At 66.9% G+C, this 55,187-nt stretch carries 53 protein-coding genes (2 of these 53 cut by a window edge); 23 read left to right on the top strand and 30 right to left on the bottom strand.

The window, feature by feature from the left end; genetic code table 11:
• Positions 1–11 carry the beginning of an excinuclease ABC subunit UvrA gene (gene uvrA, locus AC1RHV_RS24305; RefSeq protein ID WP_492302171.1) on the bottom strand. It extends 5,752 nt beyond the left edge of the window, so the window shows 11 of its 5,763 coding nt (coding positions 1–11); it begins with the start codon at positions 9–11; the stop codon falls past the left edge of the window.
• Positions 12–253: 242 nt separating this feature from the next.
• Between uvrA and AC1RHV_RS24300 the strand changes: the two genes are divergently transcribed.
• The 4 genes from AC1RHV_RS24300 (at position 254) to AC1RHV_RS24285 (ending at position 2,994) form a co-directional block, all read left to right on the top strand.
• On the top strand, positions 254–1,039 hold the full coding sequence (locus tag AC1RHV_RS24300) for an IclR family transcriptional regulator (RefSeq protein ID WP_175213826.1): 786 nt from the start codon (positions 254–256) through the stop codon (positions 1,037–1,039).
• 22 nt (positions 1,040–1,061) lie between these two features.
• Positions 1,062–1,712 (top strand): bifunctional 4-hydroxy-2-oxoglutarate aldolase/2-dehydro-3-deoxy-phosphogluconate aldolase, encoded by a 651-nt coding sequence (locus tag AC1RHV_RS24295; protein ID WP_175181116.1) that lies wholly within the window; start codon positions 1,062–1,064, stop codon positions 1,710–1,712.
• Positions 1,705–2,637: a sugar kinase gene (locus tag AC1RHV_RS24290; protein WP_460360323.1), complete on the top strand. Its 933-nt coding sequence runs from the start codon at positions 1,705–1,707 to the stop codon at positions 2,635–2,637. Before AC1RHV_RS24295 ends, AC1RHV_RS24290 begins: the two co-directional genes overlap by 8 nt.
• A 228-nt stretch (positions 2,638–2,865) precedes the next feature.
• Positions 2,866–2,994, top strand: coding sequence for a hypothetical protein (locus AC1RHV_RS24285; protein ID WP_255423380.1), 129 nt, complete (start codon positions 2,866–2,868; stop codon positions 2,992–2,994).
• A gap of 91 nt (positions 2,995–3,085) precedes the next feature.
• On the opposite strand, the gene AC1RHV_RS24280 is transcribed toward AC1RHV_RS24285, so the two are convergent.
• On the bottom strand, positions 3,086–4,054 hold the full coding sequence (locus AC1RHV_RS24280) for a LysR family transcriptional regulator (protein ID WP_119449706.1): 969 nt from the start codon (positions 4,052–4,054) through the stop codon (positions 3,086–3,088).
• A 224-nt stretch (positions 4,055–4,278) separates the two neighbouring features.
• Here AC1RHV_RS24280 and AC1RHV_RS24275 point away from each other — a divergent pair, with 224 nt between their 5' ends.
• Positions 4,279–5,214, top strand: a complete 936-nt coding sequence (locus AC1RHV_RS24275) for a glycosyltransferase family 2 protein (protein WP_054457409.1) — start codon at positions 4,279–4,281, stop codon at positions 5,212–5,214.
• Between the two features lie 44 nt (positions 5,215–5,258).
• On the opposite strand, the gene AC1RHV_RS24270 is transcribed toward AC1RHV_RS24275, so the two are convergent.
• The 14 genes from AC1RHV_RS24270 to AC1RHV_RS24205 all read right to left on the bottom strand — a co-directional run bounded on the left by AC1RHV_RS24270 (position 5,259) and on the right by AC1RHV_RS24205 (position 22,688).
• A complete protein-coding gene (locus tag AC1RHV_RS24270; RefSeq protein ID WP_192354653.1) occupies positions 5,259–6,008 on the bottom strand; it encodes an ABC transporter ATP-binding protein in 750 nt (249 codons plus the stop codon).
• Complete coding sequence (locus AC1RHV_RS24265) at positions 6,008–7,801, bottom strand: branched-chain amino acid ABC transporter ATP-binding protein/permease (protein WP_054457407.1); 1,794 nt, start codon at positions 7,799–7,801, stop codon at positions 6,008–6,010. The genes AC1RHV_RS24270 and AC1RHV_RS24265 overlap by 1 nt, the downstream gene beginning before the upstream one ends.
• A complete protein-coding gene (locus AC1RHV_RS24260; protein ID WP_119449705.1) occupies positions 7,798–8,838 on the bottom strand; it encodes a branched-chain amino acid ABC transporter permease in 1,041 nt (346 codons plus the stop codon). The genes AC1RHV_RS24265 and AC1RHV_RS24260 overlap by 4 nt, the downstream gene beginning before the upstream one ends.
• Before the next feature lie 239 nt (positions 8,839–9,077).
• Positions 9,078–10,229 carry an ABC transporter substrate-binding protein gene (locus AC1RHV_RS24255; protein ID WP_054457402.1) on the bottom strand — a complete coding sequence of 384 codons (1,152 nt, stop codon included), beginning with the start codon at positions 10,227–10,229 and terminating at the stop codon, positions 9,078–9,080.
• A 190-nt stretch (positions 10,230–10,419) separates the two neighbouring features.
• Positions 10,420–11,148: an SDR family NAD(P)-dependent oxidoreductase gene (locus tag AC1RHV_RS24250; RefSeq protein WP_492302165.1), complete on the bottom strand. Its 729-nt coding sequence runs from the start codon at positions 11,146–11,148 to the stop codon at positions 10,420–10,422.
• 50 nt (positions 11,149–11,198) lie between these two features.
• Positions 11,199–11,984, bottom strand: a complete 786-nt coding sequence (locus AC1RHV_RS24245; RefSeq protein ID WP_054457398.1) for a cyclase family protein — start codon at positions 11,982–11,984, stop codon at positions 11,199–11,201.
• Positions 11,985–12,027: 43 nt separating this feature from the next.
• Positions 12,028–13,269, bottom strand: coding sequence for an SDR family NAD(P)-dependent oxidoreductase (locus tag AC1RHV_RS24240; RefSeq protein ID WP_119449704.1), 1,242 nt, complete (start codon positions 13,267–13,269; stop codon positions 12,028–12,030).
• Positions 13,266–14,432: a thiolase family protein gene (locus AC1RHV_RS24235; RefSeq protein WP_492302162.1), complete on the bottom strand. Its 1,167-nt coding sequence runs from the start codon at positions 14,430–14,432 to the stop codon at positions 13,266–13,268. The genes AC1RHV_RS24240 and AC1RHV_RS24235 overlap by 4 nt, the downstream gene beginning before the upstream one ends.
• The gene (locus AC1RHV_RS24230) at positions 14,429–16,063 is read right to left on the bottom strand and encodes an AMP-binding protein (RefSeq protein WP_175213829.1); all 1,635 of its coding nucleotides are present in this window, start codon (positions 16,061–16,063) and stop codon (positions 14,429–14,431) included. Before AC1RHV_RS24230 ends, AC1RHV_RS24235 begins: the two co-directional genes overlap by 4 nt.
• Positions 16,064–16,072: 9 nt before the next feature.
• Entirely contained in the window at positions 16,073–16,564 is a 492-nt protein-coding gene (locus tag AC1RHV_RS24225; protein WP_306649960.1) for an aromatic-ring-hydroxylating dioxygenase subunit beta, read from the bottom strand.
• Positions 16,561–17,880 carry an aromatic ring-hydroxylating dioxygenase subunit alpha gene (locus AC1RHV_RS24220; protein WP_054457389.1) on the bottom strand — a complete coding sequence of 440 codons (1,320 nt, stop codon included), beginning with the start codon at positions 17,878–17,880 and terminating at the stop codon, positions 16,561–16,563. The genes AC1RHV_RS24225 and AC1RHV_RS24220 overlap by 4 nt, the downstream gene beginning before the upstream one ends.
• Before the next feature lie 23 nt (positions 17,881–17,903).
• The gene (locus AC1RHV_RS24215) at positions 17,904–18,881 is read right to left on the bottom strand and encodes a PDR/VanB family oxidoreductase (protein ID WP_054457387.1); all 978 of its coding nucleotides are present in this window, start codon (positions 18,879–18,881) and stop codon (positions 17,904–17,906) included.
• A 26-nt stretch (positions 18,882–18,907) separates the two neighbouring features.
• Positions 18,908–20,452 (bottom strand): indolepyruvate oxidoreductase subunit beta family protein, encoded by a 1,545-nt coding sequence (locus AC1RHV_RS24210; RefSeq protein ID WP_054457385.1) that lies wholly within the window; start codon positions 20,450–20,452, stop codon positions 18,908–18,910.
• A 13-nt stretch (positions 20,453–20,465) separates the two neighbouring features.
• The gene (locus AC1RHV_RS24205; protein WP_175181123.1) at positions 20,466–22,688 is read right to left on the bottom strand and encodes a ferredoxin family protein; all 2,223 of its coding nucleotides are present in this window, start codon (positions 22,686–22,688) and stop codon (positions 20,466–20,468) included.
• Between AC1RHV_RS24205 and AC1RHV_RS24200 the strand changes: the two genes are divergently transcribed.
• The 7 genes from AC1RHV_RS24200 to AC1RHV_RS24170 all read left to right on the top strand — a co-directional run bounded on the left by AC1RHV_RS24200 (position 22,669) and on the right by AC1RHV_RS24170 (position 29,284).
• A complete protein-coding gene (locus AC1RHV_RS24200) occupies positions 22,669–22,857 on the top strand; it encodes a hypothetical protein (RefSeq protein ID WP_125472485.1) in 189 nt (62 codons plus the stop codon). The genes AC1RHV_RS24205 and AC1RHV_RS24200 overlap by 20 nt on opposite strands.
• Before the next feature lie 201 nt (positions 22,858–23,058).
• The gene (locus tag AC1RHV_RS24195; RefSeq protein WP_054457381.1) at positions 23,059–23,556 is read left to right on the top strand and encodes a MarR family winged helix-turn-helix transcriptional regulator; all 498 of its coding nucleotides are present in this window, start codon (positions 23,059–23,061) and stop codon (positions 23,554–23,556) included.
• Positions 23,557–23,744: 188 nt separating this feature from the next.
• Entirely contained in the window at positions 23,745–25,316 is a 1,572-nt protein-coding gene (locus AC1RHV_RS24190; RefSeq protein WP_054457379.1) for an ABC transporter substrate-binding protein, read from the top strand.
• An 84-nt stretch (positions 25,317–25,400) separates the two neighbouring features.
• On the top strand, positions 25,401–26,390 hold the full coding sequence (locus AC1RHV_RS24185; RefSeq protein ID WP_054457377.1) for an ABC transporter permease: 990 nt from the start codon (positions 25,401–25,403) through the stop codon (positions 26,388–26,390).
• Positions 26,390–27,304 carry an ABC transporter permease gene (locus AC1RHV_RS24180; RefSeq protein WP_054457374.1) on the top strand — a complete coding sequence of 305 codons (915 nt, stop codon included), beginning with the start codon at positions 26,390–26,392 and terminating at the stop codon, positions 27,302–27,304. Before AC1RHV_RS24185 ends, AC1RHV_RS24180 begins: the two co-directional genes overlap by 1 nt.
• Before the next feature lie 7 nt (positions 27,305–27,311).
• On the top strand, positions 27,312–28,292 hold the full coding sequence (locus AC1RHV_RS24175; RefSeq protein ID WP_054457372.1) for an ABC transporter ATP-binding protein: 981 nt from the start codon (positions 27,312–27,314) through the stop codon (positions 28,290–28,292).
• On the top strand, positions 28,289–29,284 hold the full coding sequence (locus AC1RHV_RS24170) for an ABC transporter ATP-binding protein (RefSeq protein ID WP_054457369.1): 996 nt from the start codon (positions 28,289–28,291) through the stop codon (positions 29,282–29,284). Before AC1RHV_RS24175 ends, AC1RHV_RS24170 begins: the two co-directional genes overlap by 4 nt.
• A gap of 58 nt (positions 29,285–29,342) precedes the next feature.
• On the opposite strand, the gene AC1RHV_RS24165 is transcribed toward AC1RHV_RS24170, so the two are convergent.
• Both AC1RHV_RS24165 and AC1RHV_RS24160 read right to left on the bottom strand, forming a co-directional pair.
• The gene (locus AC1RHV_RS24165) at positions 29,343–29,876 is read right to left on the bottom strand and encodes a hypothetical protein (RefSeq protein ID WP_054457367.1); all 534 of its coding nucleotides are present in this window, start codon (positions 29,874–29,876) and stop codon (positions 29,343–29,345) included.
• Between the two features lie 137 nt (positions 29,877–30,013).
• The gene (locus AC1RHV_RS24160; RefSeq protein WP_054457365.1) at positions 30,014–30,811 is read right to left on the bottom strand and encodes an AraC family transcriptional regulator; all 798 of its coding nucleotides are present in this window, start codon (positions 30,809–30,811) and stop codon (positions 30,014–30,016) included.
• Between the two features lie 100 nt (positions 30,812–30,911).
• Between AC1RHV_RS24160 and AC1RHV_RS24155 the strand changes: the two genes are divergently transcribed.
• From AC1RHV_RS24155 to AC1RHV_RS24140, 4 genes are all read left to right on the top strand, one after another.
• Positions 30,912–31,832 (top strand): DMT family transporter, encoded by a 921-nt coding sequence (locus tag AC1RHV_RS24155; RefSeq protein WP_119449699.1) that lies wholly within the window; start codon positions 30,912–30,914, stop codon positions 31,830–31,832.
• 106 nt (positions 31,833–31,938) lie between these two features.
• Positions 31,939–33,612, top strand: a complete 1,674-nt coding sequence (gene ettA / locus AC1RHV_RS24150; RefSeq protein ID WP_492302156.1) for an energy-dependent translational throttle protein EttA — start codon at positions 31,939–31,941, stop codon at positions 33,610–33,612.
• Positions 33,613–33,736: 124 nt separating this feature from the next.
• Positions 33,737–34,270 carry an isochorismatase family protein gene (locus AC1RHV_RS24145; RefSeq protein WP_119449698.1) on the top strand — a complete coding sequence of 178 codons (534 nt, stop codon included), beginning with the start codon at positions 33,737–33,739 and terminating at the stop codon, positions 34,268–34,270.
• A 191-nt stretch (positions 34,271–34,461) separates the two neighbouring features.
• On the top strand, positions 34,462–34,686 hold the full coding sequence (locus tag AC1RHV_RS24140) for a YMGG-like glycine zipper-containing protein (RefSeq protein ID WP_042796532.1): 225 nt from the start codon (positions 34,462–34,464) through the stop codon (positions 34,684–34,686).
• Positions 34,687–34,770: 84 nt separating this feature from the next.
• Here AC1RHV_RS24140 and minE read toward each other — a convergent pair whose 3' ends face one another.
• The 4 genes from minE to AC1RHV_RS24120 form a co-directional block, all read right to left on the bottom strand.
• Positions 34,771–35,028 (bottom strand): cell division topological specificity factor MinE, encoded by a 258-nt coding sequence (gene minE, locus AC1RHV_RS24135; RefSeq protein WP_006217654.1) that lies wholly within the window; start codon positions 35,026–35,028, stop codon positions 34,771–34,773.
• A gap of 3 nt (positions 35,029–35,031) precedes the next feature.
• The gene (gene minD / locus AC1RHV_RS24130; RefSeq protein WP_041652327.1) at positions 35,032–35,847 is read right to left on the bottom strand and encodes a septum site-determining protein MinD; all 816 of its coding nucleotides are present in this window, start codon (positions 35,845–35,847) and stop codon (positions 35,032–35,034) included.
• Between the two features lie 141 nt (positions 35,848–35,988).
• Entirely contained in the window at positions 35,989–36,855 is an 867-nt protein-coding gene (minC, locus tag AC1RHV_RS24125) for a septum site-determining protein MinC (protein ID WP_054457360.1), read from the bottom strand.
• Between the two features lie 160 nt (positions 36,856–37,015).
• A complete protein-coding gene (locus tag AC1RHV_RS24120) occupies positions 37,016–38,782 on the bottom strand; it encodes a glutamine--tRNA ligase/YqeY domain fusion protein (protein ID WP_054457358.1) in 1,767 nt (588 codons plus the stop codon).
• A 136-nt stretch (positions 38,783–38,918) separates the two neighbouring features.
• On the opposite strand from AC1RHV_RS24120, the gene AC1RHV_RS24115 reads away from it, so the two are divergent.
• Together AC1RHV_RS24115 and AC1RHV_RS24110 are read left to right on the top strand one after the other, a co-directional pair.
• Entirely contained in the window at positions 38,919–40,262 is a 1,344-nt protein-coding gene (locus AC1RHV_RS24115) for a cytochrome ubiquinol oxidase subunit I (protein ID WP_054457356.1), read from the top strand.
• A complete protein-coding gene (locus AC1RHV_RS24110; protein WP_054457351.1) occupies positions 40,259–41,311 on the top strand; it encodes a cytochrome d ubiquinol oxidase subunit II in 1,053 nt (350 codons plus the stop codon). The genes AC1RHV_RS24115 and AC1RHV_RS24110 overlap by 4 nt, the downstream gene beginning before the upstream one ends.
• Before the next feature lie 30 nt (positions 41,312–41,341).
• Here the strand turns inward: AC1RHV_RS24110 and recQ are convergent, their stop codons facing one another.
• The gene (gene recQ, locus AC1RHV_RS24105) at positions 41,342–43,171 is read right to left on the bottom strand and encodes a DNA helicase RecQ (RefSeq protein WP_054457350.1); all 1,830 of its coding nucleotides are present in this window, start codon (positions 43,169–43,171) and stop codon (positions 41,342–41,344) included.
• 94 nt (positions 43,172–43,265) lie between these two features.
• Entirely contained in the window at positions 43,266–44,534 is a 1,269-nt protein-coding gene (locus AC1RHV_RS24100) for a fimbrial protein (RefSeq protein ID WP_492302211.1), read from the bottom strand.
• A 253-nt stretch (positions 44,535–44,787) separates the two neighbouring features.
• Here AC1RHV_RS24100 and AC1RHV_RS24095 point away from each other — a divergent pair, with 253 nt between their 5' ends.
• From AC1RHV_RS24095 to AC1RHV_RS24075, 5 genes are all read left to right on the top strand, one after another.
• Positions 44,788–45,489 carry a response regulator gene (locus tag AC1RHV_RS24095; RefSeq protein WP_054457345.1) on the top strand — a complete coding sequence of 234 codons (702 nt, stop codon included), beginning with the start codon at positions 44,788–44,790 and terminating at the stop codon, positions 45,487–45,489.
• Positions 45,489–47,051, top strand: a complete 1,563-nt coding sequence (locus tag AC1RHV_RS24090) for a sensor histidine kinase (RefSeq protein WP_192329763.1) — start codon at positions 45,489–45,491, stop codon at positions 47,049–47,051. The genes AC1RHV_RS24095 and AC1RHV_RS24090 overlap by 1 nt, the downstream gene beginning before the upstream one ends.
• Positions 47,052–47,138: 87 nt before the next feature.
• Entirely contained in the window at positions 47,139–48,212 is a 1,074-nt protein-coding gene (gene ruvB, locus AC1RHV_RS24085) for a Holliday junction branch migration DNA helicase RuvB (RefSeq protein WP_054457342.1), read from the top strand.
• 116 nt (positions 48,213–48,328) lie between these two features.
• Complete coding sequence (locus tag AC1RHV_RS24080) at positions 48,329–49,294, top strand: threo-3-hydroxy-L-aspartate ammonia-lyase (protein ID WP_054457340.1); 966 nt, start codon at positions 48,329–48,331, stop codon at positions 49,292–49,294.
• Between the two features lie 102 nt (positions 49,295–49,396).
• The gene (locus AC1RHV_RS24075; RefSeq protein ID WP_175181127.1) at positions 49,397–50,305 is read left to right on the top strand and encodes a complex I NDUFA9 subunit family protein; all 909 of its coding nucleotides are present in this window, start codon (positions 49,397–49,399) and stop codon (positions 50,303–50,305) included.
• Between the two features lie 7 nt (positions 50,306–50,312).
• On the opposite strand, the gene ruvA is transcribed toward AC1RHV_RS24075, so the two are convergent.
• From ruvA to AC1RHV_RS24045, 6 genes are all read right to left on the bottom strand, one after another.
• A complete protein-coding gene (gene ruvA, locus AC1RHV_RS24070) occupies positions 50,313–50,885 on the bottom strand; it encodes a Holliday junction branch migration protein RuvA (RefSeq protein ID WP_013391723.1) in 573 nt (190 codons plus the stop codon).
• Positions 50,886–51,010: 125 nt separating this feature from the next.
• Positions 51,011–51,559 carry a crossover junction endodeoxyribonuclease RuvC gene (gene ruvC / locus AC1RHV_RS24065; RefSeq protein WP_054457336.1) on the bottom strand — a complete coding sequence of 183 codons (549 nt, stop codon included), beginning with the start codon at positions 51,557–51,559 and terminating at the stop codon, positions 51,011–51,013.
• Entirely contained in the window at positions 51,559–53,148 is a 1,590-nt protein-coding gene (gene purH, locus AC1RHV_RS24060) for a bifunctional phosphoribosylaminoimidazolecarboxamide formyltransferase/IMP cyclohydrolase (protein WP_054457334.1), read from the bottom strand. The genes ruvC and purH overlap by 1 nt, the downstream gene beginning before the upstream one ends.
• Positions 53,149–53,249: 101 nt before the next feature.
• Positions 53,250–53,489 (bottom strand): helix-turn-helix domain-containing protein, encoded by a 240-nt coding sequence (locus AC1RHV_RS24055; protein WP_006217670.1) that lies wholly within the window; start codon positions 53,487–53,489, stop codon positions 53,250–53,252.
• A gap of 36 nt (positions 53,490–53,525) precedes the next feature.
• On the bottom strand, positions 53,526–54,551 hold the full coding sequence (dusB, locus tag AC1RHV_RS24050) for a tRNA dihydrouridine synthase DusB (protein WP_054457331.1): 1,026 nt from the start codon (positions 54,549–54,551) through the stop codon (positions 53,526–53,528).
• A 114-nt stretch (positions 54,552–54,665) separates the two neighbouring features.
• A protein-coding gene (locus tag AC1RHV_RS24045; protein ID WP_492302150.1) for a UbiH/UbiF/VisC/COQ6 family ubiquinone biosynthesis hydroxylase crosses the window boundary here: on the bottom strand, positions 54,666–55,187 show its 3' portion. The gene runs 648 nt beyond the window's last position; the window shows 522 of its 1,170 coding nt (coding positions 649–1,170); its start codon lies off the right edge, out of view; the stop codon is at positions 54,666–54,668.

Below are 55,187 nucleotides of genomic sequence, written 5' to 3'. Positions count from 1 at the left end.
TGGGAGCTCATGGACGGTATCGTAGCCTGAGGGGAGAGGCCTGCCCGAGCGACAACCCATCGCTGGTTCCGAGCGCGGCGATATGGAATAATTGACTATATTGTGAGTCATGAGTCCAATATATGGACAAAACAAGAGCTCACTAGCTGTACAAATAAACAGTATCGCAGATTCGTCTGAAATTCGCGCTGTCGGCGTTGCACGTTCTGCAGATTCACTGCTAAAGGCATATGGCCATTAGCTGGAGACAAACTTGCTGGAAACCAAGGTCCCGGGCGCCGCGGCGTTCGCCAAATTCATGACGGTGCTGCAGGCGGTGGCGGATGCGCCCCAGCCGCCCACGGCCGCGTCGTTGGCGCGCAGCTGCGGCTATCCCCGGCCCACCGTCTACCGCATCGTCGCGGCGCTGGCCGAACAAGGCATGGTGGCCGAAACCGGCGGCGCCTACCGCCTGGGGCCGCGCCTGATGTCGCTGGCCAGCCGGGCCTGGTCGCAGTTCGACCTGCGCGCGGCGCTGGCGCCCGACCTGCAGGCCCTGCGCGATGAAACCGGCGAAACCGTGCACCTGGCCGTGCCTGCCGGACACGAGATGACCTATATCGACAAGCTGGAAAGCCCCGGTCCGGTGCGCATGGCCTCGCGCGTCGGGGCCAGCGTGGCGCTGCATTCCAGCGCGGTCGGCAAGGCTTACCTGGCGGCGCTGGATCCAGCCTCGCGGGAACGCCTCTTGCGCGAATTGCCGCTGACTGCCCGCATGCCCGGCACCGTGACCAGCCTGCCCGAACTGCGCGCCGTGCTGGACGCGGCCGCCGCCCGCGGCTACGCCACGGACGACGAGGAAAACGAAGCTGGCATCGTCTGCTACGGCGTAGCCTTGTGCGACGCGGCCGGACGGCCCATCGCGGGCGTCAGCGTCAGTACCCTGCTGTTCCGGCGGCGCGAAGACCCGCAAGCCGCCTATATCGAACCCTTGCTGCGGCTGCGCGATGCCGCCGCGGCCAAACTCGCCGTCCTGCCGGTATCGCCCGGCGGCGCCTGACCGTCTGCCCCCAAGGAATGCCATGACCGCAACCGCTGCCCCTCTTGCCTCCAAGCTCTCCACCCTCCTGGCCTCCCGGGTCGTCCCCGTGCTGCGCTACACGGACGCCGCCACCGCCGCCTATGCGGCCGAAGTCGCGGTGGCCGCCGGCTGCACCACGCTGGAACTGACCTGGACCATCCCCGGCGTCACCGACCTGCTGCGGGCGCTGCGCGACAAGCACGGCAGCGCGCTGCTGCTGGGCGTGGGCACGGTGCTGGACGAGCACCACGCGCGCGAGGCCTTGGTCGCGGGCGCGGACTTCCTAGTGTCGCCGGCGCTGGCCACCGACATCGTCGACCTGGCGCATGCGGCCGACGCGCTCTGCCTGCTGGGCGCCTTTACCCCCACCGAAGTGCTGGCGGCGCGCCGCGCGGGCGTGGACGTGGTGAAGATATTCCCCGCAGACACCGGCGGCCCCAAGCACCTGGCCGCGCTCAAGTCGGTGTATCCGGATACCATTTTCTGCCCCACGGGCGGCGTCACCCAGGACAACATGGGCTCGTACTTCGCCGCCGGCGCCGCCATCGTCGGCATCGGCAGCAATCTCTATGACAAGGCGGCCTTCGCTGCCCGCGACACCGCCGCGCTGGTGGCGCAGATCGTTCGCACCCGGGAGGCCGCCCATGGCTGATTTCGATATCGTCGCGTTGGGCGAGCCGCTGGTCGAACTGAACCAGACGCATCAGGACCAGCGCCAGTATCTGCAGGGCTTTGGCGGCGACACCTCCAACGCCGTCATCGCAGCCGCGCGGCAGGGCGCAAGCTGCGCCTATCTGACGCGTGTCGGCAACGACGCCTTTGGCCAGCAGTTCCTGGACTTGTGGCAGACCGAGGGCGTGGATACGTCAGGCGTGCAGGTGGATGAGCAGGCTCACACCGGCTTGTACTTCGTTCAGCACGGCCCCGACGGCCATGCCTTCAGTTACCTGCGCCGCGGCTCGGCCGCCAGCCTGATGACGCCGGCCAGCCTGGACTCGGGCCTGATCGAACGCGCCCGCTACCTGCACGTGTCGGGCATCAGCCTGGCGATCAGCACCAGCGCCTGCGACACCGTGTTCGCCGCCATCGAGCGCGCGCACGCGGCCGGCGTCCAGGTCAGCCTGGATTCGAACTTGCGGCTGCGCCTGTGGCCGGTGGACCGCGCCCGCGCCGTGCTGCGCGAAACCATGCGCACGGCCGACCTGTTCCTGCCCAGCATGGACGATATGCAGCATCTCACTGGCAACGACGATCCGGAACGCACGCTGGACTGGATCCGCGATGCCGGCGCCACCGGCGTGGTGGTGCTGAAGCTGGGCAAGGACGGCTCCATCATTGACGACGGCCAGCGCCGCGTACCCGTGGCCGCCTTGCGCGTGGATGCGGTGGACGCGACCGGCGCGGGCGACTGCTTCGCCGGCAGCCTGTTGGCGCGCCGTTGCCTGGGAGACTCCTGGGAAGACGCCGTGCGTTACGCCAATGCCGCGGCGGCCTTGTCCACGCTGGGCTATGGCGCGGTGGATCCGCTGCCGCGCAAGGAACAGGTGCTGGAGCGGCTGAAGAGCCTGGCCGGCTGATTGCAGGAGGGGGGCTGGACGGGTGCGGGCGCCTATTCCGGCTGACCGGGCGGCGTTCCGTCCCGCGTTTGAGTGCTTCAGGCGCGAACGTGGCGGAAACGCCGCATTTTTCCGTCGCTGGCGCCGTCAGGGCATTTCAGGCTAAAATGCCAAGTTACCCGAATTTTCCGCCAGCCCAGTTTCCGGTTGTGCGGGCAACATTTCCGCAAATTCAACAGGAGAATCAACATGGCTGAACGCAAACGCGTGCGTCGCAACACCCTGGAACGTCGTTGCCTGGGCAAGGCTTTCAAGCGCTTGTTCGTCACGTCGCCCAAGGGCGTTTTCAAGATGCTGGAAAAGATCAAGCGCGTCTAAGTGACGCGTCCGGCCGCAGCCCAGGCTCGGCCAGATCAAAAAAACCGCTCGGTGCGCCGAGCGGTTTTTTTTTTGTCCTGCGGGGACCAGCCTATTTCTTGTCCTGGGGCGGACCGAGCTTGGGCCGGATGAAGTCCATGAAGGCCCGGGTCTTGGCCGGCTGGATGCTGGACGGATACACCACGTAGATCGAGATCGGATCCACCGACCAGCCTGGCAGCACCCGCTTGAGCGAATTGCGCTTGATGATGGGCTCCAGCGCCAGGCAATGCGGCATGCGCGTGATCGCCAGATCCAGGCCCGCCAGGGTGCCCGCGATGCTCATGTTGTTGGCCGCCAGGTGGCCGCTGACCGGCACGCGTTCGCTGACCGCGCCGCGGCGCAGCGTCCAGTGCGAATGCGCCTCGTCGATGGTGGTGCGCAGGCACTGGTGCTGGGTGAGATCCGCCGGCGTCTTGGGCTCGCCGTAGCGTTCCAGGTAGCGGTCGGAGGCATACAGGTAGTTGTTCAGGGAGACCAGCTCCTGCACGACCGCCCCGCTGTGCATGCCCCGGTTGCCATTCAGATCGGCGGCGCTGGCCGACGCCAGCGGGTAATCCGCGTTGCTGCCAAAGCGCAGCACGATGTCGAACGGCGTGCCTTGCGCGTCGGAGGCCGTCATCATGCTCAGGTCGAACTCGCATTCCACTTCCGGATAGCGGTCGGTGAAATCATTGATGGTTTCTGGCAACAGCCAGATCGCCAGGCTGTAGGGCATGGATACCCGGAGGTTGCCGGACGGGCCGCCGGACAGGGATTGCAGCTGCTCGTGCGCCAACCTGGCTTCGTCGATCAGGCCCTGGCAGCGCCGCATATAGGCCGCGCCGGCTTCGGTGAGGTCGAGGCGGCGCGTGTTGCGGTTGATCAACCGCAGGCCGATGGCGCGCTCCAACTCGTTGATGCGGCGCGATAAAGTCGAGGTCGGCATGTTCAGCGCGCGCGCCGCCAGGCTGAAGCTCTTGCGCTTGGCAACCTCCACGAACAAGGCGATGTCATTGAGCTGGACGGTCGAAGCTTCCATAGGCATTCCGATTTTGGCCGCCCGAGTGTACGCCACTACGGAGTGCGTCCCAAGGCAACTACGGCTTCGCGAAGTCCCGCGAATTGCAGTTTTTGTCAGATTTGATTGCAAATTTGAGGCCGACGGGGCCGGTACGCGCGAGCATATCCCCTAAACTTCAGGCGAAAACACCAAAACCAAGACCGCAGCGCTTGCTCGACGCATCGCAAAGGGGCTCAGTGGGCATGACCGACACACCAACTTTATTCACTGTTTTAACGCCCACCTACAATCGGGCGGGCACGCTGCACCGGGTATATGAATCCCTTTCCCGGCAGACTTTCCGGGATTTCGAATGGGTCGTGGTGGACGACGGTTCCACCGACAACACCCACGAATCGATCCTGGACTGGCAGGCGCGCGCCGATTTTCCCATCCGTTATTTCTGGCAGAACAACCGCCACAAGAAAACCGCCTTCAACCGTGGCGTGCGCGAGGCGCGCGGCGAACTCATCGTCGCGCTGGACAGCGACGACGAAATGCCGCCCGATGCCCTGGCCACATTCAAGGAGGCCTGGGACAGCATTCCGCCGGCGCGGCGCGAATCCTACGTGGCCGTGACGGGCCTGTGTGCGCGTCCCGATGGCAGCATCGTCGGCGACCGCTATCCGCAGGACGTGTTCGACAGCACGGCGGTGGATGTCTATTTCCGCTATCGCATCAAAGGCGAGAAATTCGGCTGTATGCGCACCGACATTCTCAGGAAGTACCCCTTCCCCGAGGATGTCGCGGGCTTTGTGCCCGAAAGCCTGGTGTGGTGGGCGATTGCGCGGGCGGGGTATCTCAGCCGCTTCATCAACCGCGTGGTGCGGACTTACCACGACACGCCCGGCGGCCTGAGCCAGGGCGCGGTTTCCGTGGGCAACAATGCCCAAGGCCTGTACCTGCTGGCCTGGGACGTGTTGCAGCATCACCTGGAATTCTTCCGCTACCGGCCGCGCGAATTCATCATGGCCGCGATCCGCTACACGCGCTTTCGGCTGCATCTGAAGCATTCCGGCGTGCCGACGGCGGTGCAAGCCTACAAGCTGACCAATCCCATGGCGAAGTTCATGGTCGCGGCCCTGTGGCCGCTGGGCTATGCCATGTACCGCCGCGACAGACGCCGCGGCGTGGCCTGAAGCCTGCCAAGCTGGCAGGCCCTTGGCAGGCTTCTGCCGGCGTTTCAGGCGGGCGTTGAGGCAGCGGCTCCGTGCCCCAGTCCCAGATACACCTCGACCACGCGCGGGTCTTCCGCCACCTGGGCGGCCGGGCCTTCCAGCGTGACGGCACCTGTTTCCAGCACATAGGCATAGTCCGCCACCTGCAGCGCGGCGCGGGCGTTCTGTTCGATCAGCAGGATGGACACGCCCATCTCGCGCAAGCGCGTGACGATGCGGAACACTTCGCGCACGATGCGCGGCGCCAGGCCCAGGCTGGGCTCGTCCAGCATCAGGAGCTTGGGCTTGGCCATCAGCGCGCGGCCCACCGCCAGCATCTGGCGTTCGCCGCCGGATAGCGTGCCGGACAGCTGGGCGCGGCGCTCCTTCAAGCGCGGAAACAGTTCATAGACCTCGGCCAGCGTCTGGTCCTGGTCGCGCAGGCCGCTGCGGAAGCGGTGGAACGCGCCCAGCATCAGATTGTCTTCCACCGTCATCTCGGCGAACAGCTCGCGCTTCTCAGGCACCAGGTTCATGCCGGCCGCCACCATTTCCTCGATCTCGGCATGCTCCTGGACCTTGCCGCCAAAGACGATCCGGCCGCTGGACGGCAGCACGCCCATGATGGCAGACAGCAAGGTGGTCTTGCCGGCGCCGTTGGGGCCGATCACGGTCACGATCTGGCCTTCGCCTACTTCCAGGCTGACGCCCGAGACGGCCTCGACCTTGTCGTAGGCCACGCGCAGGTCGCGCACTTCCAGCAGTTTCGCGCTCATCATTCCACTCCGCCCAGATAGGCTTCAAGCACCGCGGGGTTGTTCTGGATCTCGGCGGGGAGGCCTTCGGCGATCTTTTCGCCGAAGTCCATGACCACCACGCGGTCCACCAAGCCCATCACGAAGTCCATGTCGTGCTCCACCAGCAGGATGGCCATGCCTTCGGCGCGCAGCTTCTTCAGCAATTCGGCCAGCTCGCATTTTTCCTGGTAGCGCAGGCCGGCGGCGGGCTCGTCCAGCAGCAGGATGCAGGGGTCGGACGCCAGCGCGCGGGCGATTTCCAGGATGCGCTGCTGTCCCAGGGCCAGCGAGCCAGCCTCGTCGTGCAGATGCTTGCCCAGGCCCACGCGCTCGACCTGGCGGGCGGCTTCGGCCAGCAGGCGCGCTTCCTCGGCGCGGTCCAGCCGCCAGGCGGCAGGCAGCACGCCGCGATGGCCGCGCAGATGGGCGCCGATGGCCACGTTCTCCAGCACGCTCATGCGGCCCAGCAGGCGCACGTGCTGGAAGGTGCGCGACAGGCCCAGCCGCGCGATGCGGCGCGCGCCGACGCCGGCCACGGAATGGCCCAGCAGCGTCACCGTGCCGGAAGTCGGCGTGTCCACGCCCGAGATCTGGTTGAACATGGTGCTCTTGCCCGCGCCGTTGGGCCCGATCAGCGCCAGGATTTCGCCTGCGCGGATTTCCAGGTTCATGGCGTTGTTGGCGACCAGGCCGCCGAACTTGCGGGTCACGTCCACGGCCTTGAGCACCACCTCGCCGCGCGGCGGCATGGGCTTGCGCGGCAGCGGCTCGGCGTTCATGTCCAGCTTGCGCTGTTGCTTCTTCACCGGCACGCAGCGCGTCAGCACCGGCCACAGGCCGCTGCGGGCGCGGTGCAGCAGCAGCACCATGCCGAAGCCGAATACGATCACCTCGAAGTTGCCGGTCTGGCCCAGCAGTTTGGGCATCCAGTCCTGCAGCCATTGCTTGAGCACGGTGAAGACGCCCGCGCCGACCAGCGCGCCCCAGACCTGTCCCGCGCCGCCGATGACGGTCATGAACAGGTACTCGATGCCCATCTGCAGGCCGAAGGGGTTGGGGTTCACGAAGCGCTGCATGTGCGCGTACAGCCAGCCCGAGGCGCAGGCCTGCAGCGCGGCGATGATGAAGATCACCATGCGCGAGCGCGCAGTATCCACGCCCATCGATTCGGCCATCACGCGGCCGCCCTTGAGCGCCCGGATGGCGCGGCCCTCGCGCGAATCCAGCAGGTTCTGCGTGGACCATACGGCCACCAGCAGGAAGGCCCAGATCAGGTAGTAGATGTTGTCGCCCTGGTTCAGCGTCCAGCCGAACAGATTGATGGCGGGAATGTCCGGGATGCCGGTGTGGCCGCCCAGGCCCTCCACCGAGCCGAAGACGAAGTACAGCGACAGGCCCCAGGCGATGGTGCCCAGTGGCAGGAAATGCCCCGACAGCTTCAGCGTGATCGCGCCCAGCAGGTAAGCGATGACCAGCGTGAGCAACAGCCCCGCCAGCAGGGTCAGCCAGGGCGATGCGCCCAGCCATGCCAGCCAGGACGGCAGCGTGTCCGCGCGGGTGGTCAGCAACGCCGTGGTGTAGGCGCCCACGCCCACGAACGCGGCCTGCCCGAAACTCGTCAGTCCGCCGACGCCGGTCAGCAGCACCAGGCCCAGCGCCACCATGGCGTACAGGCCGATGTAGTTCAGCAAGGTGACGTAGAACGGCGGCAGCGCCAGCGGCGCCAGGGCCAGCAGCGCCAGGAATGCGAAGAGGATGTGGCGCGGGTTCATTCGTCTTCTTCCTCGACGTGATGGCTTTTCAGTGAACGCCAGAGCAGCACGGGGATGATCAGCGTGAACACAATGATTTCTTTGTAGGCGCTGGCCCAGAACGAGGAGAAGGCTTCGATCAGGCCGACCAGGATGGCGCCGGCCGCTGCCAGCGGATAGCTCACCAGGCCGCCGATGATGGCGCCCACGAAGCCCTTCAGGCTGACCATGAAGCCGGAGTCGAAGTACATGGTGGTGATGGGCGCAATCAGGATGCCCGACACCGTGCCGATCAGCGCGGCCAGGAAGAACGTGGCCTTGCCGGCGAAGATCGGCGAAATGCCCATCAGCCGCGCGCCCAGCCGGTTGAAGGCGGCTGCGCGCAGGGCCTTGCCGTACATCGAGCGTTCAAAGAACTGGTAGAGCACGACGATGAGCAAGGCCGACACCGCCACCACCCATAGCGCCTGGCTGTTGACGTTCAACGGCCCCAGCGCCAGGCTGGCGTCGCTGAAGGGCGCCGTGCGCGCGCCTTCCGCGCCGAAGGCCAGCAGCCCCAGGCCCACCAGCGCCAGGTGCACGGCAATGGAGACGATCAGCAGCACCAGCGTCGAGGCCGACGCGATGGGCTGGTAGAACAAGCGGTACAGCTGCGGTCCCATCGGCACCAGCAGCAGCAGCGTCAGCAGCGCCTGCGCCGCCATCGGCAGCTGGGCCAGCGGCAGGTTGTAGAACAGCGCGGCCAGCACCAGCGGATAGGCCACCTTGACCGCCATGCGCCAGACGCCGCGGTTGCGCCCGGGGCGCTTGCGCCGCGCCAGCAGATCGGCGCCGACCTCGGCCAGCGCGAAGGCAAACAGCAGCCACACCAGCAGCACCGGCTTGCCGGCCTGCAACGCGGCCATGGTGAGCGCGCCGAACGCGACGAACTCGCCTTGCGGGATGAACAGCACGCGGGTGACGGTAAAGACCAGCAGGATGGACAAGGCCAGCAGCGCATAGATGGCGCCGTTGGTGATGCCGTCCTGCCCGAGTATCAGGGCAATCTGAGCATTCATGCGAAATTCCGGGTAAGACAGACAAGCACGCCAGGCACCTCATTCCCCATCCGCGCGCCCACGGAGCAAACTCTGCGCATCCTCGGGATGCCGCGGAGCCGGCTTTGCCGGTCCGCAGGCATGCCCCCTGGGGGGAAGCGCGGAGCGCTTCGGGGGGAGTCCACCTTGCGGAGCCGGGCTCTGCCGGTCCGCAGGCATGCCCCCCTGGGGGGGAAGCGCGCAGCGCTTCGGGGGGGGGACTATTTCACCAATGTCCAGGCGCCGTCCTTGACGGTGATGAGCTCGCGGCCGCGGTCGTCAAAGCCGCTGTGGTCGGCGGCCGTCATGTTGTAGACGCCTTGCGTGCCAACCAGCTCCTTGGTCTGTTCCAGCGCATCGCGCAGCGCGTTGCGGAACTCCTTGGTGCCCGGCTTGCCGGCCTTTTCCGCCAGCGGCACGGCCTTCTCAAGCAGCAGGCCGGCGTCATAGACGTTGGCGCCGAAGGTGGCGGGCTTGGAGCCGTTGAGCTTTTCGTAGGCGGCGATGTAGTCCGAAGCGACCTTCTTGGACGGGTTGCTGTCCGGCATTTCCGGCAGCACCAGCATCAGGCTGGCGGCCAGCACCGTGCCTTCGACCTTCTTGCCGCCCAGCTTCAGGAAGTCGGGCAGGGCCGCGCCGTGGGTCTGGTAGAACTTGCCCTTGTAGCCCTGGTCGAACAGGGTGGTCTGGGGCAGCACGCTGGCGGCGCCGGGGGCGGCCACCAGCACGGCGTCCGGCTTGGCGGCCAGGATCTTCAGCGCCTGGCCCGTGACCGAGCTGTCAAAGCGCAGGTAGCGTTCGTTGGCGGCGATCTTGATGCCCTTTTCGGCGGCCATGCCCGAGAAGACCTTGTACCAGTTCTCGCCGTAGGGATCGTTCAGGCCGATGAAGCCGACAGTCTTGATGCCGGTCTTGGCCATGTGGTCGACCAGCGCGCGCGCAATGATGTCGTCGTTCTGCGTGGTCTTGAAGACCCACTTCTTCTGGTCGTTCATGGGCAGCACGACGGCGGCGGTGCCCACGGGCGCCAGCATCGGCACGCCGGCTTCCGCCGCGAACTGGATCACGCCCATGGCGTTGGGCGAGCCCGACGGGCCGATCAGCGCGTCCACGTTCTGCTCCGAGATCAGCTTCTTGAAGGCCGTCACCGAGTTGGTGGAATCGCTGGCGTCATCCAGCGAGATGTATTCCACGGTCAGGTCGCCGATTTTCTTCGGCAGCAGCGGCACGGTGTTCTTCTGGGGAATCCCCACCAGGGCCGTCGGGCCGGTGGATGAAGTGACGACGCCGACCTTGACTTGGGCCAGGGCGGGCAGGGCGAACAGCGCGGCTACCGCGGCGGCAGCGGCCAGGGGGAGTTTCTTCGACAGCATGGCAAAACCTCCGGATAGGGAGCAGGGTGGGGGTGCGGCTGGAAAACGGAGAAAACGGGTACTTCTGTGCTTGCTTGGTTTGCTTTAATACTTGTTGCTTAAACTTTCTGTGCGCAGGCTCGCACTGTAGACCTGGTCCGCAGTGCTTACCTATCCGTCAAAACCCGAAGCGGGCTCGCGCGACGCGTGTTCAGATGGTGATGGAGCTGACGCTGGCGCCGCCGCAGACGAACAGCGTCTGGCCGGTGACGAAGCTGTTGGCGGGATCCGAGAAGAACATGACGGCGCGCGCCACGTCGTCGGAACGCCCCAGACGCTTGACCGGTATGCCGGCCGCCAGCTGCTTTTCGCGCTCGCTGCCGGGCGCGATCACCTCGTAGAACATGTCGGTCTGGATCGGGCCGGGAGCCACCACGTTGACCGTGATGCCATAAGGCGCCAGCTCCAGCGACCAGGTGCGCGCCATGCCCACCATGCCGGCCTTGGTGGCCGAATAGGCAGTGCGGGTCGGCAGGCCCAGTGCGCCGCGCGAGGACATCATCACGATGCGGCCGAACTTGCGCTCCTGCATGCCGGGCAGGGCGGCCTGCACCAGGCTGATGGCCGCGCCCAGGTGGATCTGGGTCAGGCCGTGCAGTTCTTCCTGCGTGACCTGCGGCAGCAGGTTGGGCCAGATGACGCCGGCGTTGTGAATGACGTGGCTGATGGGAAAGCTGGCAGCGGCTTCGGCGCCCGCTTGCGCGGTGGCCTCGGCGTCCAGCAGGTCCACCTGCACGTTGTGCAGGCGCGGGTGGCTGAAGTCGGCGGCGCGGCGTGCCATGGAAATCACTTCGTAGCCCGCGTCCAGCATGCTGCGGCAGATTTCGGCGCCGATGCCGGCGCTGCCGCCGGTGACGATGGCGACGTTGGTGTGCGTCATGGGCATCCCCCTGTTGTCGTTGTCGTGAGGCCGGCTCTGGGGCGGCCTGCTCAGGCCTTGGGCGCCAGCGCCAGCACGCGCAGCGGGCTGCCCGAGCCGCTGCGGATCTTGAGCGGCGCCGAGAAGATCACCGCGCCGGTGGGCGGCAGCTGGTCCAGGTTGGTCATGCATTGCAGGCCGTAGCGGTTGTTGCCATGCATGTAGTAGTGGCAAGGATAGGGGGGATCCAGGTGCTGCGCCTGGCCCGCGTCGGTGCCGACCGACTCGGTGCCGAAACCGTGCACGTCGCGCTCCTTGATCAGCCAGGGCACCACTTCAGCGTCCGGGCCGGGCGAGTGCGCGCCGTCTTCCTGCTGGTTCAGGTAATCGGCGGGCTTGGCGCGCTTGGACCAGTCGGTGCGCATCAGCACCCAGGAACGCGCGGGAATGCGGCCATGCTGCTCTTCCCATTTCTTCACGAAGTCGATGGTCAGCAGGAAATCGGGGTTGTCGCGCGACTCGGCCGAGCAGTCGATGACGCAGGCGCTGGCGATGAAGGCTTCCACCGGAATGGTGTCGACGGTGTTGTCGGGCTGGTCCTTGCCCGTGACCCAATGGGCCGGCGCGTCAAAGTGGGTGCCGGTGTGTTCGGAGCACGAGAAGTTGTTCCAGTACCAGGCGGGGCCGCGCTCGTCGTAGCGCGAGATTTCCTCGATGCGGAACGGCCAGGCCTGGCCGAATTCCGGCGGCAGCACGATGGTCGGGAATTCCGGCGTCAGCGTTTCGGTCAGGTCCACCACGCGGATGCGGCCGGACATCAGTTCGGCCATGAATTGGGCAAGAATGTTTTGGCTCATGTGCTGTTCCTCTAGGTTCGTACGTTGTCGGGGCGGCGGGCCGTCAGGCTCCCAGCTCCCGTTCCAGTCCCTTGGGGTTTTCCGCCAGCCGGGCGCGGAATTCCTGCGCGACATCGCCGACGTAGACGTCCTCGATGCCGTCCTTGAGCGCGCGCACGATGGCGGCCGCGATCGCGGCAGGCGCCACGCGCGGGGGCGGCGTGCGCTGCTCCCATTCGTGATCCACCGGCCCGGGGAACACGTTCACCACCCGCACGCCCGCGCCGCGCATCTCGGCGCGCAGGCATTGCGCCAGGGACAGCGCAGCCGCCTTGGACGCCGACCACATGCCGCGCGACGGCAGGTTCATGTGGGCGTAGATGGACAGCACGTTGACCCAGGCCGTGGCGCTGTTCACGCCGTCCGCCGCGCGTCCGCACAGGGCCGGGCCGAAGCTCTGCGCCAGGCGCATCAGCCCCAGCACGTTCACGTCCATGGCGTCGCGCGCCGTGTTCACGTCCTTGCGGTTCAGCAGCCCGCCTTCGCGTTCCAGGTCGGCGGTGTTCACCAGGATCTCGACCTTGCCGCCGATGGAGGCGGCGGCGCGCTCGACTGAATCGGTATCGGTCACGTCCAGCACCACCGCCTGCACCCGCGGGTCTGCCGCCAGGGTCTCATAGGCGGCGTCGCGCTTCCAGGCTTGCGGGTCGCCCAGGAACACGGTCGGGCAGCCGGCGTCCAGCAGGGCGCGCGCCACGGCCTGGCCCACCGCCGACTTGCCGTCGGTGACGAGCGCGCGGCGGAACTTCGGATCGCAAGAGGTTTCGCGCAGGGTCTTGTCGTCTTCCATGTTGGGCGTATTCCTTTCAGGCAGGGCGATCATCACGGCCTGGCCGCTGCGGTCCAGCTTCAGCGCCAGGCGCACGCGGTCGCCGTCGGCGCAGTCCTGGTGCACATGCGCCACCACGGATGGGCCGGCAGTCATGCGCACCGTGCCCACGCGCCAGGGCAGGCGTTCGCGGAAATACAGGTCGTTGCTGTGATGCAGGGTGGTGCTGACCAGCAGCACGCCGCCGGGATCGGCAGGCCGCCAGGGCAGATGCTCGGACAGGCAATGGCCGCAGACTTCGCGGGGCGGATACTGGACCGTGCCGCAATCGGCGCAGGTCTGCAGGTCGAAGCGGCCCTCGGCTGCGGCGGCGGTCAGCCCAAGCGCGCTGCGGCTGCGCCAGCCCGGCGGCAGCGTCGGCTGGCGGGTGCGGGCGATCGGGTTCTTGCGGGGCGGCTTGGCCAAGGGTTCGGTCATGCGTGGCTCCCCAGGATGGCCGCGGCCGTGCACAGCCCGCGGTCGTAATTGATCATGCCGAAGCCGCTCACCATACCGAGGCGGGCGTCGGCCACCTGCGTGCCGCCGGCCGTGCCGCTCAACTGGCGCAGCGCTTCGACCATGCCCAGATAGCCGCCGGCGGCGCCGGCCTGGCCCACGGACAATTGGCCGCCGTTGGTATTGAAGGGAAAGCTGCCGTCCACGGTGAAGCTGTTGTTGCGCACGAAGTCGGGGGCCGCGCCCTTCGGGCAGAAGCCCAGGTCTTCGATCTGCATCAGGTTGATGACGGGATAGTCGTCGTAGGCCTGCAGGAAATCCATGTCGCCGGGCTGGACGCCGGCCTGGCCGTAGAGTTCGTCCAGGTCCACGGTCCAGCCGCCGCGGGTCTGGATCGGGTCCTCGATCCAGGCGTTGTGGCGTTCGATGGTGGAGAGGATGCGGGCGTAGGGCAGGCTCAGCGCGCGCGCCCGGTCTTCGCTCATGACCAGGAAGCCGTCGGCGCCGGCGCAGGGCATCACGCAATCGAACAGGTGTATCGGGTCGGTGATGACGCGGGCGTCCAGGTACTGGGCGAGCGTCAACGGCTTCTTCATCAGCGCGTGCGGATAGCGCAGGGCGTTGTCGCGCTGCGCCACGCAAAGCTTGCCGAAGTCCTCGCGGGTGGCGCCGGTCGCGCGCATGTAGTTGGCGGTCAGCAGCGCGAAGCTGGCGTTGGGGCCGCCTGCGCCATAGGGATAGACCGCGTCCTGCGCGAAGCGCGAGAACTGGCTGACCGTGTTGCGGAACGAGTCCACGTGGTTGGTGTCGCCTGCGATGCAGGCCACGATGCTGGCGTCGCCGGCCTGCACGGCGCGGGCCGCGCGGCGCAAGGCGGCCACGCCGCTGGCGCCGCCCATGGGGATATGGTCCAGCCAGCGCGGGCTCATGCCCAGGTGCTGCACCAGGCCGACGGCGGTGTCGGGCGCCAGGGTGAAGCTGGACACGCAGAGGCCGTCCACCTCGGTCTTGGCGATACCGGCCTGGCGGATCAGCGCGCCCAGCGCCCGTCCCAGCCACCAGTGGGCCGCATGGGTGGAATAGCGTTCATACGGAATCGTGACGGGCAGGGCCGCCACCACGCCGCCATAGCCCAGGCGGTTCATCGCGCGGGCTCCTGGCGCTTCTTCATGTGGCCGGTGTCCACGCAGCGGGCCGTGCCGGGCAGCGTGGGCGCCAGGGCTTTCATTTCGCCGCGCTGGATCTTGTTGGTGGTGGTCAGCGGCAGGCTGTCGACGAAGGCGACGTAGCCGGGGGCCTTGTAATAGGCCAGCTGCTCCAGGCTCCATTGCACGATGCTGCGGGCGGCCTCGGCCATTGCGACGCCCTCGGCCGGCAGGCTTTCGGGCACCACGCAGGCCAGCACTTCGTCGCCGCGCACGGCGTCGGGCACGGCGGCGACCGCCACGGCCTTCACCAGCGGGTGCTGCAGCAGCACGCTTTCGACTTCCACTGCGGAGATGTTCTCGCCGCTGCGGCGGATGACGTTCTTCTTGCGGTCCACGAAGCGCAGCGCGCCGTCGGCGTCGCGGCGCACGATGTCGCCGGTATGGAACCAGCCGTCCTCCCAGGCCTGGGAGGTCGCGTCCTGGTCCTTGAGGTAGCCGGCGAAGAATCCGTAGCGCGGGTCATCGCCGGCGTGGCGCACCAGCAATTCGCCCGGTTCGCCGGCGGCGGCTTCCAAGCCGGAATCAGCGACGATGCGCACCAGCACGTCTTCTTCCTCGCGGCCGAAGCAGCTGCTGCCGATGTGGCGCGGCTCATGGTTGGCGATGATGACGGCGCCCGCGCCAGTTTCGGTCATGGCCCAGGCTTCCAGCAGCGGAAAGCCGAAGCGTTCTTCAAAGGGCTGGTGCAGCTTGCGGTCCACGCCCGCGCCGAAGCCGAAGCGGATGGCGGGCTGCTTATCCCGTGCGGACGGTTCGGCCTTCATCAGGATGGCGGGCATGACGCCCAGGTAGTGCAGCACCGTCGCGCCGGAATCGCGCACGCTGTCCCACCAGGTCTTGGGATGGAAGCGGTCCAGCGGAATCAGGCAGCCGCCGGTCAGGAGCATGGCCATGGCCGAGTACGCCATGGCGTTCATGTGGACCAGGGGCAGCGGCGTCAGCATGCGTTCCTGGCCAGGGCGCAGTTCGCACAAGCCGCCGATGCGCGCGTACCAGCCGCCGGCATGCAGGAAATAGCGGTTGGGCAGGATGCAGCCCTTGGGCCGTCCGGTGGTGCCGGAGGTATAGAGCAGGGCGCATTCGGTCAGGATATCGGGCTCGCTGCCCGCTAGCGGCGCCGCAAAGGGCGCGGCGGGCGGCGTGTCGTCCGGTCCCATCACACGCAGTTCGCGGCCGGCGCGTTCTGCCGCGGCCAGCAGGTCGGCATGGCGTTCCGGCAGGGCAACGGCCAAAGCGATCTCGGAATGCCCCGTCAGGTATTCCAGTTCCGCTGCGCGCAGATCGGGGTTGATGGGCACCACCGACACGCCCAGGGCGTTCAGCGCGAACCAGTGCAGGAAGAACGAGGGGCGGTTCTCCAGCAGCAGGCCGGCGCGGTGGCCGTGGCCGTAGCCGGCGCGCGCATAGGCCGCGCGCAGGGCCTCGATGGACTCGGCGGCCTGGGCGTAGCTTAGTTCGCCTGCGGCGATGCCATAGGCCTGGGCCGTTTCCGGCAGGATGCACAGGAAGGGCTGGGCGCCGTAGCGGGCCGCGGTGTCGCGGAATGCCTGATGGACCGTGGTGCTCACAAGCCGCTCCTACATGAACAATTGGATATTGCCGAAGGCCGCGTCGCAGTTGACGAGGTCCACGCGCTTGAGACGGATGCGCAAGACGCCGTCCTGCTCCACCAGGTGGTGGGTGGTCCAGCCTGCATACAGCGTCTGCGCGTCCTGCCGCGTCTCGACGTAATGGAAGGCGGTGCGTACCACGTGGCGGCCTTCGGCGGGGGCGGCATCGGGATGGCCGTGCTCCACCGTGGGCGCCTGCAGCAAGTGGTGGCAGCGGCTCTTGGGTTGCTGCGAAAACGTGCGCTGGCCGGCCAGCCGCTCCACGCGCACGCGCAGCAGCAGCTTGTCTTCGTACATGAGCGAGGCGTGCAGCTTGGGATCGTTCTGGCCATGGGCCAGCGGCATCCAGTAGTAGCCGTCTTCGGTGTACAGGTTCAGCCAGTCCTCGAAACGCAGCTCGTCCAGCATGCGCGCCTCGGCGTAGACAAAATCGATCAACTCGCGGTCGCTTGCGCTCATACCGACTCCGGTCCGGTCATGTAGCGGCCCCATGCGCGGTACTGGTTGCGCATCTGCCATTCATTGGTGCCATTGGTGGCGACGTTCTTCTGCCCGACCTCGTCGGGCGAGTACAGCCGGCCCACGTTGACCCAGTCCCGCGCCCGCGATTGCAGGCCGTCCTGGGCGCGCTCGTACATTTCCAGGTCGTCGTGCCCGACCACCGAGGTCGGCGCGTTGATGAGGCGGTTGTACATGAGCGTGCGTTCCAGCAGCAGGTCGGGCGCGCCCACCAGGCGGAAGGTCCAGGATTCCACCAGCGTGCGGTCGGCGGCGATGGGCTTGAAGACGCGCAGCGTCTGGATCGGGCCCTTGACCATGATGTTGGGGAAGTACACGGTGTTGTGGCGCACGTCGCCCAGGATCTGCTTGGCGCGTTCCTCGCCGTAGGCCGCGACCATGGAGTCCCAGTAGCCCGGAATGCCCGAGTACGAGGCATGGATGGAGTCCGACACGCCGGTATGGCCGTGGCCGTTCTCCCATACGCGGATGCCCATGTTCTCGAAGAACTCGTAAGGCGAGATGAAGGGGGCGAACAACTCGACGGCCATGGGCTTGGGAGTGCCTTCCGGCGCCTGCTCCCAGACCTTCACGGCGGTGCCTGCGGAGGACTCATGCGCCACCATCGGGTGGCAGGTGTCGGTCTGGTTGTCGACCAGCATCTTCCAGTTGCAGCGGTGCATGTAGCGCAGCACGCCGCCGGCGACTTCCAGCCGGCCCTCGGGCGAGCGGTCGACCATGTTGTCCAGGGTGGACAGCGATTCGCCGAAGAAATCCTCGAATGACTGGCCCTCGGGGTTCAGGCGGCAGAACACGAAGCCGCGATGGTTCTTCACGTCCTTCACGGCAGCCATGCCCTGGCTGGCTTCGCAGTTTTCCAGGCCGGTGTTCTCGTAGCCCTTTTTCAGCGGGATGGACAGCAGGCTGCCGTCGGTCTTGAAGGTCCAGGCGTGGTAGGGGCAACGGAAGAACTTGCCGGTGTTGCCGCAGGCTTCACCCGCCACCATGGTGCCTTTGTGCGGGCAGCGGTTGTGCAGCACCCGCACCGAGCGGTCGCTGTGGCGCACCATCACCACGGGCTGGTTGCCCACTGTGGTGGTGATGTAGTCGCCCGGGTTGGGGACCTGGCTGTCGTGGCCGACGTAGACCCAGGTGTTGGCGTACAGGCGTTCCATCTCCAGCTCGAACAGCTCCTGGTCGATGAACAGATCCTTGTGCACCTCGGTGTCGCGCAGCAGGGCGCGGATGGCGTCGGGGTTGTCGCGGTATTTGGCCATGAGGGCGCTTCCTTGCGTCGGGGCTACAGGTCCAGCACCAGGCGCGCCGATTTCGCGCGCGAGATGCAGATCTGGATGATCTTGCCGCTGGCCTTCTCGGTGTCCGAGAGGTAGTAGTCGCGGTGGTCGGGTTCGCCTTCCAGCACGGTGGCCTGGCAGACGCCGCATTCGCCGCGCTTGCAGTCGTACATCGGGTCGCAGCCTTCCTCTTCCATCACGTCGATGATGGTCTTGTCAGCGGGGATGGTCAGCACCCGGCCCGACTGGCGCAGCTCGACCTCGAAGGGCTGGTCGCCGGCCTGCGGTGCAGCGGTGGCGAAAAGTTCGAAATGGATATGGGCGTCGGGCCAGTGGCGTGCGTGCGCGCCCTGGATGACTGCGTCGATCAGGCCCTTGGGGCCGCAGACATACAGGTGCTGGCGCGGCGAGGATGCGTCCAGCAGCGCCTGCAGGTCGAAGCGGCAGGACGGATCGTCGTCCGCGTGCAGGCTCAGGTCGTCGCCGGCCAGGGCCTGCAGTTCGGGCAGGAAGGCCAGCTGGTCCTTGCTGCGGCCGCAGTAATGCAGATGGAAGGCGCGTCCCGCGGCCTTGAGCGCCGCGGCCATGGATGCCACCGGCGTGATGCCGATGCCGCCCGCGATCAGCACGACGGGTTCGTCGCCGGCAGGCGATTCGTGCAGCGGGAAATCATTCTTCGGGCCTTCGACATCGAGCGTGTCGCCCTCGGCCAGCGCATGCATGTGGCGAGATCCGCCCTGGCTGGTTTCCTCCAGGCGCACGCCGAGCCGGTACTCCGCGGGCTGCGCGAACTTGCCGGCTTCCGGCGCCAACTGCACCAGCGAATAGCAGCGCGGCTCGCGCAGGCCCGGCACCGTCACCTTCAGGTGCGCGCCCGGTCCGAAGGCAGGCAGGGGGCCGGCGTCTTCGCGCGCCAGCCGGAACGAGCGGATCAGCGGCGATTCCTGCCGGACTTCCCGGACGATGAGTTTCAGTGTCTGCACGGCGTTTGTCCCTATCTTTGCTTGTCTCAGGCCGCCAGCTTTTCAGCCAGCTGGCGTTCCATGGGGCCGCATTTCTCGTTGGCCAGCGCGGTTTCTCGCAGCGAGCGCAGCGTTTCGGCGGCGTCGGGCCGGCCGGCCAGTTGCTCTGCCGCCGCGATCAGCTGGCGGTACTTGCCGCCGCCGCGCACGTGGGTGTCGCTATAGCCTTTGACCAGGCGGCGGCAATTGACGGTTTCGACGGCCAGCGCGTAGTCGCGCGGGACCAGCCGGGCGATCAGGTCCAGCCATTGCGCGAGGCCGGCGGCCTCGGCCTGATGGCGCAGCGTGCTGCGGCGAAAGCGTCGCATGCCGGCCAGCGTGTACAGCATCAGGAAACCGCCCAGCGTGCCGCTCTGCATGCGACGGCCGTGGCCCAGGCGGCGTTCGACGAAGCCGCCGAACGACTTGGAGTTTTCGAGCCAGCGGCCCAGCCCGGCGGGCAAGGTGCCGCAGATCTCCTCCAGGCGCGGATGCATGAATTCGGTGGTGTAGACCAGCTGGTCCGGGCGCGCGCCCACTTCCTGGCGCACGCGGTCGAAACGCGTGGCGCGGGTCTTCAGGTCGGCGACACGGATCACGTCGTCGTAGGCCATGGCCGTGGCCACGTAGCGCGCGGCGGCACAGGTCAGCGCCCATTGCCGGGCCTCGCCGCCATGGGCGGCGTCCAGGTCGCGGATGGCCTTCATGTGGCGCAGGTATTCGGTGGCGTAGGCCAGATCCTGGAATTCGATCTGGCGGCGCGTGCCCGCGGCCAGCATGGGCTGGGCACAGGCGGGAAAGTCGCGTTTGATCATATCCAGCAGGGCTTGGGCCTTGGCGCTGGCGGCGCGTTCCGGCACGGCGGGCACCGGCCGGGCCAGGTCGATGGGTGCGGGTTGCGCGGGCGCCTGGTCGGCGGATTCGTAGCCCAGCGCGAAGGCGCGCAGGCTGGCTTCCACGCCCAGGCCGGCGCGCCGCACCGTGGCTTCGAAATCGTCGCGCGAGAACGGCAGGGCGCCGCTGCCGGCTACCGCGCCGAACAGGCTGGCGCTGATGACGCTGCCGGCGCGGTCGGCCAGGTCTTGCAGGTCGAAGCAGAGGAAGCGCTTGGCCGCGGCGCGGCCCGCTTCCAGCACCTTGTTGGGATCGGCGATGCCGTTGCCGGGCGCGGATTTTTCGCTGACCGCATAGCTGCGGTGCGACGAAGTGAGCAGCACCGTGCGTTCCGGCGTGACCAGTCCGCGCTGGATGGCGCGCCCGCCTTCCATCAATTCGGCGGCGACCACCAGGTCCACGTCGCCCGGGGTGGGCATCAGCGCCAGCGCGGGCTGGCGGCCGGCGCGTTGCACTTCGGCTTCGGGCAGCAGTTCCAGGTAATAGATGGTGGCGCCGGTGCGCTGGGCCACGCCTGGCACCGAGGTGGTCTGGGCCCACCAGCCGGCGTGCTCGGCCATGTCGACGATCCAGTCGGCCAGCACGCCGCCGCCTTGGCCGCCCATGGCCAGGATGGCGATCTTGATCGGATTGGCTTGTTGCATAGCGGCCGGGTTCATGGAACGGGAATCCTCAGAGGGCGTGGTGGGCCAGGCGCGCGGCGCGGCGGCGTTGCAGGAAGCCGATGACGGCGGTGCGCATGCGCGCCATGAAGCGGTCGCGGCCGGTCGGGTTGTGGACGATATCGGCGCGGTAGAAGGACGGGCAGAGCACCGCGGCATGGGCGACTTCGCCGCAGTTGCCGCAGCCTACGCAACTGCTTTCCACGTGCGCCACCGGATCTTCCTTCAAGGGGTCGCCGCTGTCCTTGACCGTCAGCGACGGGCAGCCCGACAGGCGAATGCAGGCATGGTCGCCGGTGCAGACGTCAGGGTCCACGCCGAAGCGTTCCTTGACCACGCGCTTGCCTTCCTTGACTGCCTTGTTGAACAGCGGCTTGATGCGGCGCTGCTTGTTCAGCATGCATTCCGATTGCGCGATGATGACCTTGGGGCCTTTGATGTCGGTGGTCAGCGCCTCTTCGATGGTGGCGCGCACCTTGGCCACGTCATAGGTGCGGTCCAGCGTGCGCACCCACTTCACGCCCACGCCGCGCACGGCCTGGTCGATGGGATTGTTGGTGGAGCGATCAGGGTTTTCGGCGCGCGAGGACAGGATGTCCTGTCCGCCCGTGGCCGAGGCGTAGAAGTTGTCGACGATGACGATGACGCCGTCGTACTTGTTGAAGACCGCGTTGCCGATGCCCGAGGAAAGGCCGTTGTGCCAGAAGCCGCCGTCGCCCATGATGGAGATGGGGCGCTTGGCGGCCGGCACGTTGAAGGCCGCCGCGCTGGAGGCGCCCAGGCCGTAGCCCATGGTGGTGGCGCCCAGGTTGAACGGCGGCAGGATCGAGAACAGGTGGCAGCCGATGTCGCAGGAAATATGGTGCTGGCCCAGCGTTTCCTGCGCCAGGGTCAGGGCCGAGAAGATAGGCCTTTCCGGACAGCCCGTACAGAAGCCGGCGGGCCGCGGCGGCACGACCGCCGCCAGGCCTTCGACGTGCTTGTGGAAGGTGATGGGCTGCTCGGCCGGACGCGCCGGCTTGGGCCGCGCCACCTCGGTGATCTGGAGCTGGCGTTCCGCGGCCTGGGCATCGGCCAGGGCGGCGGGATGCGTCTGCAGCGATTCCGGGCGTTGCCGCTTGAGGAATTCGCGCAGGCCGTCGCGCATGACCTGGGTGGTGTATTCGCCCGCCATCGGCAGCACGTCCTTGCCGGACAGCTTGGTGTCGATGCCGGCGCGGCGCAGCACGGCGTGCAGGTTCTGTTCGATGTAGTCCGGCTGGCCTTCTTCCAGCAGCAGCACGGCGCGCTTGCCGCGGCAGAAATCGATGACCTCGTCCTCGATGACGGGGTAGGTCACGTTCATGACGTACAGCGGGATGCGGCTGTTGCCGAAGTTGTCGGCCAGGCCCAGCAGCTGCAAGGCGCGGATCACGCCGTTGTAGAGGCCGCCTTGCAGGATCAGTCCGATATCGTCCTGGTCGCCGTCAAAGTGTTCGTTGAGCTTGTGTTCCTTGATGTAGCGGATGGCGGCGGGCCAGCGCTCCTTGATCTTTTCCTGTTCGTGCAGGAAGGAGGCAGGCGGCAGCACGATGCGGCTGGTGTCGCGCGCCGGGCTTTCCAGCGCCTGCGCCAGCGAGAAGGCGGGGCGCTTGTTTTCCTTGGCGATGAAGCGGCCGTGCACGTGGCAGCCGCGGATGCGCAGTTGCAGCATCACGGGCGTCTTGCTGGCCTCGGACAGCTCGAAGCCGTCTTCCACCGCCTTGACCATGCTTTCCAGGTTGGGGCGCGGATCCAGCAGCCAGATCTGCGACTTCATGGCGAACGCGTGCGAGCGTTCCTGCATGATGGACGAGCCTTCGCCGTAGTCTTCGCCCACGATGACCAGCGAACCGCCGGTGACGCCGCCGGAAGCCAGGTTGGCCAGCGCGTCGGATGCGACGTTGGTGCCCACGGTGGACTTCCAGGTGACGGCGCCGCGGATGGGGTACATGACCGAGGCGGCCAGCGTGGCCGCCGCGGTGGCCTCGGAGGCGCTGGCCTCGAAATGCACACCCAGTTCCTGGAGGATGTCGTTGGCGTCGGCCAGCACGTCCATCAAATGCGAGATCGGCGAACCCTGGTAGCCCGCGACGTAGCCCACGCCGGACTGCAGCAAGGCCTTGGTGACCGCAAGAATGCCTTCTCCGCGGAACTCTTCGCCCGCGCCGATGCGCAACTGCTGGACTTCTTTTTTGAAAGACCTTTCAGCCATTCTGGCACTCCTTCGCGGCCCGGCCTGCGGGTCTCAATGGTTGCTGCTGCGCAGCATCGTCACGTCAGGAAATTCTCGTCTTAAAAATACTTTAGGAGTCAACGTTTTAGCTGTCAACAAAAAAGATGAAATTTCATGGAAAACAAAAAATATCACGCTAAAACAATGACGTATATACTCGTTGTTCTCTAGGCCGCAGTGCTGTTCCGGCGCTGCGATGGTGCAAAAACGGGTTGCGATTCCGGGTATACCCTGTGCTGCGCGACAGCATTGCGGCACATCATGGCGCGCGTTTGCGCCGGCGTGGTGCAATGCGCATTTCGTCGGGCCGGCGTCGGCCCTGGTTTCCGGTGCGTGGGAGCAAAGCAACATGCGGTTGGACAAGCAGCGGGACACGGACGCGGCGGCGCACAAAGGCCGCTTCGTCGATGGCTATCTGGCCTATCTGCTGGCGCAGGCCAGCCAGCGCATTTCGGCGGAATTCCATCTGCAGGTGAAGGCGGCCGGCCTGTCGGTGACCGAGTGGCGGGTACTGGCCAGCCTGGAGGGCAGTCCCGGTGAAACCATAGGCACGCTGGCGGTGCTGGCGATCACCAAGCAGCCCACCTTGAGCAAGGTGGTGCAGCGCATGGAGGCCGAAGGGCTGGTGGCGCGCACGGGCGTGCGGGCGGACCGGCGGCAGACGCGCGTCTGCATCACCACCAAGGGCACGAATCTGATCGCCGCGCTGTGCGAGCAGGCCTTGCAGCACCAGAAGGCCGTGCTGGCCCCGTTCGGCGAGGAAAAGGCCGCGATGCTGATCGACATGCTGGAGGTGCTGATGACCGAGCACGTGCCGCTGGAATTGTCGGCGCCGGACGAGGAATAGGCGGGGGCGGAGGCGGGCCGCATGCCCAACACTGTTTACTTCGATTATTTTGTTACAAGCTTATGTGTCCCCAATTGGTTCTCCCTCTGTGAAAACCGTCTACGGTACGCATAAACCCTCAATTGACGGAGGTCCTGCGGCTAGGCAATATCGCGCCGGTATTCAGACTACAGTCAGGAGTTGAACCTATGCGCCGCACTTTGATTGCTATCGCGATCGCCGCCGCCGTTGCTGTGCCCACGATCGGGCAGGCCAAGACCTTCCGCTGGGCCGCCCAGGGCGACATCCTCACCTTCGACCCACACTCGCAGAACGAAGGCATGACGATCGCCGCCAACAGCTACGTCTACGAACCGCTGGTGGACTACGACAAGTCCTTCAAGGTCAACCCGCGCCTGGCGACGGAGTGGGAGCAGGTTTCACCCACGCTGTACCGCTTCAAGCTGCGCCCCGGCGTGAAGTTCCATGACGGCGCCGCCTTCACCGCGGACGACGTGGTGTTCTCGATCCACCGCGCCATGGCGCCCACCTCGAACTACAAGGCCTACACCACCGGCATCAAGGAAGCCCGCAAGATCGACGACCTGACGGTCGAGATCGAGACCTCGGCGCCTAACCCGGTGCTGCTGCGCCAGCTGACCAACGTGTTCATCATGAACAAGGCCTGGTCGGAAAAGAACAACGTCGCCAAGCCGCAGGACTTCGTCAACAAGGAAGAGACCTACGCCGCGCGCAACACCAACGGCACCGGCCCCTACAAGCTGAAGTCGCGCGAAGTGGACGTGCGCACGGTGTTCGAGGAAAACAAGGACTGGTGGAACAAGGGCGGCAAGGTCGGCAACGTGACCGAAGTCGTGTTCACGCCGATCAAGCAGAACGCCACGCGTACCGCGGCGCTGCTGTCGGGTGAAATCGACTTCGTGCTGGATCCGGCGGCCCAGGACCTGGATCGCCTGCGCCAGTCGGCCAAGGTCGTGGAAGGCAACGAATACCGCACCATCTACCTGGGCCTGGACCAGAAGCGTCCGGAACTCCAGTATTCCAACATCAAGGGCAAGAACCCGTTCCAGGACATCCGCGTGCGCGAGGCGCTGTATCGCGCGATCGACGTGGATGCCATCAAGCGCGCCGTGATGCGCGGCCTGTCCGCGCCCACCGGCACGATGATCGCGCCGCAGGTGCACGGCTGGGCCCAGCAGCTGCAGGCGCGCGTGCCCTATGATCCGGAAAAGTCCCGCGCCCTGCTGAAGGAAGCCGGCTACGACGGCACGCTGAACTTCACGCTGGATTGCCCGAACAACCGCTACATCAACGACGAAGCCATCTGTCAGGCGGTGGTCGGCATGTGGGCCAAGGTCGGCGTCAAGGCCACCATGAACGCCATGCCGCGCTCCACCTATTTCCCCAAGGTGCAGTCGTTCGACACCAGCGCCTACCTGTTCGGCTGGGGCGTGCCCACGTTCGACGCCATGTACACGCTGCAGAACCTGATTCGCACCAAGGGCGAGGGCGCGGACGGCATGTACAACCTGGGCAACTACAGCAACAAGGAACTGGACGTCATCATCGACCGGATCAAGACGGAAACCGATCCGGCCAAGCGTGACGCCGACATCATCACCGTGCTGCAAGGGCACGCCAAGGACTTCGGCCACATCCCGCTGCACGACCAGGTCATTCCCTGGGCCATGCGCAAGAACGTCACGGTCATCCACCGTGCCGACAATCGCCTCGTTGCCGATTGGGTCAAGGTTGACTGATCCAGGCTAATCAAACGGCGGGGCCCGTCAGCCTGTTCATGATGAACAGGCCGACGGGCTTTCGCTGTTTCGCCTTTTCCGCCTATGTTTGCTTTCATACTGCGTCGCCTGTTGCAGGCCGTAGCGGTGATGCTCACCGTCGCGCTACTGGCCTTTGTGCTTTTTCAATATGTCGGCGACCCTGTCACCATCATGCTGGGACAGGACGCCACCGATGCCGAACGCATCGAACTGCGTGAGCGCCTGGGGCTGAACGAGCCCGCCATCGTCCAATTCGGCCATTTCGTGGCCAACGCCGTGCAGGGCAATTTCGGCATCTCCCTGCGCCAGAGCGAACCCGTATCTTCCTTGCTGAAATCCCGCCTGCCGGCCACGCTGGAGCTGTCCATGGTGGCGGCCTTGCTGGCGCTGCTGGTGGGCGTGCCGCTGGGCGTGTACACCGCGCTCAAGCGCAACAGCTTGCTGTCCCAGCTGCTGCTGGCCGGGTCGCTGCTGGGCGTGTCGCTGCCCACCTTCCTGATCGGCATCCTGCTGATCCTGGTGTTTTCCGTGCAACTGGGCTGGCTGCCCAGCTACGGGCGGGGCGACACCGTCAGCGTGGGCTGGTGGTCATCGGGGTTGTTCACCGCCACGGGCTGGAAGCATCTCATCCTGCCGTCCATCACCTTGTCGCTGTTCCAGATGACCCTGGTGCTGCGCCTGGTGCGTTCGGAAATGCTGGAGGTGCTGCGTTCGGACTACATCAAGTTTGCCCGCGCCCGCGGCCTGAAGCGTCGCGCCATCCACTTCGGCCACGCGCTGAAGAACACCATGGTGCCGGTCATCACCATCACCGGCCTGCAACTGGGCGGCATCATCGCCTTCGCCATCGTCACGGAAACCGTGTTCCAGTGGCCGGGCATGGGCCTGTTGTTCATCCAGGCGGTGCAATTCGCCGACGTGCCCGTCATGGCGGCCTACCTGTGCCTGATTGCGCTGGTGTTCGTGGTGATCAACCTGATCGTCGATCTTTTGTATTTTGTCGTGGACCCGCGCCTGCGTTCCGGGCTGACCCGCGGCGGGGGGGCTCACTGATGCGCGCCGTACTCAAACGCTGGTGGGACAGCGACATTGCCTGGGCCTGGCGCCGGGCGCCCGTGGCGATCATCGCCACCGTGATGCTGGCGCTCCTGCTGATCGGCTCCTTCGGGGCCGGTTGGGTGGCGCCGCACAACCCGTTCGACCTGACCAAGGTGGAACTGCTGGACGCCTTGCTGCCGCCCGCCTGGGAGGCCAATGGCCTGCCGACCTACCTGCTGGGCACCGACAGCCAGGGCCGCGACCTGTACTCGGCCATCCTGTACGGCACCCGCGTGTCGCTCTTGATCGGCCTGGCCTCGGTGCTGCTGTCGATGCTGATCGGCATCGTGCTGGGGCTGATCTCGGGCTACGCGGGCGGGCGCATCGATGCGTTCATCATGCGCATCGCCGACGTGCAGCTGTCGTTCCCCGCCATCCTGATCGCGCTGCTGATCGACGGCGTGGCGCGGGCGGCGGTGCCGCGCGAGCTGCATGAGCTGATCGCGTTCCCGGTGCTGATCGGCGCGATCGCGCTGGCGGGCTGGCCGCAGTATGCGCGCACGGTGCGCGGCTCCACCCTGGTGGAGAAGAACCGCGAATACGTGCAGGCGGCGCGCGTGATCGGCGTGGCCTCGCCGGTCATCATGTTCCGCCACGTGCTGCCCAATGTGCTGGGTCCGGTGCTGGTGCTGGCCACGGTGCACCTGGCCACGGCCATCATCACGGAGGCCACGCTGTCGTTCCTGGGCGTAGGCGTACCGCCGACCGCGCCGTCGCTCGGCACGCTGATCCGCATCGGCAACGACTTCCTGTTTTCAGGGGAGTGGTGGATCACCATCTTCCCGGGTGCGGCGCTGGTGCTGCTGGTGCTGTCGGTCAACTTGCTTGGCGACTGGCTGCGCGATGCGCTCAACCCGCGTCTGAATTGAGGTTTACATGAGCGCATTACTAGAAGTCCGCAACCTGCGCGTGGAATTCCCCACGCGCCGCGGCACGCTGCGCGCGCTGGACGACGTGTCCTTTTCCATCCAGGCTGGCGAAGTCCTGGGCGTAGTGGGCGAATCCGGCGCAGGCAAGTCCCTGACCGGCGCATCCATCATTGGCCTCTTGGAACCGCCGGGACGTATCGCCGCGGGCGAGATCCTGCTGGCGGGCCGCCGCATCGACAACCTGCCCGACGAGCAGATGCGCCGCGTGCGCGGCCGCGAGATCGGGGCCGTGTTCCAGGACCCGCTGACCTCGTTGAACCCGCTGTACACGGTGGGCCGGCAATTGGCGGAAACCATCGTGACGCACCTGGACCTGAGCTGGTCCCAGGCGCGCGAACGGGCGGTGGAGCTGCTGGCATCGACCGGCATTCCGGCCGCGCGCGAGCGCATCGACCACTATCCTCACCAGTTCTCCGGCGGCATGCGCCAGCGCGTGGTGATTGCGCTGGCCCTGGCGGCCGAACCCAAGCTGGTGGTGGCGGACGAGCCCACGACCGCGCTGGACGTGTCGATCCAGGCGCAGATCATCGAACTGCTCAAGCGCCTGTGCCGCGAAAACGGCACGGCGGTGATGCTGATCACGCACGACATGGGTGTGATCGCCGAAACCGCCGACCGCGTTGCGGTGATGTACGCGGGCCGCGTGGCCGAGATCGGCCCGGTGGCCGACGTGATCCACAAGCCCCGCCATCCCTACACGAAGGGACTGATGGGATCGATTCCATCGCTGGAAGGACACTCCGAACGGCTGGTGCAGATCGACGGCAGCATGCCGCGCCTGAACGCCATTCCGCCGGGCTGCGCCTTCAATCCGCGCTGCGGCCAGCGCCTGCCGCGTTGCGGCGTCGAGCGCCCGGAGCTGATGGCGGCCGGGACGTCCCGCGCGGCCTGTTGGCTGCACGACAACAACGATAAGGTGGCCGCATGACGACGCCCTTGGTGGAAGTAAAGGACGCCGCGCGCTGGTTCGATGTGTCGCCGCCGTGGCTGGAACGCAAGCTCGCGGGCAAGCCGCGCGTGATGCTGCGCGCCGTGGACGGGGTGTCGTTCGAGATCGCGCGCGGCGAAACGCTGGCGCTGGTGGGCGAATCGGGCTGCGGCAAATCGACCGTGGCGCGCATGCTGGTGGGGTTGTATGGCCTGACCCGCGGCGACATCCGTTTCGACGGCCAGCCGTTGTCGCGCATGTCCGAGCCAGGCGGCCGAGCCTTGCGCAAGCGCCTGCAGATGATCTTCCAGGATCCCTATGCCAGCCTGAATCCGCGCTGGCGCGTGGGCCGCATCATCGCCGAACCCATGCTGACCCACACCACGATGACGCCTGACGAGCGCAGCGCGCGCGTGGGCGAACTGCTCAAGCAGGTGGGCCTGGACCCGGCCGACCAGGGCCGCTATCCACACCAGTTTTCCGGCGGCCAGCGCCAGCGCATTTCGATCGCGCGGGCGTTGGCGGTGAATCCGGAATTCCTGGTGTGCGACGAGCCGACCTCGGCGCTGGATGTGTCGGTGCAGGCGCAGGTGCTGAACCTGATGAAGGATCTGCAGCGCAACCTGGGGCTGACCTATCTGTTCATTTCCCACAACCTGGCGGTGGTGCACCATGTGGCCGACCGGGTGGGGGTGATGTACCTGGGCCGCATGGTGGAGGTGGCGCCGCGCGACGAGCTGTTCGCGCGGCCGCGCCATCCGTACACGCGCATGCTGCTGGAGGCCATTCCCGACATCAACGGCGCGGGCAAGCCGCGCACCGCGGTGGCGGGCGAGGTGCCCAATCCGCTGAATCCGCCGTCGGGCTGCACCTTTCATCCGCGCTGTCCGCATGCGAACGAGCGTTGCAAGTCAGAGGCGCCAGTGGCAATGGCCGCGGGAGTGTCGGTGGTGGCCTGCCACGCGGTGCAGGAAGGGCGGATCTCGGTCTGATCCGCGGACGGCGCGGTTGCGCGGCCATGCCGGCCGCAACCCGCCGCCCGGCCGCGCTTCAGTGGCGGTGGTTGTGGTCGTGAGGATGATCGTGGCCGTGGCCATCCGCATCATCCTCATCGTCCTCATCCGCTTCGTCCTCGTCGTCCTCCGCGTCCGGGTCCTCCGGCACGGGTTCTTCCGTCAGGGCAAACGGCAGCACGTCTTCCAGATTGTCGGACCATGCGGACTCTTCGCCGTCGTGGTCCAGCTTGATGAAGCGCTCGCCTTCGTTCAGCGAGATCTCGATGGCCCAGAGGTAGAGACAGTCGTAGGTGTCGTCGTCGGACTGGGGCAGGCCGCCGCGATTGCCCAGCAGGCGGGCGCCGGCGCCGCCCAGCTGCACGTGGGTCTGGTCTTCGTCGGGCTTGGCGTTTTCGTCCATGGGCACGCCATAGGTCACCCATTCGGTGCCATCATCGCCCAGCACCACTTCGGCCAGCACGGGCTTGCCCAGATAGGCGCTCAAGGCGTCGGCGGTCTTGGCCAGCATGTCCAGCTCGGCGGTGCTGAAATGGGTCAAGGAGGCGGGGGGAGTGGCGGAGGCAGACATGAAGGGGTTCCTGGGCGCGATGAAGCCGCGACGGCACGGCAAGATTCGGGCCCGCTGGCAGGCCCTGGCTACAGCCGTATTGTCTCGCGATCGGCCGCGCCTTGCATCAGGCGCTTGGATGACGCGGTTTTCCGGGGTCAGGGCGCGGGTGCGCCGCCCTGGCTGCGCCTGCGCGCGTTGTCGGGCGATTGACCTGTAAGCCGCTGGAACATGGCGATGAAGGCCGACGGCGTGCTGTAACCAAGCTCGCGCGCCACAGATTGGACCGGCCGGCCCGCGTCCAGCATGCCCAGGGCGCTGACCACGCGCAGCCGCAGGCGCCATTCATTGAACGACATGCCCAGGCGCTGCTGGCAGTGGCGCAGCAGCGTGCGCTCGGTGATGCCGGCCGTGGCGGCCCAGTGCGCGGCGCCGCGCTTATCGCCTGGACTGTGCTGCAGCGCCGACAGGATGGGTGCCAGCAACGGGTCGGAGGTGGAGGGCAGGTAGCTGGCGTAAGCCCGAGCCTGGCGGACCTGGTCGATGACGATCTGCGCCATGCGCCGGTCTTCCGGCGTATCCGGATAGCTGATGCCGCGCTGCTCGAAGTCGCCCAGGATCGCGCGCATGACCGGGCTGATCTCGAGCGTGCACGGTTCCGTGGGCAGGCCGGCGCAGGCCGCGGCGGGGATGTCGATGCAGGCGTAGTGCACTTCGCCTTCGTTCTGGCAGCAATGCTCGACATGCGGCGGTATCCAGATGGCGTACTGCGGCGGCGACAGGTAGGTGACGCCGCGTATGCCGATTTCCATGATGCCGGAGATGGCGAAGTTCAGTTCCGCCCAGGGCGAGCTGTGGCGCTTCATGCCGGAACGCGGCGTGAAATGCAGGATGCGGCAAGCCAGCGGGTAGGGCAGGTGGCTGGCCAGCGTGGGCGCGGAATCGATGGCGGACATGTCGGAACTTCGTCTGGCTTTGTCTGTTTTTCATTATATACATCAGGTCGGACAGATCCTACACTGGCCCTGTCTCCTTTACGCCTGTGCATTGCCCCTCATGACCCGCGCTTCCTCTCCGCATGTTCCCGCCCGTTATCTGCTTTATCCGTTGCTGGCAGCCTTGATCTGGTCGGTCAACATGATCGTCACCAAGATGGCGGCCAGCGCCATCGCGCCGGCCGCCATCGGCTTCTACCGCTGGGCCCTGGCCGGGGTGGTGCTGACGCCGTTCGTGCTGCCGGGCGTCTGGGCGCAGCGCCGCCAGATCCTGCCCCACCTGCCCAAACTGGCGGTGCTGGGCGGCTTGGGCATGGCCCTGTACCAGGGCCTGGCCTATGTGGCGGCCGCCAGCACCACGGCGACCAATATGGGCATCATCACGGCGATGATTCCGCTGATGACCATCGCGGTGGTGGCGCTGCTGCTGCGCGAACTGCCCTCGGTCATGGCCATGCTGGGCGGGCTGCTGTCGCTGGCGGGCCTGGCGCTGCTGATCGGCGAGGGCGATCCCGCCCGCCTGCTTGAAGTGGGCGCCAACCGCGGCGATCTGCTGATGGGCGTAGGCGCGCTGGCCTATGCGCTGTACGGCGTGCTGCTGCGCCGCTGGGCATTGCCGGTGGGACCGTGGCAGTCGCTGTATGTGCAGGTCGCTTTCGGCGTGCTGTTCCAGCTGCCCGCTTTCCTGATGGCGCCGCCTTCACCGCTCAACGGCGACAACCTGCCCCTGGTGCTGTATGCGGCGGTATTCCCGTCGTTGTTCGCGCCCTTCCTGTGGATGCAGGGCGTCAAGCACCTGGGCCCCAACCGCGCCAGCATTTTCCTCAACCTCATGCCGGTGGCCACGGTGGCGATCGCGGCCGTGTTCCTGGACGAAAAGCCCCATCTGTTCCACATCGTTGGCGGGGCGATGGCGCTGGCTGGCGTGATGCTGGCGCAAATGCGCGCCGGCGGCCGGGCGACGCGGCCCAAGGCCGCCTGAAGGGCCGGGTACGCCGCAAGGGCCGGCCATTTGGCGGCGGACATACGCGGGTCAGGGTTCCGGCCTACAATCGACGGTTCATCAGCTATATCTCCTATACGAGCCCATGGCCCAATACGTCTACACCATGAACCGCGTCGGCAAGATCGTGCCGCCCAAGCGGCAGATCCTGCGCGACATTTCGCTTTCGTTTTTTCCTGGCGCCAAGATCGGCGTGCTGGGCCTGAACGGCTCGGGCAAGTCGACGCTGCTGAAGATCATGGCCGGCGTCGATAAGGAAATCGAAGGCGAAGCCATCCCCATGCCGGGCCTGAACATCGGCTACCTGCCGCAGGAACCGCAGCTCAACCCCGAGCACACGGTGCGCCAGTCGGTGGAAGAGGGCCTGGGCGCCGTCGTCTCGGCCAAGAAGCGCCTGGACGAGGTCTATGCCGCCTACGCCGAGCCGGATGCGGATTTCGACGCGCTGGCCGCCGAGCAGGCCGAGCTTGAGGCCATCATCGCCGCCGCCGCCTCCAGCGGCGCCGACGACATCGAACACCAGATGGAAATCGCTGCCGACGCGCTGCGCCTGCCGCCCTGGGACGCCATCGTCGGCAAGCTGTCCGGCGGTGAAAAGCGCCGCGTGGCGCTGTGCCGCCTGTTGCTGTCCAAACCCGACATGCTGCTGCTGGACGAACCCACCAACCACCTTGACGCCGAAAGCGTGGAGTGGCTGGAGCAGTTCCTGCACAAGTTCCCCGGCACCGTGGTGGGCGTGACCCACGATCGCTACTTCCTGGACAACGCGGCCGAATGGATCCTGGAACTGGACCGCGGTTATGGCATTCCCTGGAAGGGCAACTACAGCTCGTGGCTGGAGCAGAAGGAAGATCGCCTGAAGCAGGAAGAGGCGTCGGAGTCCGCCCGCCAGAAGACCATCAAGAAGGAACTGGAGTGGGTGCGCCAGAACCCGAAGGGCCGCCAGGCCAAGGCCAAGGCGCGTCTGGCCCGCTTCGAGGAACTGTCGTCCTACGAATACCAGAAGCGCAATGAAACCCTGGAAATCTTCATTCCCGTGGGCGAGCGCCTGGGCAACGAGGTCATCGAATTCAACAACGTCAGCAAGGCCTATGGCGACCGCCTGCTGATCGACAACCTCAGCTTCAAGGTGCCGCCCGGCGCGATCGTCGGCATCATCGGCGCCAACGGCGCCGGTAAGTCCACGCTGTTCCGCATGATCGCGGGCCGCGAGCAGCCGGATTCGGGCGAGGTCAACATCGGCCAGACCGTCAAGCTGGCCTATGTCGACCAGTCGCGCGATGCGCTGGAAGACAAGAAGACCGTGTTCGACGCGGTGGCCGACGGCGCCGACCTGCTCACGGTGGGCAAGTTCGAAATGTCGTCGCGCGCCTATCTGGGCCGCTTCAACTTCAAGGGCGGCGACCAGAACAAGGTCGTGGGCCAGCTGTCCGGCGGTGAACGCGGCCGCCTGCACATGGCCAAGACCCTGATCGCCGGCGGCAACGTGCTGCTGCTGGACGAACCGTCCAACGACCTCGACGTCGAAACCCTGCGCGCGCTGGAAGACGCATTGCTGGAGTTCCCCGGCAGCGTCATGGTCATCAGCCACGATCGCTGGTTCCTGGACCGGATCGCCACGCACATCCTGGCCTTCGAAGGCGACTCGCAAGTCGTGTTCTTCGATGGCAACTACCAGGAATATGAAGCCGACAAGAAGCGCCGCCTGGGCGAAGAGGGCGCCAAGCCCAAGCGCCTGCGCTACAAGGCCCTGAAGTAATCGGCGCCTGAAAACGATCCCGGCCTCGCGCCGGGATTTTTTTTGCCGGAGGTATGCTAAGGGCTGTTCAAGGCTTCGTTCTGCGTGAGCCTGCCTTGAGGACATCTTCCAGGAGCACCGCGCAATGTTGTTGTCCGCTACCGATTCCACCCTGCTGATCGTCGACATGCAGGGGCGCCTGATGCCTGTCATCCATGACAACGAGGCGGTGCTTCACGCCGCGCACAAGCTCGCGCAGGCTGCGCGACTGCTGGACGTGCCGGTGGTGGCTACCGAGCACCACGCCAAGATGCTGGGGACCACCGTGGAGCCGCTGCGCGAGCAAGTCCAGAGCGCCTTCCAGAAAATGCACTTCTCTTCGGCGCTGGAGCCGGGCTTCGAGGCCTGGTTGCCGGCCGCGCGCAAGACCATCCTGGTGGCGGGCTGCGAGGCGCACATCTGCGTGCTGCAAACCGTGATCGGCTTGATTGACCTGGGCTACCACGCGGTGCTGGTGGCGGATGCGGCGGGCTCGCGCAAGCCGGCCGATCATCACGCGGCGTTGCGCCGCGCGCGTGCGCATGGCGCTGAAATCGTCACGTCCGAGATGGCGATATTCGAGTGGATGCGCACTTGTGAACACCCGCGCTTCCGCGAGGTGTTACGTCTGGTCAAATAGCGGCCGCGCGCTGCAACAATGTCCCTGGGGCGCGCAAAGATTAACTCGCCCTTTGACACAATTCATGGGCAAACTTCACAGCCAGGGCAAGAATATTTTGCGATCCTGAAGGTTCCAGGCCCTTATGGGCGCCGCGCGCTCGCATCCAGTTTCATGCGCGGCTCCCGGGTACGAGAATAGGAACCACAAATATGAAAATCGCATCTCTCTCCAAAATCTGTGTCGCGCTGGCGATGACCGCCGCCATGGCTGGGTGCTCTTCGTGGGACGGCATGAGCCATCGCCAGAAGAGCGCCGTCGGCGGCGCTGCGCTGGGCGGCGTGGCAGGCGCTGTGATCACCAACGGCGGCATCCTCGGAACGGTGGGCGGAGCGGCGATCGGCGGCGTCATCGGCGATCAGGTCGGCAAGCGCTAAGCGTCCGTCGCCCCAAAGCAAATGCCCGGCATCGCCGGGCATTTTTTTTGATTGTGATGCGCGCCAGGGGCGCGCACAGCCGCATCAGGTCTCGTTCTGCGGCATTTCGATCTTGACCTCCAGGACCTCCAGCGTGTCCTGGCGTTCCAGGTGCACCTTGATGTCCTCGGGGTTGATCTTCACGTATTTCGAAATGACGGCGATAAGCTCCTGCTGCAACTGCGGCAGGTAATCGGGCGAGTCGCCGCGGCCCCGCTCGTGGGCCAGGATGATCTGCAACCGTTCCTTGGCGACGGATGCGGAGGTCTTCTTTTGACCAAGCAGAAACGACAGGAAGGACATTGCTTACTTGCCTCCGAACAGGCGTTTCAGGAAACCGGGCTTTTCATAGTCGGTAAAGCGCAGGGCCTTGTCTTCGCCAAGGTAACGGGCCACGACGTCCTTGTAGGCTTCGGAAACGTCGGTGTCTCTGAGGTGGATGGCCGGCAGGCCCTGATTCGACGCTTGCAGCACCGCTTCGGATTCGGGGATCACGCCGATCAGCTTGATGCGCAGAATGTCCTCGATGTCGCCCAGCGACAGCATTTCGCCGTCGACCACGCGCTTGGGGCTGTAGCGCGTCAGCAGCAGGTATTCCTTGACCGGTTCATCGCCTTCCACGGCGCGCTTGGACTTGGCGGCGAGGATGCCCAGGATGCGGTCGGAGTCGCGTACCGACGAGACTTCCGGGTTGGTCACGACCAGCGCGTCGTCGGCGAAATAGGCGGCCATCAGCGCGCCCGTTTCGATGCCGGCGGGCGAGTCGCAGACGATGTAGTCAAAGCCCATGCCCTTGAGGTCATTGATGACCTTTTCCACGCCTTCCTGCGTCAGCGCGTCTTTGTCGCGCGTCTGCGAGGCGGGCAGGATGAACAGGTTTTCGAGCTGCTTGTCCTTGATGAGAGCCTGGTTGAGCGTGGCTTCGCCCTGGATCACGTTGACGAAGTCGTACACGACGCGACGTTCGCAGCCCATGATCAGGTCGAGGTTGCGCAGGCCGACATCGAAGTCGATGACAGCGGTCTTGTGGCCCCGCATCGCGAGTCCCGCAGAAAAACTGGCGCTGGTCGTGGTTTTGCCCACGCCGCCTTTGCCGGAAGTCACCACAACAATGCGTGTCATGACGATCAAACCCTTATGTTCGAATAAATCGCGTTATCGTAAAGCAAAAAGCCCTTGTAAGGCTTCTTACAGGATGTGTTGAAATTTGCGCGGGTGTCTGCGCGTGCGCATTGGCCGCCGCTGGCGGCCAGATTCCGGATATCAAGCCTTGAGGGCTTCGATGCGCAGCGTGTCGCCGTCCAGGCGGACCAGCGCGGGCTGGTTCTGCAGCGTGCGGTCCAGCTTGTCCTCGACCACGCGGTACACGCCGGCCACGGCCAGCAGCTCGGCGTCCAGGTGGGTCGTGAAAATGCGCGCGGAGGTATCGCCGCGTGCGCCGGCCATGGCCTTGCCGCGCAACGGGCCGTAGACGTGGATGTTGCCGTCGGCAATGACTTCGGCGCCCTGGCTCACCATGCCGATCACCACCAGGTCCGTGTGGCGCGCGTAGACGCGCTGGCCGGAACGCAGCGGCTTGGTAATGACCAGCGCCGATGACGAGTGCGGCGCGGCGGGCGTGGGACTGGAGGCCGAGGTGGTGTTGCTGGCTGCGCGCGCGGGCAGCGGTTCGCCCGCGGGTTTGTCGGCGGGCGCTTCCGGTTCGGCGGCTGCTTCGGTGGGAGCTGCCGCGGTTTCGATCGCGGCGGCCGGCACAGAAGGCACCGGCGTGGAGACGTCGTTAGGCGGCGCGGTGTCGATCACTGGCGCGGGCCGGGCCGCGGGCGTGGACAGTTCAACCGGAGTGAGGCCCGCCGCGCGCGCGGATTCGAGATTGGCGCCTTCGGCGACCACGCCGATAGGAGGCAGGTTATGGCCGCGCAATGCCGCCACCAGGGCGGTCCAATCGATTTTTTCCTCGACGCGGCTGGCGTCGACGACCACGGGTTCGTTTTCGAAGAAGCTGCCGGCATCGGCCATGCGCTTGGCCAGGGCGGCGTTCAGGCGTTCGGGGTCGGCGCTGTGCAGGACCACCCGGATGGCATAGAGGGTGGCGCTTTTGAAGTCCAGGGCTAGGGATTCAGTGTTCATCTTGATTGTGGCTGGCGGTCTTGGGGCCGGGAAACGGCGGGCTCGACCGGCTGCGGGGTTCGGGGGATGATAACCCGCCCAGGGGCCGCATGCGCAGGGGGCGGACCCAAAGAAAAAGGCGCCTTTCGGCGCCTATTTCCGGCAATGCGCGCGCGGCGCGTCAGCCTTGCGCCCAGGAGTCGCGCAGGGTCACGATGCGGTTGAGCACCGGCGCTTCGGGGCTGGATTCCTTCAGGTCGGCCGTGAAGTAGCCCAGGCGTTCGAACTGCCAGGTGGCGCCCGGCGTGGCGACGGTGCCCGGCTCCAGCCAGGCCGTGACGGTCAGCTTGGAGTTCGGGTTCAGGCAGGCCAGGAAATCCTTGTCGCCGCCGTCCGGACGCGCGTCGGCGAACAGGCGGTCGTACAGGTGGATCTGGGCGGGCACCGCATGGGCCGCGCTGACCCAGGTGATGTTGCCCTTGACCTTGACGCTGTCGGCGCCCGGCGTGCCGCTCTTGGTTTCCGGCAGGTATTCGGCCTGGACCTCGATGACCTCGCCGGCTTCGTTCTTGGTGAAGCCGGTGCAGCGCACCACGTAGCCGTATTTCAGGCGCACGGTATTGCCCGGGAACAGGCGGAAGTACTTCTTGGGCGCTTCTTCGCGGAAGTCGTCGCGTTCGATCCAGAGTTCGCGCGACAGCGGGAACTCGCGCACGCCGGCTTCGGGATCGTGCGGGTTGCGCGGCGCGGTGCAGATCTCGGTCTGGCCTTCCGGGTAGTTGGTGATGACCAGCTTGAGCGGGTCCAGCACGGCCACCGAGCGCGGGGCGACCGGGTCCAGGTCGTCGCGCACTGCCTGCTCCAGCAGGCTGTAGTCGATGCGCGAGTCGGACTTGGACACGGCGGTGCGGTCGCAGAACAGGCGGATCGAGGAGGGCGTGTAGCCGCGCCGGCGCAGGCCGAAGATGGTCGGCATACGGGGATCGTCCCAGCCGTCCACGTGGCCTTCGCGCACCAGTTGCAGCAGCTTGCGCTTGCTGGTCACGACGTAGCTCACGTTCAGGCGTGCGAATTCGTACTGGTGGGGCAGCGGCTGCGCCAGCTTGCCGAGTTCGGCCAGGCGCGCCAGGATCCAATCGTAGAACGGACGCTGGTCTTCGAATTCCAGCGTGCAGACGCTGTGCGTGATGCCTTCCAGCGCGTCTTCGACCGGGTGCGCCCAACTGTACATCGGGTAGATGCACCACTGGTCGCCGGTGCGGTGATGGTGGGCGTGGCGCACGCGGTACATGACCGGGTCGCGCAGGTTGATGTTGGGCGAAGCCATGTTGATCTTCGCGCGCAGCACCAGGCTGCCGTCCGGATGCTTGCCGTCGCGCATTTCGCGCAGCAGCGTCAGCGACTCGGCGGCCGGGCGGTTGCGCCAGGGCGAGTCGGTGCCGGGTTCGGTCAGCGTGCCGCGGTTGGCGCGGATCTCTTCGGGGCTTTGCTCGTCGACGTAGGCGTGGCCGGCCTCGACCAAGGCCTCGGCGAACTCGTACATGTAGCCGAAGTAGTCGCTGGCGAAGTACAGGTTGTCATTGCCGTCGGCCTTCCAGTCGAAGCCCAGCCAGTGCACGGCCTCGATGATGGCGTCGACGTATTCCTGGTCTTCCTTTTCCGGATTGGTGTCGTCAAAGCGCAGATGGCAGACGCCGCCGAAATCGCGGGCCAGCCCGAAGTTCACGCAGATGCTCTTGGCGTGGCCGAGGTGCAGGTAGCCGTTGGGCTCCGGCGGGAAGCGCGTGCGGATGCGGGCCGAATCCAGTCCGCCTTGTTGTTGCAAGGCCGCCGGCCCAGGCTTGCCCGCCCAACGCTTGCCTGCGAAGCGCTGGGCTTCGAGGTCGTCTTGAACGATGTTGAGCAGGAAATTTGATGCGGCAGGGGTCGGCGTCGTGGCGGAGGTCATTCTTGAAAGAATAGGAAAAAGCAGCGACAAAGAGTCAATTTTGCCACGTTCCGCAGGCGGGGCCTTTTTGCTGCCGGTGCAACCGGTTTCAAACTGTCCCCACAGTCATGTAACTGGCTCTACACTACGGGCCATCATGGACATATCCACGTTATCCCTGGCCCGCACGCAGTTCGTGGCCAGCCTGAGCTTTCTGGCGTTTTTCCTGGCCTTCTCCCTGGCGCTCGCCTGGGTACTGCTGTTCTTCAAGATCAGGGCGCGCTGGTCCGGCCAGGGCGGCTGGACCGCCGCGTACCGCTTCTGGGTGCGGATATTCGCCCTGGCCTTCGTGCTGACGCTGGCGGCCAGCGTGCCGGTGCTGATCCAGCTGGGCAGCCTGTGGGCCGGCCTGATGGACAAGATCGGCAACGTGGCAGGCCCCTTGCTTGGCTACGCCATTCTCTCGGTCTTCATCCTCAAATCCTGTTTCCTGGGCGTCATGCTGTTCGGCCAACGCCGTGTGTCGGACGGCGCCCACACGCTGGCCGTGCTGATGGTGGCGGTGGGGCAACTGGTGGCGGTGTTCTGGGTGCTCGCGCTGCAATCCTGGATGCAGACGCCGGACGGCGCGCTGCTGGTCGATGGACGCTATCAGGTCTATGACTGGATGGCCGTGGTGCTGAATCCCTCCGTGGGCTGGCGCATGGCGGTGGTGATGGTGGGCGCGGCGCTGGCCGCCGCGTTCCTGATGATGGGCGTGACGGCGCTGCAGGCCCTGCGGCGTCCGCTGGGCGACGGCGAGCGCAACGCGTTCAAGACCGCGCTGGTGGTCGCCGTGGTGGGGGCTTTCATGCAGTTGCCGGTCGCGACCGGCGCCGGGCAGATGATTGCCAAGCTGCAGCCCGCCAAGGCCGCTGCTGCCGCGGGCTATTGGGAAAGCGGCGCGGAGCCGCAACTGGTGCTGTTCGCCTGGCCCGATGCGCGCGCCCATACCAACGTGGCCGACGTGACCCTGCGCAACATGGGTGGGATGTGGCTGCACCGCAACCAGGACGGCACCTACCGCGGCCTGGACAAGTATTCAGGCATGCTGCCGCCGGTGGCGCTGACCTTCTGGTCGTTGCGCGTGGCGGCAGGGCTGGGCTTGCTGATGCTGGCCGTGGCCTGCGTGACCTTCCTGTGGACGTTCCGGCGCGGGCTGGACCCGTCCACCCTGCCGCCGTGGTGGCAGCGGGTGCTGTGCGGCATGATGTTCTCCGGCGCCATCGCCGTCGTGGCCGGGTGGTGGGTATCCATCCTGGGCTTGCAGCCGTTCGCGGTGAACGGCACCGTCACGCAGTCCGAGGTGCTGGGCATCGTGGCGTCCAGCACCGTGCTGTACGGGTTGATCGGCTATGGCGTGCTGTACCTGCTGCTGCTTGCGGCGTTCGTCGGCATGCTGTTCCACGCGGCGCGCTATGGCGTCGTGCCCGTGCGCAAACTGGCTGGAGGTACGCCATGATCGCCATGCTGGCCGCCTCCCAGGGCCTCAACCCCGACGATCCCTCTTTCTGGATGCCGCTGGCCTTCATGGCGCTGCTGTTCGTGGTGATTGCCGCGGGCATGGTGCTGGACGGTTTCGACCTGGGCGTGGGCATCCTGCTGCAACTGGCGCCGGAACACGAGCGCGGCCGCATGATGAGCCTGCTGAGCCCGTGGCGCGACGCCAATGAGTTCTGGCTGCTGCTGGGCATGGGCCTGTTCGCGGCGGCGTTCCCGTTCGCCTGGGGCGCGGTGCTGGGCAAGCTCTACGGACCGCTCACCTGCATGGTGCTGGGCGTGGTGCTGCGCAGCGTCTCGTTCGAGTTCCGCATCCGCGCGCGCAACGAAATGAAGCCGCGCTGGATCTTCGGCTTCTGGGCGGGGTCGCTGATCACCGCTTTCGGCCAGGGCATGCTGCTGGGCCGCATCGCCACCGGCTACCAGTCCGATGCCGGCTACGGCTGGTTCTCCATGTTCGTCGGCCTGTGCGCGGTGGCGGCCTATGTGCTGCTGGGCGCGTCCTGGCTGGTCATGCGGGTGGACGGCGATCTGCAGCGCCGCGCCGCCAACTGGGCCCGCCACGCCATCCGCTGGACGGCGGTGGGCATGGTGGCCATCGCGGTCACGCTGGGTCTGGCCAACGCGGGTATCTTCTACAAATGGAGCAACATCGCCCACCTGAGCCTGGCGGCGACGGTCTGGGTGCTGATGCTGGCGGGTTTCGTCGCAGCCGAAATGCTGCTGGCGCGGTTGCCGGGCAAGGCCGACCGTTTCAGCTGGCTGCCGTTCGTGCTGTGCGTGGCGCTGTTCCTGCTGATGCTCAGCGGCCTGGCCTACAGCCTGTTCCCCTACCTGATCCTGGACGACATGACGCTGTGGGACGGCGCGGGCGCGCTGGGTTCGATGCGCCTGGTGCTGGCCGGAGCGGTGGTGGGCATACCGGTGGTGCTGGTGTTCAATATCCTGGCGTACCGCTCGGTGTTCGGCAAGGAACGCGCCCCGGTGCCGCTGCTGCCGCCGCCGAGCTGATCCGGCCGGGAAGTCCGGCCGGAGCCGTCGTCACAAGACCGGCTTCGCTACCCGCTGCAGGATTTCTTCGCCGTAGGCTTCCAGCTTGCGGGCGCCCACGCCGCTGATGTGGCTCAGCTCGTCCATGGATTCGGGCTGGGCCAGGGCGATTTCGCGCAGAGTCGCGTCGTGGAAGATGACGTAGGCCGGCACCCCGTGGCTCTTGGCGACTTCGCCGCGCCAGGCGCGCAGGGCCTCGAATACAGGTTGCAGTTCGGCCGGCAAGTCGATGGCTGCCGCCTTGGGCCGGCCGCTGCCGCTCTTGCCCGAGCGCGGTTTCTTTTCGGATTCCCGGCGCAGCATCAATTGGCGTTCGCCCTTGAGCACGGCGCGGCTGCCTTCGGTCAGGGCCAGCGTGCCGTAGCCTTCGTGGTCCACCGTCAGCAGGCCTTGCGCCAGCAATTGGCGCAGCACGCCGCGCCAGGCGGTGTCGCTCAGGTCCGCGCCCACGCCGAATACGCTCAGCGTTTCGTGGCCGTGCTGCTTGGTGCGGTCGGTGACCTTGCCGCGCAGGATGTCGATGATGTGGCCGGCGCCATAGCGCTGGCCGCGCTCCTTCCACAGGCGGTAGACGGCGGACAGCACCTTCTGCGCCGCGACCGTGCCGTCCCAGGCCTGCGGCGGTTCCAGGCAGACGTCGCAATTGCCGCAGGCCGTGATCTGCTGGCCGAAGTAGGCCAGCAGACGCACGCGCCGGCATTCCACCGTTTCGCACAGCCCCAGCATGGCGTCCAGTTGCTGGCCCAGGCGGCGGCGGTAGGACTCTTCGCCCGGCGATTCGTCGATCATGCGGCGCTGCTGCACCACGTCCTGCAGGCCATAGGCCAGCCAGGCCGTGGCAGGCAGGCCGTCGCGGCCGGCACGGCCGGTTTCCTGGTAATAGCCTTCCACGGACTTGGGCAGGTCGATGTGCGCCACGAAGCGCACGTCGGGCTTGTCGATGCCCATGCCGAAGGCGATGGTGGCCACCATGACCACGGCGTCCTCGCGCAGGAAGCGCGCCTGGTTGGCGGCGCGCACCTGCGCGCTGAGGCCGGCGTGATAGGGCATGGCGTCGATGCCCTGGTTGCACAGGAACTCCGCGGTCTCTTCCACGCGGGCGCGCGACAGGCAATAGACCACGCCCGATTCGCCTTCATGATCGGTCTGGATCATTTCCAGCAATTGCTTGCGCACCTCGTTCTTTTCGATGATGCGGTAGCGGATGTTGGGGCGGTCGAAGCTGGAAACGAAGTGGCGCGCATCGTCCAGCGACAGGCGCTGGGCGATTTCGCGGCGGGTGTCGGCGGTGGCGGTCGCGGTGAGCGCGATGCGCGGCACGTCGGGCCAGCGCTCGTGCAGCATCGACAGGCCCAGGTATTCAGGGCGGAAGTCGTGGCCCCACTGGGACACGCAGTGGGCCTCGTCGATGGCGAACAGCGCGATGCGGCCGCGTTCCAGCAATTGCAGGCAGCGGTCGGTCAGCAGGCGTTCGGGCGCCACGTACAGCAGGTCCAGCTCGCCGGCCAGGAAGGCCTGCTCGACGTCGCGGGCCACCCGCCACTCCTGCGTGGAGTTGAGGAAGGCCGCGCGCACGCCCAGTTCGGTCAGGGCGTCGACCTGGTCCTGCATCAGCGCGATCAGGGGCGACACGACGATGCCGGTGCCTTCGCGGACCAGGGACGGAATCTGGTAACAGAGCGACTTGCCGCCGCCCGTGGGCATGAGGACCAGCGCGTCGCCGCCGTCGATCACCTGTTCGACAATGGCTTGCTGGTCGCCGCGGAAGGATTCGTAACCGAAAACGCGCTGCAACACGCCGAGGGCGCGCGCGTCAGACATGGGGGTAGGCCGGGAGCATCATGGCAGGGATTTTAAGCCGCAATTCCGCCGGACCTTTTCCGGCAGGGAGATTTCTGTCCTGACCGCGGTCTGCCTACCAGCTCAGCCAGGTGCCGCGCATGAAGGTATCGACGGGCATGCTGAGGTTGGCGCGCCATTCGTAGTTGCCGGAAATGATGTCGCGGTCCGCGCCCACGGCCAGCTTGACCTTGGGCGCGACGAACATGCTGTGCGACAGGCCCACGCGCTGTTCGGCCAGCTCGGAGCCTTCCCGCAACCCCGAATAGGTGCCGCTGAGCACGCCCCAGCCGGTGATGGGGACGCCGGCGGAAAGCGTGTTGCGGGTGTGCGCAGCCGAAACCCCGCCACCCGAGTAGCTGGACAGGTCGCCGTAGCCCGCGCCGACCTGCTCGTTGGAATAGCCCAGGTTGACGGCGTCGGCCACGGCCACGTTGTAGTCGAAGCGATAACGCCACGCGCTGGCCGCGTCGAAGGTGCTTTGCGTGGCCCCGGCGCGGAAGGTTCCATAGTCGCCCGCGGCGTAGGTGGTACCCATGCCGCGCGTCGTCAGCGACGGCGCGCTTTGCATCTGGCCCTCCACGGTCAGCGCCGGCGTAAGGCCGTAGCGCACGCTGCCGCTGCCTACCGGGTCGCCGTAGTCCACGGCCCCGGAACTGGCGGCCGGGTCCATGCGGTTCAGGCGGCCCAGCGACGAGGAATAGCCGAAGCTGCCTTCCGGGGCCGTGGCGCCGGATCCGGCCCAGTTCGAGATCTGCAGCCCGCCCACCGGCGCGCCGCCGCCCCAGGCGGGCGCCCTGGCGTCGATGTTGCCGACGGCGACGGAGGGGCCCGAGGTATTGCGGTAGACCCAGTTGCGGTTGCCGCCGTAGCGCAGGCCATCCTGGCTGCTGGCGGAGGCGAACCAGGGCCGGGAAGCGCGCGACACGCCAGAGATCATGACCACGGGTATGCGGGGCAGGTCGCCATCCTGGAGGGTGAGCGAGTAGTCCGGCGCAGGGTCTTCGGGCGTCGCGAGCACGGTGCAATCCTGCGGAACCCGCGCGGGCTGGGCATCGCCGGACAGTCCCAGTCCGGTGCCGGGGATCAGGTCCGTGTCGCCCGTGCTGTGTACGCTGGTGTCCAGCGCCGGCTCCATGGTCTGCATGTCGCAAGGGGACGGATCCAGCGGCACCGCGCGCGACGCCATCGAGGCTGCGGGGCGCACGGGCATGGGTTGAACCGGGGACAGTATGCCGATGCCGCGCGCAGAGGGCGGAGCGGGCATATAGGGGGACGCCGCAAGCGGATCGCCCAGGGCCGGGGCGATCGGGCAGGCAGAGGCCGCGACCAGCGCGGCGCGCAACAAGGGTTTTCGCCAGAGGAATGCAGGGGCGACCATAGGCACAGTGTAGAAAGGGAGCGCTGCCTTGCCTGTAAACGTTTTTTAGCAAAGCGGACAGAAGGCGGGCCGGGTTCCATTTTAGGGCCAGTCCGCATCGGGCGCTGCGCCGTGGCGGGAAAGCGCTGGTAAACGCGCTCAACATCGTGCAACAGGTATATTTCAGTTGATTTCCCGCCTCTTGCGGCTTGTAGCGGCGGGCCGCATTATGGCATCCATGGACAATCCCCACACCAAGCTGCTGGTCGTCGACGACGATCCGGCCCTACGGCAATTGCTGGCCGACTACCTGAACCGGCACGGCTACGACACCCTGCTGGCGCCGGACGCCACCGACCTGTCGTCCCGCATCACCCGCTACGCGCCCGACCTGCTGGTGCTGGACCGCATGCTGCCCGGCGGCGACGGCGCAGACGCCTGCCGCCGCCTGCGCGAGCAGGGCGAGGACATTCCCGTCATCCTGCTGACCGCGCGTGACGAGGCGGTGGACCGCATCATCGGCCTGGAGGCCGGCGCCGACGACTACGTCGGCAAGCCGTTCGATCCGCGCGAGCTGCTGGCCCGCATCGAAGCCGTGCTGCGCCGCAAGCGCGGTCCGTCCGCGCTGACCAAGGACGCGCCGGTCTCGTTCGGTCCCTTCGTGTTCGATCCCTCCACCCGCCAGCTGTCGCGCGAAGGCACGGTGGTCAAGCTGACCGGCGGCGAAATCAATCTGCTGGAGGCGCTGGTGCGCAACGCGGGCAAGCCGCTGTCGCGCGAACGCCTGCTGGCGCTGGCGCGCGACGACGACGCGGGCGAACGCAATGACCGCGCCATCGACATCGCCATCCTGCGCCTGCGCCGGGTCATCGAAGACGATCCCAAGCAGCCGCGCTGGATCCAGACCGTCTGGGGCATTGGCTACCGGTTTTCGCCCTGATGCGCTTTTCTCCTGGCTTCCTGGTGCCGCGTTCGCTGCGGGCAAGGCTCATCCTGCTGATCCTGGGCTCGGTCCTGCTGACGCAGGCGGCCACGCTGGTGACGGTGTCGTACTTCCGGCACAAGTTCATGGAAGACGTGGCCATCGGCTACATCGTCACCACCATCCGCACCTTGCGCGCCGCGGTGTCGCAGGTGCCGGCGGAGGAACGCGCCGACTTCGTGCGCGCCGCCTCGCAGAACCAGTGGCGCCTGTGGTCGCGGGTGCTGCCCGCCGAGGCCAAGCTGCAACGCTTCAATGGCCGCCGCCCGCCGCCGAAGGCCGCCCCGAAGCCGCCGCCTCCGCCGCCCGCGGACATGCAGATACACGGCCCGCCGGCGCCGCCCCCCCCGGAAGTGCGCGACGAGGAGCATGGCGATGAACGCGCCAGCGCCAGGGAAGGCGAGCGCGCGCGCGATCGCGACCGCGAAGAACACAGCCGCCGCTATCAGCCTGAACCGGATGACATCCGCCGCGACCTGCGGGTGCTGGTGCAGCAGCTCAATGAACGTTTGAACGACGGCACGCGCGTGGCGCTGTCGCGCGGACCCACGCCGGAGATCTTCATTTCGCTGGCGCCCAACCCCGCCAGCGAGGACGCGCCGCGCCTGCGCGAATGGCTGGTCATCCCGCTGGACCGCCTGGATCCGCCGGTCGCGACGCCGTTCATCGCCGCCTGGCTGGGCGGCCTGGGGCTGCTGCTGTTGCTGGCGGTGGGTTTTTCCTGGCACATCACGCGTCCTATCACCCGGCTGGCCGACGCGGCCGACCGGTTGGCGGCAGGGCAGCCGCAACGGGTCGAGCCCTCGGGCCCTCACGAAACTCGGGTATTGGGAGAACGCTTCAACGCCATGCTGGATGCGCTGTCCGAATCCGATTCGGTGCGCCGCACGCTGCTGTCGGGCCTGCCGCATGACCTGAAGGGTCCCTTGTCGCGGATGTGGCTGCGCATCGAGCTGGCCGACGACTCCAAGCTGAAGGAGGGGCTGCGCGCGGACCTGCAGGACATGCAGCACATGGTCGACCAGTTCATCGGCTTCGTGCGCGGCACCGACCCGGCCGCCTACCGCTACGCCTCGATGCTGCTGTCCGACTGGCTGACCGAGCGCGTGGGCGCCTGGCAGGGCGCCGGCACCGATATCAGCCTGCGGGCCGGCGACGACGTCGCGACCCTGGTGGTGCAGGCGGACGCCGTGGCGCTGGGCCGCCTGCTGGACAACCTGATCGGCAATGCGCTGAACCACGGCGCGCCGCCGGTCCAGGTCAGTCTGAGGCATGAGGGACGCCACGCGGTGCTGGACGTGGCCGACCATGGCTCCGGCATCGTGCCGGAACGGCGCCAGGAAGCGCTGCGCCCGTTCAGCCGCCTGGACGACGCGCGCACGCGCACCGGCAGCGTGGGCCTGGGGCTGGCGCTGGCCGAGGCCATCGCACGGGCCCATGGCGGCTCGCTGGAGCTGCTTGAGGCGGAGTCTGGCGGGCTGTGCGTGCGGGTCAAGCTGCCGCTGTCCGAGACGTCCTAGGGGCGCCCGCAAGGGCGCTCGCTTCCCCCTGGGCGGGGCGCGCTACGGTACGATGCATCCTGCTCAGCATTTTGTCGTTTCCGCACCATGGCCATCCAGTCCGATTCGCTTTCCTCCCGTCCCGACGCCCCCCGTATCGTGGCGCCGCAGCCGGTCTCGCCCAACGAGGAGTCGATCGAACGCGCCCTGCGGCCCAAGGCGCTGGACGAGTACGTCGGCCAGCAGCGCGCCCGGGAACAGCTGGAGATCTTCATCGCCGCAGCCAGGAAGCGCGGCGAGGCCCTGGATCACGTGCTGCTGTTCGGTCCCCCGGGCCTGGGCAAAACCACGCTGGCCCACATCATTGCGCATGAAATGGGGGTGCAGCTGCGCCAGACCTCCGGTCCGGTGCTGGAACGCCCGGGCGACCTGGCGGCGCTCTTGACCAACCTGGAAAAGAACGACGTCCTGTTCATCGACGAAATCCACCGCCTGTCGCCCGTGGTCGAGGAAATCCTCTATCCGGCGCTGGAGGACTTCCAGATCGACATCCTGATCGGCGAAGGCCCGGCCGCGCGCAGCGTGAAGCTGGACCTGCAGCCCTTCACCCTGGTCGGCGCCACCACCCGCGCCGGCATGCTGACCAACCCCCTGCGCGACCGCTTCGGCATCGTGTCGCGGCTGGAGTTCTACAACGCCGCCGATCTCGGCCACATCGTCACGCGCAGCGCCGGCCTCTTGAACGCCGGCATCACGCCGGACGGCGCGGCGGAAGTCGCGCGCCGTGCCCGCGGCACGCCCCGCATCGCCAACCGGCTGTTGCGCCGGGTGCGTGACTACGCCGAGGTCAAGGCGGGCGGCACCATCGATGCGGACGTGGCGGGCCGCGCCCTGGCCATGCTGGAGGTGGACCCGCAAGGCCTGGACCTGATGGACCGCAAGCTGCTCGAGGCCATCATCCACAAGTTCGACGGCGGCCCCGTCGGCGTGGACAGCCTGGCCGCCGCCATTGGCGAAGAGCGCGACACCATCGAGGACGTGATCGAGCCCTATCTGATCCAGCATGGCTACCTGCAGCGCACGCCGCGCGGCCGCACCGCCACGCTGACCACCTGGCGCCACCTGGGGTTGACGCCGCCGGCCGGCGCGACGGCGGGTTCGGGCGATCTTTTCGGGAAGTAAGCGGGGCGGATCGGGCCGGGCCGCGCGACGAACTGCCCCAGCAGGCGCGGGGATTGCGCCGCGGGTTTATCATCCGAAGGTTTTGATTTCCCTTCGCGATCAAAGGACCCAAGCCCATGCAGCCCGAATTGCCCACCTATGACGACGTCGTGCGCGCCAGCGAGCGCCTGGCCGGCAACGCGCACCGCACGCCCGTACTGACCTCGGCTACCGCCGATGCGATCAGCGGCGCGTCGGTCTTCTTCAAGTGCGAGAACTTCCAGCGCATGGGCGCTTTCAAGTTCCGCGGCGGCTACAACGCCATCGCCCGCCTGACCCCGGAACAGCGCGCCGCCGGCGTGGTCACGTTTTCGTCGGGCAACCACGCGCAGGCCATCGCACTGGCCTCCAAGCTGCAAGGGGTGCAGGCCACCATCATCATGCCGTTGGACGCCCCGGCCGCCAAGCGCGCCGCCACCGAGGGCTATGGCGGCAAGATCGTCACCTATGACCGCTACACCGAGGACCGCGAGGCGATCGCCCGCCGCATCCATGCGGAAACCGGCGCCACCCTGATCCCTCCCTATGATCACGAAGACGTGATCGCCGGCCAGGGCACCGCCGCCAAGGAACTGTTCGAGGAAGTGGGCGAGCTGGACTACCTGTTCGTCTGCCTGGGCGGCGGCGGCCTGCTGTCGGGATCGGCCCTGTCCGCCTACGCGCTGAGCCCGCGCTGCCTGGTCTACGGCGTCGAGCCCGAGGCTGGCAACGATGGCCAGCAGTCCTTGCGCAAAGGCGAAATCGTCCGCATCCCGGCGCCCAAGACCCTGGCCGATGGCGCCGCCACGACGCACCTGGGCAACCTGACCTTCCCGCTCATCCAGAAGCATGTGCGCGACATCGTCACGGTGACGGACGAACAGCTGGTCACCACCATGCGGTTCTTCGCCGAACGCATGAAGATGGTGGTGGAGCCCACCGGCTGCCTGGGCGCGGCCGCCGTCATGCAGAACGTGGTGCCGGTGCGCGGTGCGCGGGTCGGCGTCATCATCAGCGGCGGCAACGTCGACCTTCCGGCCTACGCCAAGCTGCTGGCGGGCTGACCCCCTTCTGGCGGCCCCCTTGCGGGCCGCCGCCGCGCGCTTGCGGTTGTCGCGTGTGCAAGGCAGAATCGGGACTGAATCCTGACGAACAGGGGCTGCGACATGCGTATCCTTGTCATCGGCGGCACCGGTTTCATAGGCCGTCATCTGGTAGCGCGGCTATCCGCGGATCAGCATCAGATCGTCGTGCCCACCCGGCTCCACAGCCGCGGGCGCGACCTGCAGATTCTTCCCACCGTGACCTTGCTCGAAGCCGACGTGCACGACGACGCCACGCTGGACGGCCTGGCGCAGGGCTGCGACGCGGTCATCAACCTGGTGGGCATTCTGCACGGCAACGCCGGCCGGCCTTATGGCTCGGAATTCGCGCGGGCCCACGTGCTGCTGCCGCAGCGCATCGCGCAAGCTTGTCGCCGGCAGGGCGTGCGCAGGCTCATCCACATCAGCGCGCTGGGCGCCGATTCCAACGGCGACAGCATGTACCAGCGCTCCAAGGGCGATGGCGAAGCCGCCATCAAGCAGGAATTCCAGGGCAATCAGGACGGCGGCTGGACCATCTTCCGGCCCTCGGTGGTCTTCGGTCCGGACGACAAGTTCACCAATATGTTCGCCGGGCTGGCGCGGTGGTTGCCGGTGCTGCCGCTGGCCGGCGCGCATGTGCGCATGCAGCCGGTCTACGTGGGCGACGTGGTCGCTGCCATCGTCTCGGCCCTGGGCAATACGCACACCTGCGGCAAGACCTATGAACTGGGCGGACCCCAGGTCTACAGCCTGGGCGAGATCGCGCGCCTGTGCGCCGCCTGGAGCGGCCATCCGCGGCCGGTGGTCAGCATGCCGATGGGCGTGGGCCGCATGCAGGCCCGGCTGTTCGAATGCATGCCGGGCACGCCTTTGATGTCGCGCGACAATCTGGATTCCTTGCGCCGCGACAACATCTGCAGCGGGCCGATCGCGCCCGAACTGCATGTGGTGCCGACGGGCCTGGAAGCCGTGGCGCCGCGCTACCTGTAAGCCGGTTTCAGCGCACCAGTGCTTTCAATGCCTGCTTGATGCCGTCGGACACGCCCACGCCTTCGGGCAGCGTCTTCAGCGCCGACAGCGATTCCTTTTCTGAATAGCCCAGCGCCAGCAGCGCGTTCAGGATGTCCGACTGGTTGTCCGGCGCTGCATGCGGCGAGGCGCCGATGTCCGCGCCCAGTTTGCCCCGCATTTCCAGCAGCAGGCGTTCGGCGGTCTTCTTGCCGATGCCGGGCACGCGCGTCAGGCGGCCCGATTCCTGCAGCGTAATGGCCTGCGCCAGGTCAGCCACCGACAACCCCGACAGCACCGACAGCGCGGTGCGCGCGCCGATGCCGCTGACCTTGATCAGTTCGCGGAAAGCGCTGCGTTCGCCTGCCGAAGCGAAGCCGTACAGGATGTGGGCGTCTTCGCGCACCGTCAGGTGCGTGTAGAGCGTGACGCGCGCGCCCGTGTCGGGCAGCGAGTACAGCGTGCTCATGGGCACGTCGATGTCATAGCCCAGACCGCCCACGTCCACGCAGATGGTGGGCGGGAGTTTCTCGATCAGGGTTCCGGTGATGCGTCCGATCATGGTAATGGTGGCCTGGCAATGGTGAGGCCGCTGAATGCGCGGCGGATGCGGGGATTCTATACGCGCGGGCGCGCATGCGGCGGGAACGGGTCCCGCTTCGCGGCAAATCGCGGCGTGCCAGGCGTTCAGCCGATCAGGCGGCCGTTGCGGATGCGGGTCTTGCCGCTCATGCGCAGCGAGGCGCCCAGGCGTTCGAGCTTGTCCTGCAGCGGGCCGGCATGGGCATGGCAGATGGCACAGGCCAGCGCGTCGGCCGAGTCGGGCGCGGGCGCGCCGTCCAGCGACAGCAGGTGCTGCACCATCATCTGCACCTGCTCCTTGGCGGCGCGGCCGGTGCCGACCACGGCTTTCTTGATCTGCAGCGCGGTGTACTCGTGCACGGGCAGCGAACTGTCGGCCAGCGCGCACAGCGCGGCGCCGCGCGCCTGGCCCAGCAGCAGGGTGGAAGCGGGGTTGGTGTTCAGGAAGATGATTTCCAGCGCGGCCACGTCGGGTTGCGTGTCGCGAGCCACCTGGCGCAGATTGTCCAGGATGACCTTGAGGCGTTCGGACAGCGCCAGCGCCGGCGGGACCACGATGGTCCCGCTGGCCACATAGCGCAGCCGCGGGCCGTCGGCATCGATCACACCGAAGCCGGTGCGGCGCAGGCCGGGATCGATGCCGAGGACGCGCATCAGTGGCGGAAGTGGCGGGTGCCGGTCAGCACCATGGCGATGCCGTGCTCGTCGGCTGCGGCAATCACTTCGTCGTCGCGCACGCTGCCGCCCGGCTGGATCACGCAGGTTGCGCCCGCGGCCACCACCACGTCCAGGCCGTCGCGGAACGGGAAGAAGGCGTCCGACGCCACGGCCGAGCCCTTCAGGGTCAGACCGGCGTTTTCCGCCTTGATCGAGGCGATGCGGGCCGAGTCGATGCGGCTCATCTGGCCGGCGCCCACGCCCAGGGTCATGCCGCCGCCCACGAACACGATGGCGTTGGACTTGACGTACTTGGCGACCTTCCAGGCGAATGCCAGGTCGTTCATTTCGGCTTCGGTGGGCTGGCGCTTGCTGACCACCTTGAGCGCGTCGCGCGGCACGTTGTAGGCGTCCGGGCTCTGCACCAGCCAGCCGCCGCCCACGCGCTTGATGTCGAAGGCGTTCTGGCCCGTGCCCATCGGCACTTCCAGCACGCGCACGTTCTTCTTGGCGGCCAGGATGGCCAGCGCGGCGCCGTCATAGGCGGGAGCCAGCAGCACTTCCAGGAACTGCGCGCTCACGGCTTCGGCCGTGGCGGCGTCGACCGGGCGGTTGAAGGCGATGATGCCGCCGAAGGCCGAGGTCGGGTCGGTCTTGAAGGCTTGCTGGTAGGCGCCCAGCGTGTCGGCCGCGACGGCCACGCCGCAGGGGTTGGCGTGCTTGACGATGACGCAGGCGGGCGCTTCGAAGCTGCGTGCGCATTCCCAGGCGGCGTCCGCGTCCGCAATGTTGTTGTAGGACAGTTCCTTGCCCTGCAGCTGGCGGTAGTTGCCCAGCAGGCCAGCCGGACGCTGCGCGTCCACGTAGAAGGCGGCGGTCTGGTGCGGGTTCTCGCCATAACGCAGGGCCTGTTCCTGCTTGACCTGCAGGGTCAGGGTGCCGGGCCATTCGTTGCGGGCCGGCACGGCTTCCTGCTTGGGCTCGGCTTCGGCCAGGCTGGTCAGGTAGGCGGCGATGGCGCCGTCGTAGGCGGCGGTGTGGGCGTAGACCTTGGAGGCCAGCGCCAGGCGCAGGCCATAGGAGGTGTTGCCGCCCTTGTCCATTTCGGCCAGCACGCGCGAATAGTCGACGGGGTCGATCACCACCGTCACGCCGCCGGCTTCGGTGCCGTGGTTCTTGGCCGCCGCGCGCAGCATGGCCGGGCCGCCGATGTCGATGTTCTCGACGGCGTCGGCGAAGGTGCAGTCCGGCTTGGCAACGGTTTCGCGGAACGGGTACAGGTTGACCACCAGCATGTCGATGCGGTCGATGCCCGCCGCCTTGATGGTGTCCATGTGCTCGGCGCTGTCGCGGCGCGCCAGCAGGCCGCCGTGGATTTTCGGGTGCAGCGTCTTGACGCGGCCATCGAGAATTTCGGGCGAACCCGTGTGGGCCGCCACTTCGGTGACGGTCAGGCCGGAGTCGGCCAGCAGCTTGGCGGTGCCGCCGGTGGACAGCAGGCGCACGCCGCGCGCAGCCAGGGCGCGGGCAAATTCAACGATGCCGGTCTTGTCGGACACCGAAAGCAGGGCGGTTTCGATTTTCATGGTGAGGGACGGAGTGGGGCGGGAGCGCCTTTCTCGTTCAGGTCGGATGGGAAATCTGGGGGAGCGGGCGGCGCGATGCGCCTGCCGCCCGCGCGCGAAAGCTATACCTGGATATTGTGCGCCAGCAACTTCTTGCGCAGGGTGTTGCGGGTGATGCCCAGCATTTCGGATGCCCGCGACTGGTTGCCGCCCGACCTTTCCAACGCCACTTCAAGCACCGGGCGCTCCACGCAGCGCATCACCATGTCCCACATGTCGTGGGGTTCGGATTCGCCCAAGTCTTCGAAATAGCGCTCCAGGCTGGCGCGCACGCATTCTTCCAGGACATCTTTCTTGCTCATTTGAGTACAGATATTTTTATGTTGGTGTTGAGGCGGTTATGCCGCCAGCAGGGCTTCTGCGACCGGCGCCGGATGGGATCCGCCGTCGCGCGAGATGAGGTCGAACCAGTCCGACACGGCCCGCCACTGGTCGCGGGTGTTGTCGATCAGATTCATGCGGGCGCAGAACGAATCCGCCCCCGGCAGGCCGTCCAGATACCAGCCTATGTGCTTGCGCGCCGTGCGTACGCCGGTGTGCTCGCCGTAAAACCGGTAATGGTCGTCGAGATGTTCGAGCAGCAGCTCGCGCATTTCCCCATAGGAGGGAGGGGCCAGTGTTTCGCCCGTGCGCAGGTAGTGGTCGATTTCGCGGAAAATCCAGGGACGGCCTTGGGCCGCCCGGCCGATCATGACCGCGTCGGCGCCAGTGTAATCCAGGACGTGCCGGGCTTTTTCGGGCGTAGTGATATCTCCGTTGGCGACAACGGGGATTTTCAGCTCGGCCTTGACGGCGCGGATAGTGTCATATTCCGCCTCGCCCGTATAGAGGTCGGCGCGGGTGCGGCCATGCAGGGTCAGGGCGGCGATGCCGGCGTTTTCGGCCATTTTCGCCACCCGCAGGGCATTGCGGCTTTCGCGGTCCCAGCCCGTGCGGGTCTTCAGGGTCACCGGCACGTCCAGCGGCGCGCAGGCGGATACCACCGCGTCCAGGATGCGGGCGATCTGGTCTTCATGGCGCAAGAGCGCAGACCCGGAGGCCACGTTGCAGACCTTCTTGACCGGGCAGCCCATGTTGATGTCGATGATCCGGGCGCCCTTGCTGGCGTTGAACACCGCCGCCTCCGCCATCATGGCAGGGTCGGCGCCGGCGATCTGCACCGAAATGGGGGCGATCTCGCCGTCATGGTTCAGGCGGCGGGAGGTTTTGACGCTATCCCACAGCTTGGGGTTGCTCGCGGCCATTTCCGAAACGGCATAGCCCGCCCCCAGCTTCTTGCAAAGCTGGCGGAAAGGACGGTCCGTCACGCCCGCCATGGGCGCGACCAGCACGTTGTTGGGAAGGGTCCATTGACCTATGCGCATGCTCACATTTTAACCGGCTCGTTCGCGCCCTCTTTGTCACCTGGAGAACAATTCGTAACAAAGGAAGGCGAAAGCAGACAACCGCCCCCATTATCGGGGGCGGATAGGAAGAGTTCAGGCGCGGAAACCTTGCAGCAGATGCTGCGCCAGCGGCGCGCGCAGCGGAGAGGCCAGATCCATCCCCAATAAGGCCAGACCACAGGCGTGCTCCACCGGCGCCAGGCCGGTCGAGAAGATGCGGGGCATCAGATCGGTCAGGCCGGCGGTGATGAAGCGGTCCACGTGGCGCGCTCCGGCGAATTCCGCCAGGGCGGAGCCGGGATTGACCTCCGGGTGAGCCAGCCAGCCGGCCAGCGTCTGGGCCAGGCGGGCTGCGTCGCGCAGGCCCAGGTTCAGGCCCTGGCCTGCGACCGGATGCAGGGTTTGCGCGGCATTGCCGATGGCCGCCACGCGGCCGTGCACCTGGGCGCGGCGGGCGCTGAGCGCCAGCGGAAAGACATGCCGGGGCGCCTGGCTGGAAAGCCGTCCCAGGCGGTCGCCGAAGGCGACGGACAGCGCCCGCGAAAACGCGGCATTATCCAGTGCCGCCAGTTCGGCCGCGCGCTCGGGCGCGCTGCACCAGACCACCGAATAGGC

This window comes from Achromobacter sp. GW823-FHT04E03, assembly GCF_058796095.1.
The sequence above is the reverse complement of the archived record's forward strand: the minus strand, read 5'-3'. Positions and strand labels throughout refer to the sequence as shown.

What these genes read in the sequence shown, in the direction of transcription:
- AC1RHV_RS24095 (WP_054457345.1), top strand. Translation starts at nt 44,788, where the DNA reads ATGGACAATCCCCACACCAAGCTGCTGGTCGTCGACGACGATCCGGCC.
- dusB (WP_054457331.1), bottom strand. Translation starts at nt 54,551, where the DNA reads ATGCGCATAGGTCAATGGACCCTTCCCAACAACGTGCTGGTCGCGCCC.
- AC1RHV_RS24140 (WP_042796532.1), top strand. Translation starts at nt 34,462, where the DNA reads ATGAAAATCGCATCTCTCTCCAAAATCTGTGTCGCGCTGGCGATGACC.
- ruvA (WP_013391723.1), bottom strand. Translation starts at nt 50,885, where the DNA reads ATGATCGGACGCATCACCGGAACCCTGATCGAGAAACTCCCGCCCACC.
- purH (WP_054457334.1), bottom strand. Translation starts at nt 53,148, where the DNA reads ATGAAAATCGAAACCGCCCTGCTTTCGGTGTCCGACAAGACCGGCATC.
- AC1RHV_RS24185 (WP_054457377.1), top strand. Translation starts at nt 25,401, where the DNA reads ATGTTTGCTTTCATACTGCGTCGCCTGTTGCAGGCCGTAGCGGTGATG.
- AC1RHV_RS24220 (WP_054457389.1), bottom strand. Translation starts at nt 17,880, where the DNA reads ATGGCCAAATACCGCGACAACCCCGACGCCATCCGCGCCCTGCTGCGC.
- AC1RHV_RS24210 (WP_054457385.1), bottom strand. Translation starts at nt 20,452, where the DNA reads ATGAACCCGGCCGCTATGCAACAAGCCAATCCGATCAAGATCGCCATC.
- AC1RHV_RS24295 (WP_175181116.1), top strand. Translation starts at nt 1,062, where the DNA reads ATGACCGCAACCGCTGCCCCTCTTGCCTCCAAGCTCTCCACCCTCCTG.
- AC1RHV_RS24290 (WP_460360323.1), top strand. Translation starts at nt 1,705, where the DNA reads ATGGCTGATTTCGATATCGTCGCGTTGGGCGAGCCGCTGGTCGAACTG.
- AC1RHV_RS24145 (WP_119449698.1), top strand. Translation starts at nt 33,737, where the DNA reads ATGTTGTTGTCCGCTACCGATTCCACCCTGCTGATCGTCGACATGCAG.
- AC1RHV_RS24180 (WP_054457374.1), top strand. Translation starts at nt 26,390, where the DNA reads ATGCGCGCCGTACTCAAACGCTGGTGGGACAGCGACATTGCCTGGGCC.
- AC1RHV_RS24055 (WP_006217670.1), bottom strand. Translation starts at nt 53,489, where the DNA reads ATGAGCAAGAAAGATGTCCTGGAAGAATGCGTGCGCGCCAGCCTGGAG.
- AC1RHV_RS24080 (WP_054457340.1), top strand. Translation starts at nt 48,329, where the DNA reads ATGCAGCCCGAATTGCCCACCTATGACGACGTCGTGCGCGCCAGCGAG.
- AC1RHV_RS24205 (WP_175181123.1), bottom strand. Translation starts at nt 22,688, where the DNA reads ATGGCTGAAAGGTCTTTCAAAAAAGAAGTCCAGCAGTTGCGCATCGGC.
- AC1RHV_RS24175 (WP_054457372.1), top strand. Translation starts at nt 27,312, where the DNA reads ATGAGCGCATTACTAGAAGTCCGCAACCTGCGCGTGGAATTCCCCACG.
- AC1RHV_RS24255 (WP_054457402.1), bottom strand. Translation starts at nt 10,229, where the DNA reads ATGCTGTCGAAGAAACTCCCCCTGGCCGCTGCCGCCGCGGTAGCCGCG.
- AC1RHV_RS24155 (WP_119449699.1), top strand. Translation starts at nt 30,912, where the DNA reads ATGACCCGCGCTTCCTCTCCGCATGTTCCCGCCCGTTATCTGCTTTAT.
- AC1RHV_RS24190 (WP_054457379.1), top strand. Translation starts at nt 23,745, where the DNA reads ATGCGCCGCACTTTGATTGCTATCGCGATCGCCGCCGCCGTTGCTGTG.
- AC1RHV_RS24275 (WP_054457409.1), top strand. Translation starts at nt 4,279, where the DNA reads ATGACCGACACACCAACTTTATTCACTGTTTTAACGCCCACCTACAAT.
- recQ (WP_054457350.1), bottom strand. Translation starts at nt 43,171, where the DNA reads ATGTCTGACGCGCGCGCCCTCGGCGTGTTGCAGCGCGTTTTCGGTTAC.
- AC1RHV_RS24090 (WP_192329763.1), top strand. Translation starts at nt 45,489, where the DNA reads ATGCGCTTTTCTCCTGGCTTCCTGGTGCCGCGTTCGCTGCGGGCAAGG.
- AC1RHV_RS24115 (WP_054457356.1), top strand. Translation starts at nt 38,919, where the DNA reads ATGGACATATCCACGTTATCCCTGGCCCGCACGCAGTTCGTGGCCAGC.
- AC1RHV_RS24280 (WP_119449706.1), bottom strand. Translation starts at nt 4,054, where the DNA reads ATGGAAGCTTCGACCGTCCAGCTCAATGACATCGCCTTGTTCGTGGAG.
- AC1RHV_RS24075 (WP_175181127.1), top strand. Translation starts at nt 49,397, where the DNA reads ATGCGTATCCTTGTCATCGGCGGCACCGGTTTCATAGGCCGTCATCTG.
- AC1RHV_RS24225 (WP_306649960.1), bottom strand. Translation starts at nt 16,564, where the DNA reads ATGAGCGCAAGCGACCGCGAGTTGATCGATTTTGTCTACGCCGAGGCG.
- ruvC (WP_054457336.1), bottom strand. Translation starts at nt 51,559, where the DNA reads ATGCGCGTCCTCGGCATCGATCCCGGCCTGCGCCGCACCGGCTTCGGT.
- AC1RHV_RS24160 (WP_054457365.1), bottom strand. Translation starts at nt 30,811, where the DNA reads ATGTCCGCCATCGATTCCGCGCCCACGCTGGCCAGCCACCTGCCCTAC.
- AC1RHV_RS24260 (WP_119449705.1), bottom strand. Translation starts at nt 8,838, where the DNA reads ATGAATGCTCAGATTGCCCTGATACTCGGGCAGGACGGCATCACCAAC.
- AC1RHV_RS24120 (WP_054457358.1), bottom strand. Translation starts at nt 38,782, where the DNA reads ATGACCTCCGCCACGACGCCGACCCCTGCCGCATCAAATTTCCTGCTC.
- AC1RHV_RS24245 (WP_054457398.1), bottom strand. Translation starts at nt 11,984, where the DNA reads ATGAGCCAAAACATTCTTGCCCAATTCATGGCCGAACTGATGTCCGGC.
- AC1RHV_RS24110 (WP_054457351.1), top strand. Translation starts at nt 40,259, where the DNA reads ATGATCGCCATGCTGGCCGCCTCCCAGGGCCTCAACCCCGACGATCCC.
- AC1RHV_RS24285 (WP_255423380.1), top strand. Translation starts at nt 2,866, where the DNA reads ATGGCTGAACGCAAACGCGTGCGTCGCAACACCCTGGAACGTCGTTGC.
- ettA (WP_492302156.1), top strand. Translation starts at nt 31,939, where the DNA reads ATGGCCCAATACGTCTACACCATGAACCGCGTCGGCAAGATCGTGCCG.
- AC1RHV_RS24270 (WP_192354653.1), bottom strand. Translation starts at nt 6,008, where the DNA reads ATGAGCGCGAAACTGCTGGAAGTGCGCGACCTGCGCGTGGCCTACGAC.
- AC1RHV_RS24235 (WP_492302162.1), bottom strand. Translation starts at nt 14,432, where the DNA reads ATGAACCGCCTGGGCTATGGCGGCGTGGTGGCGGCCCTGCCCGTCACG.
- AC1RHV_RS24250 (WP_492302165.1), bottom strand. Translation starts at nt 11,148, where the DNA reads ATGACGCACACCAACGTCGCCATCGTCACCGGCGGCAGCGCCGGCATC.
- ruvB (WP_054457342.1), top strand. Translation starts at nt 47,139, where the DNA reads ATGGCCATCCAGTCCGATTCGCTTTCCTCCCGTCCCGACGCCCCCCGT.
- AC1RHV_RS24195 (WP_054457381.1), top strand. Translation starts at nt 23,059, where the DNA reads ATGCGGTTGGACAAGCAGCGGGACACGGACGCGGCGGCGCACAAAGGC.
- AC1RHV_RS24165 (WP_054457367.1), bottom strand. Translation starts at nt 29,876, where the DNA reads ATGTCTGCCTCCGCCACTCCCCCCGCCTCCTTGACCCATTTCAGCACC.
- minD (WP_041652327.1), bottom strand. Translation starts at nt 35,847, where the DNA reads ATGACACGCATTGTTGTGGTGACTTCCGGCAAAGGCGGCGTGGGCAAA.
- minE (WP_006217654.1), bottom strand. Translation starts at nt 35,028, where the DNA reads ATGTCCTTCCTGTCGTTTCTGCTTGGTCAAAAGAAGACCTCCGCATCC.
- AC1RHV_RS24265 (WP_054457407.1), bottom strand. Translation starts at nt 7,801, where the DNA reads ATGAACCCGCGCCACATCCTCTTCGCATTCCTGGCGCTGCTGGCCCTG.
- AC1RHV_RS24170 (WP_054457369.1), top strand. Translation starts at nt 28,289, where the DNA reads ATGACGACGCCCTTGGTGGAAGTAAAGGACGCCGCGCGCTGGTTCGAT.
- minC (WP_054457360.1), bottom strand. Translation starts at nt 36,855, where the DNA reads ATGAACACTGAATCCCTAGCCCTGGACTTCAAAAGCGCCACCCTCTAT.
- AC1RHV_RS24240 (WP_119449704.1), bottom strand. Translation starts at nt 13,269, where the DNA reads ATGACCGAACCCTTGGCCAAGCCGCCCCGCAAGAACCCGATCGCCCGC.